53 protein-coding genes, 2 pseudogenes and 1 riboswitch (1 of these 56 cut by a window edge) are annotated in these 55,621 nt (G+C 62.3%); of the genes and pseudogenes, 21 read left to right on the top strand and 34 right to left on the bottom strand.

Going from position 1 to position 55,621, the window contains the following annotated elements:
- Both cra and ACK1VC_RS17430 read left to right on the top strand, forming a co-directional pair.
- Window positions 1-159 carry the final stretch of a catabolite repressor/activator gene (gene cra, locus ACK1VC_RS17435; protein WP_024717667.1) on the top strand. It extends 837 nt beyond the left edge of the window, so only the last 159 of its 996 coding nucleotides appear in the window; its start codon lies beyond the left edge, outside the window; it ends in the stop codon at window positions 157-159.
- Between the two features lie 2 nt (window positions 160-161).
- Complete coding sequence (locus ACK1VC_RS17430; protein WP_191087269.1) at window positions 162-950, top strand: TatD family hydrolase; 789 nt, start codon at window positions 162-164, stop codon at window positions 948-950.
- A 79-nt stretch (window positions 951-1,029) separates the two neighbouring features.
- Here ACK1VC_RS17430 and ampE read toward each other — a convergent pair whose 3' ends face one another.
- The 3 genes from ampE to ACK1VC_RS17415 form a co-directional block, all read right to left on the bottom strand.
- The gene (gene ampE, locus ACK1VC_RS17425) at window positions 1,030-1,860 is read right to left on the bottom strand and encodes a regulatory signaling modulator protein AmpE (RefSeq protein ID WP_024717666.1); all 831 of its coding nucleotides are present in this window, start codon (window positions 1,858-1,860) and stop codon (window positions 1,030-1,032) included.
- The gene (ampD, locus tag ACK1VC_RS17420; RefSeq protein ID WP_016484915.1) at window positions 1,857-2,429 is read right to left on the bottom strand and encodes a 1,6-anhydro-N-acetylmuramyl-L-alanine amidase AmpD; all 573 of its coding nucleotides are present in this window, start codon (window positions 2,427-2,429) and stop codon (window positions 1,857-1,859) included. The genes ampE and ampD overlap by 4 nt, the downstream gene beginning before the upstream one ends.
- An 88-nt stretch (window positions 2,430-2,517) precedes the next feature.
- Entirely contained in the window at window positions 2,518-4,674 is a 2,157-nt protein-coding gene (locus tag ACK1VC_RS17415; RefSeq protein ID WP_102667831.1) for a DUF1631 domain-containing protein, read from the bottom strand.
- Between the two features lie 240 nt (window positions 4,675-4,914).
- On the opposite strand from ACK1VC_RS17415, the gene nadC reads away from it, so the two are divergent.
- Window positions 4,915-5,763, top strand: coding sequence for a carboxylating nicotinate-nucleotide diphosphorylase (nadC, locus tag ACK1VC_RS17410; protein ID WP_016484912.1), 849 nt, complete (start codon window positions 4,915-4,917; stop codon window positions 5,761-5,763).
- 59 nt (window positions 5,764-5,822) lie between these two features.
- Here the strand turns inward: nadC and trxB are convergent, their stop codons facing one another.
- The gene (trxB, locus tag ACK1VC_RS17405) at window positions 5,823-6,785 is read right to left on the bottom strand and encodes a thioredoxin-disulfide reductase (RefSeq protein WP_016484911.1); all 963 of its coding nucleotides are present in this window, start codon (window positions 6,783-6,785) and stop codon (window positions 5,823-5,825) included.
- A gap of 331 nt (window positions 6,786-7,116) precedes the next feature.
- On the opposite strand from trxB, the gene cysZ reads away from it, so the two are divergent.
- Window positions 7,117-7,845, top strand: coding sequence for a sulfate transporter CysZ (gene cysZ / locus ACK1VC_RS17400; protein WP_095115851.1), 729 nt, complete (start codon window positions 7,117-7,119; stop codon window positions 7,843-7,845).
- Between the two features lie 177 nt (window positions 7,846-8,022).
- Here the strand turns inward: cysZ and ACK1VC_RS17395 are convergent.
- Together ACK1VC_RS17395 and ACK1VC_RS17390 are read right to left on the bottom strand one after the other, a co-directional pair.
- A pseudogene (locus ACK1VC_RS17395) lies at window positions 8,023-8,436 on the bottom strand (methyl-accepting chemotaxis protein); the annotation flags it as partial.
- A gap of 174 nt (window positions 8,437-8,610) precedes the next feature.
- A pseudogene (locus tag ACK1VC_RS17390) lies at window positions 8,611-9,210 on the bottom strand (PAS domain-containing protein); the annotation flags it as partial.
- A 307-nt stretch (window positions 9,211-9,517) separates the two neighbouring features.
- Here ACK1VC_RS17390 and ACK1VC_RS17385 point away from each other — a divergent pair.
- Complete coding sequence (locus tag ACK1VC_RS17385) at window positions 9,518-10,708, top strand: glycosyltransferase family 4 protein (RefSeq protein WP_016484908.1); 1,191 nt, start codon at window positions 9,518-9,520, stop codon at window positions 10,706-10,708.
- A 64-nt stretch (window positions 10,709-10,772) separates the two neighbouring features.
- Here the strand turns inward: ACK1VC_RS17385 and ACK1VC_RS17380 are convergent, their stop codons facing one another.
- Entirely contained in the window at window positions 10,773-11,255 is a 483-nt protein-coding gene (locus ACK1VC_RS17380; protein ID WP_016484907.1) for a glutathione peroxidase, read from the bottom strand.
- Between the two features lie 144 nt (window positions 11,256-11,399).
- Window positions 11,400-11,885: an FKBP-type peptidyl-prolyl cis-trans isomerase gene (locus ACK1VC_RS17375; protein WP_016484906.1), complete on the bottom strand. Its 486-nt coding sequence runs from the start codon at window positions 11,883-11,885 to the stop codon at window positions 11,400-11,402.
- On the opposite strand from ACK1VC_RS17375, the gene ACK1VC_RS17370 reads away from it, so the two are divergent.
- Together ACK1VC_RS17370 and pta are read left to right on the top strand one after the other, a co-directional pair.
- On the top strand, window positions 11,884-12,186 hold the full coding sequence (locus tag ACK1VC_RS17370) for a DUF3565 domain-containing protein (protein ID WP_024717665.1): 303 nt from the start codon (window positions 11,884-11,886) through the stop codon (window positions 12,184-12,186). The two genes, ACK1VC_RS17375 and ACK1VC_RS17370, sit on opposite strands and share 2 nt — an antisense overlap.
- A gap of 31 nt (window positions 12,187-12,217) precedes the next feature.
- The gene (pta, locus tag ACK1VC_RS17365; protein ID WP_191087268.1) at window positions 12,218-14,305 is read left to right on the top strand and encodes a phosphate acetyltransferase; all 2,088 of its coding nucleotides are present in this window, start codon (window positions 12,218-12,220) and stop codon (window positions 14,303-14,305) included.
- Between the two features lie 117 nt (window positions 14,306-14,422).
- Here the strand turns inward: pta and ACK1VC_RS17360 are convergent, their stop codons facing one another.
- The 8 genes from ACK1VC_RS17360 to ACK1VC_RS17325 all read right to left on the bottom strand — a co-directional run bounded on the left by ACK1VC_RS17360 (window position 14,423) and on the right by ACK1VC_RS17325 (window position 26,929).
- On the bottom strand, window positions 14,423-15,145 hold the full coding sequence (locus ACK1VC_RS17360; RefSeq protein WP_016501466.1) for an OmpA family protein: 723 nt from the start codon (window positions 15,143-15,145) through the stop codon (window positions 14,423-14,425).
- Between the two features lie 109 nt (window positions 15,146-15,254).
- A complete protein-coding gene (locus tag ACK1VC_RS17355) occupies window positions 15,255-15,899 on the bottom strand; it encodes an MBL fold metallo-hydrolase (protein WP_024717664.1) in 645 nt (214 codons plus the stop codon).
- 144 nt (window positions 15,900-16,043) lie between these two features.
- Window positions 16,044-16,736, bottom strand: coding sequence for a sensor histidine kinase (locus ACK1VC_RS17350; protein WP_016484902.1), 693 nt, complete (start codon window positions 16,734-16,736; stop codon window positions 16,044-16,046).
- Complete coding sequence (locus ACK1VC_RS17345; RefSeq protein ID WP_016484901.1) at window positions 16,733-18,340, bottom strand: tetratricopeptide repeat-containing response regulator; 1,608 nt, start codon at window positions 18,338-18,340, stop codon at window positions 16,733-16,735. The genes ACK1VC_RS17350 and ACK1VC_RS17345 overlap by 4 nt, the downstream gene beginning before the upstream one ends.
- 159 nt (window positions 18,341-18,499) lie before the next feature.
- Window positions 18,500-21,217, bottom strand: a complete 2,718-nt coding sequence (locus tag ACK1VC_RS17340) for a LuxR C-terminal-related transcriptional regulator (RefSeq protein WP_060517682.1) — start codon at window positions 21,215-21,217, stop codon at window positions 18,500-18,502.
- 421 nt (window positions 21,218-21,638) lie between these two features.
- A complete protein-coding gene (locus ACK1VC_RS17335; protein WP_016484899.1) occupies window positions 21,639-23,003 on the bottom strand; it encodes a DUF1329 domain-containing protein in 1,365 nt (454 codons plus the stop codon).
- A gap of 25 nt (window positions 23,004-23,028) precedes the next feature.
- Window positions 23,029-24,915, bottom strand: coding sequence for a DUF1302 domain-containing protein (locus ACK1VC_RS17330; RefSeq protein WP_449117999.1), 1,887 nt, complete (start codon window positions 24,913-24,915; stop codon window positions 23,029-23,031).
- A gap of 331 nt (window positions 24,916-25,246) precedes the next feature.
- Window positions 25,247-26,929 carry a fatty acid--CoA ligase gene (locus ACK1VC_RS17325; protein ID WP_016484897.1) on the bottom strand — a complete coding sequence of 561 codons (1,683 nt, stop codon included), beginning with the start codon at window positions 26,927-26,929 and terminating at the stop codon, window positions 25,247-25,249.
- A 161-nt stretch (window positions 26,930-27,090) separates the two neighbouring features.
- Between ACK1VC_RS17325 and ACK1VC_RS17320 the strand changes: the two genes are divergently transcribed.
- From ACK1VC_RS17320 to ACK1VC_RS17310, 3 genes are all read left to right on the top strand, one after another.
- On the top strand, window positions 27,091-28,056 hold the full coding sequence (locus tag ACK1VC_RS17320) for a 2-hydroxyacid dehydrogenase (RefSeq protein ID WP_191087266.1): 966 nt from the start codon (window positions 27,091-27,093) through the stop codon (window positions 28,054-28,056).
- A gap of 52 nt (window positions 28,057-28,108) precedes the next feature.
- Complete coding sequence (locus ACK1VC_RS17315; protein WP_023049459.1) at window positions 28,109-29,107, top strand: class I SAM-dependent methyltransferase; 999 nt, start codon at window positions 28,109-28,111, stop codon at window positions 29,105-29,107.
- A gap of 39 nt (window positions 29,108-29,146) precedes the next feature.
- Window positions 29,147-29,287: riboswitch (yybP-ykoY riboswitch) on the top strand.
- A gap of 87 nt (window positions 29,288-29,374) precedes the next feature.
- Window positions 29,375-29,959 (top strand): TMEM165/GDT1 family protein, encoded by a 585-nt coding sequence (locus tag ACK1VC_RS17310; RefSeq protein ID WP_016484894.1) that lies wholly within the window; start codon window positions 29,375-29,377, stop codon window positions 29,957-29,959.
- Window positions 29,960-29,995: 36 nt separating this feature from the next.
- On the opposite strand, the gene ACK1VC_RS17305 is transcribed toward ACK1VC_RS17310, so the two are convergent.
- From ACK1VC_RS17305 to ACK1VC_RS17285, 5 genes are all read right to left on the bottom strand, one after another.
- Window positions 29,996-30,811, bottom strand: coding sequence for a M48 family metallopeptidase (locus ACK1VC_RS17305; RefSeq protein ID WP_016484893.1), 816 nt, complete (start codon window positions 30,809-30,811; stop codon window positions 29,996-29,998).
- A gap of 202 nt (window positions 30,812-31,013) precedes the next feature.
- Complete coding sequence (locus ACK1VC_RS17300) at window positions 31,014-32,603, bottom strand: M60 family metallopeptidase (protein ID WP_191087265.1); 1,590 nt, start codon at window positions 32,601-32,603, stop codon at window positions 31,014-31,016.
- A 105-nt stretch (window positions 32,604-32,708) separates the two neighbouring features.
- Entirely contained in the window at window positions 32,709-33,329 is a 621-nt protein-coding gene (locus ACK1VC_RS17295; protein WP_016484891.1) for an SOS response-associated peptidase, read from the bottom strand.
- A 15-nt stretch (window positions 33,330-33,344) separates the two neighbouring features.
- A complete protein-coding gene (locus ACK1VC_RS17290; protein ID WP_016484890.1) occupies window positions 33,345-33,605 on the bottom strand; it encodes a putative signal transducing protein in 261 nt (86 codons plus the stop codon).
- Entirely contained in the window at window positions 33,605-33,787 is a 183-nt protein-coding gene (locus tag ACK1VC_RS17285; RefSeq protein WP_016484889.1) for a CPXCG motif-containing cysteine-rich protein, read from the bottom strand. Before ACK1VC_RS17285 ends, ACK1VC_RS17290 begins: the two co-directional genes overlap by 1 nt.
- Before the next feature lie 121 nt (window positions 33,788-33,908).
- On the opposite strand from ACK1VC_RS17285, the gene ACK1VC_RS17280 reads away from it, so the two are divergent.
- Window positions 33,909-35,078: a 1-acyl-sn-glycerol-3-phosphate acyltransferase gene (locus tag ACK1VC_RS17280; protein ID WP_080640993.1), complete on the top strand. Its 1,170-nt coding sequence runs from the start codon at window positions 33,909-33,911 to the stop codon at window positions 35,076-35,078.
- Between the two features lie 121 nt (window positions 35,079-35,199).
- Here the strand turns inward: ACK1VC_RS17280 and ACK1VC_RS17275 are convergent, their stop codons facing one another.
- On the bottom strand, window positions 35,200-35,460 hold the full coding sequence (locus ACK1VC_RS17275; protein ID WP_016484887.1) for a hypothetical protein: 261 nt from the start codon (window positions 35,458-35,460) through the stop codon (window positions 35,200-35,202).
- A gap of 159 nt (window positions 35,461-35,619) precedes the next feature.
- On the opposite strand from ACK1VC_RS17275, the gene ACK1VC_RS17270 reads away from it, so the two are divergent.
- Entirely contained in the window at window positions 35,620-35,826 is a 207-nt protein-coding gene (locus tag ACK1VC_RS17270) for a hypothetical protein (RefSeq protein ID WP_016501484.1), read from the top strand.
- A 167-nt stretch (window positions 35,827-35,993) separates the two neighbouring features.
- Here ACK1VC_RS17270 and ACK1VC_RS17265 read toward each other — a convergent pair whose 3' ends face one another.
- On the bottom strand, window positions 35,994-36,578 hold the full coding sequence (locus ACK1VC_RS17265; protein WP_016484885.1) for a YajG family lipoprotein: 585 nt from the start codon (window positions 36,576-36,578) through the stop codon (window positions 35,994-35,996).
- A gap of 145 nt (window positions 36,579-36,723) precedes the next feature.
- Here ACK1VC_RS17265 and ACK1VC_RS17260 point away from each other — a divergent pair, with 145 nt between their 5' ends.
- Window positions 36,724-36,957 (top strand): hypothetical protein, encoded by a 234-nt coding sequence (locus ACK1VC_RS17260; RefSeq protein ID WP_060517690.1) that lies wholly within the window; start codon window positions 36,724-36,726, stop codon window positions 36,955-36,957.
- A gap of 600 nt (window positions 36,958-37,557) precedes the next feature.
- Entirely contained in the window at window positions 37,558-39,066 is a 1,509-nt protein-coding gene (mqo, locus tag ACK1VC_RS17255; RefSeq protein WP_016484883.1) for a malate dehydrogenase (quinone), read from the top strand.
- A gap of 56 nt (window positions 39,067-39,122) precedes the next feature.
- On the opposite strand, the gene ACK1VC_RS17250 is transcribed toward mqo, so the two are convergent.
- The 3 genes from ACK1VC_RS17250 to ACK1VC_RS17240 all read right to left on the bottom strand — a co-directional run bounded on the left by ACK1VC_RS17250 (window position 39,123) and on the right by ACK1VC_RS17240 (window position 40,560).
- The gene (locus ACK1VC_RS17250) at window positions 39,123-39,413 is read right to left on the bottom strand and encodes a PA4642 family protein (protein WP_016484882.1); all 291 of its coding nucleotides are present in this window, start codon (window positions 39,411-39,413) and stop codon (window positions 39,123-39,125) included.
- Window positions 39,414-39,481: 68 nt separating this feature from the next.
- Entirely contained in the window at window positions 39,482-39,952 is a 471-nt protein-coding gene (locus ACK1VC_RS17245; RefSeq protein WP_016484881.1) for a hypothetical protein, read from the bottom strand.
- Window positions 39,953-40,002: 50 nt separating this feature from the next.
- The gene (locus tag ACK1VC_RS17240) at window positions 40,003-40,560 is read right to left on the bottom strand and encodes a hypoxanthine-guanine phosphoribosyltransferase (protein WP_012270498.1); all 558 of its coding nucleotides are present in this window, start codon (window positions 40,558-40,560) and stop codon (window positions 40,003-40,005) included.
- A gap of 160 nt (window positions 40,561-40,720) precedes the next feature.
- Here ACK1VC_RS17240 and upp point away from each other — a divergent pair, with 160 nt between their 5' ends.
- Both upp and ACK1VC_RS17230 read left to right on the top strand, forming a co-directional pair.
- A complete protein-coding gene (upp, locus tag ACK1VC_RS17235; RefSeq protein WP_016484880.1) occupies window positions 40,721-41,359 on the top strand; it encodes a uracil phosphoribosyltransferase in 639 nt (212 codons plus the stop codon).
- 2 nt (window positions 41,360-41,361) lie between these two features.
- Complete coding sequence (locus ACK1VC_RS17230; RefSeq protein WP_016484879.1) at window positions 41,362-42,636, top strand: uracil-xanthine permease family protein; 1,275 nt, start codon at window positions 41,362-41,364, stop codon at window positions 42,634-42,636.
- 132 nt (window positions 42,637-42,768) lie between these two features.
- Here the strand turns inward: ACK1VC_RS17230 and hemH are convergent, their stop codons facing one another.
- Both hemH and ACK1VC_RS17220 read right to left on the bottom strand, forming a co-directional pair.
- On the bottom strand, window positions 42,769-43,785 hold the full coding sequence (gene hemH / locus ACK1VC_RS17225) for a ferrochelatase (protein ID WP_070086764.1): 1,017 nt from the start codon (window positions 43,783-43,785) through the stop codon (window positions 42,769-42,771).
- Window positions 43,786-43,798: 13 nt separating this feature from the next.
- Window positions 43,799-44,704 (bottom strand): TIGR01777 family oxidoreductase, encoded by a 906-nt coding sequence (locus tag ACK1VC_RS17220; protein ID WP_016484877.1) that lies wholly within the window; start codon window positions 44,702-44,704, stop codon window positions 43,799-43,801.
- Between the two features lie 187 nt (window positions 44,705-44,891).
- On the opposite strand from ACK1VC_RS17220, the gene ACK1VC_RS17215 reads away from it, so the two are divergent.
- The 5 genes from ACK1VC_RS17215 to ACK1VC_RS17195 all read left to right on the top strand — a co-directional run bounded on the left by ACK1VC_RS17215 (window position 44,892) and on the right by ACK1VC_RS17195 (window position 49,964).
- On the top strand, window positions 44,892-45,878 hold the full coding sequence (locus ACK1VC_RS17215) for an NAD(P)/FAD-dependent oxidoreductase (protein WP_016484876.1): 987 nt from the start codon (window positions 44,892-44,894) through the stop codon (window positions 45,876-45,878).
- A gap of 100 nt (window positions 45,879-45,978) precedes the next feature.
- Complete coding sequence (locus ACK1VC_RS17210; RefSeq protein WP_016484875.1) at window positions 45,979-46,947, top strand: YbgA family protein; 969 nt, start codon at window positions 45,979-45,981, stop codon at window positions 46,945-46,947.
- Window positions 46,937-47,836 (top strand): MerR family transcriptional regulator, encoded by a 900-nt coding sequence (locus ACK1VC_RS17205; RefSeq protein WP_191087264.1) that lies wholly within the window; start codon window positions 46,937-46,939, stop codon window positions 47,834-47,836. The genes ACK1VC_RS17210 and ACK1VC_RS17205 overlap by 11 nt, the downstream gene beginning before the upstream one ends.
- A complete protein-coding gene (gene phrB / locus ACK1VC_RS17200; protein WP_191087263.1) occupies window positions 47,827-49,254 on the top strand; it encodes a deoxyribodipyrimidine photo-lyase in 1,428 nt (475 codons plus the stop codon). Before ACK1VC_RS17205 ends, phrB begins: the two co-directional genes overlap by 10 nt.
- Window positions 49,255-49,265: 11 nt before the next feature.
- Window positions 49,266-49,964 carry an SDR family oxidoreductase gene (locus tag ACK1VC_RS17195; RefSeq protein ID WP_023047683.1) on the top strand — a complete coding sequence of 233 codons (699 nt, stop codon included), beginning with the start codon at window positions 49,266-49,268 and terminating at the stop codon, window positions 49,962-49,964.
- Between the two features lie 108 nt (window positions 49,965-50,072).
- On the opposite strand, the gene ACK1VC_RS17190 is transcribed toward ACK1VC_RS17195, so the two are convergent.
- The 6 genes from ACK1VC_RS17190 to hemA form a co-directional block, all read right to left on the bottom strand.
- Window positions 50,073-50,591 (bottom strand): acyloxyacyl hydrolase, encoded by a 519-nt coding sequence (locus ACK1VC_RS17190; protein WP_024717663.1) that lies wholly within the window; start codon window positions 50,589-50,591, stop codon window positions 50,073-50,075.
- Window positions 50,592-50,695: 104 nt separating this feature from the next.
- Window positions 50,696-51,493 (bottom strand): glutamate racemase, encoded by a 798-nt coding sequence (murI, locus tag ACK1VC_RS17185; protein WP_016484870.1) that lies wholly within the window; start codon window positions 51,491-51,493, stop codon window positions 50,696-50,698.
- Window positions 51,486-52,241 carry a molybdopterin-synthase adenylyltransferase MoeB gene (locus tag ACK1VC_RS17180; RefSeq protein WP_016484869.1) on the bottom strand — a complete coding sequence of 252 codons (756 nt, stop codon included), beginning with the start codon at window positions 52,239-52,241 and terminating at the stop codon, window positions 51,486-51,488. Before ACK1VC_RS17180 ends, murI begins: the two co-directional genes overlap by 8 nt.
- Window positions 52,235-53,065, bottom strand: coding sequence for a peptide chain release factor N(5)-glutamine methyltransferase (prmC, locus tag ACK1VC_RS17175; protein WP_016484868.1), 831 nt, complete (start codon window positions 53,063-53,065; stop codon window positions 52,235-52,237). The genes ACK1VC_RS17180 and prmC overlap by 7 nt, the downstream gene beginning before the upstream one ends.
- Entirely contained in the window at window positions 53,065-54,147 is a 1,083-nt protein-coding gene (gene prfA / locus ACK1VC_RS17170) for a peptide chain release factor 1 (RefSeq protein ID WP_016484867.1), read from the bottom strand. Before prfA ends, prmC begins: the two co-directional genes overlap by 1 nt.
- Entirely contained in the window at window positions 54,144-55,421 is a 1,278-nt protein-coding gene (hemA, locus tag ACK1VC_RS17165; protein WP_016484866.1) for a glutamyl-tRNA reductase, read from the bottom strand. Before hemA ends, prfA begins: the two co-directional genes overlap by 4 nt.
- Window positions 55,422-55,621 lie beyond the last annotated feature (200 nt).

Here is a 55,621-nt window from a genome sequence, read left to right as displayed (position 1 = left end):
GACTTCCTGCCGCTACCGGTCAATGCCATGGCGCAGCAGCATGGCCTGATTGCCGCCACTGCGCTGGAACTGGCGCTGGCCGCAATCGAGGAAAAACGCTACGAACCTGGCGTGCATGCTGTCGGCCGCACCTTCAAGCAGCGCATCACGGCAGCCTGAGCATGCGCCTGGTCGACACCCACACCCACCTGGACTTCCCCGAGTTCGACGCCGATCGCCCGCGCCTGTTGGCCAACGCGGCGGCGCGCGGGGTGGAACGGATGGTGGTGCTGGGGGTTTACCAGGCAAATTTCCAACGGGTGTGGGACCTGGCCTGCGCCGATCAGCGCCTGTTCGCGGCACTGGGCCTGCACCCGGTGTACCTCGACCAGCATCGCCCGGAGCATTTGACGCAATTGCGCGAATGGCTGGAACGCCTGCACGGCGACCCACGGCTCTGCGCCGTGGGTGAGTTTGGCCTGGACTACTACCTCGAAGACCTGGACAAAACGCGCCAACAGGACCTGTTCGAAGCGCAACTGCACATGGCCTGCGACTTCGAGCTGCCCGCGCTGTTGCACGTGCGCCGCAGCCATGCCCAGGTGATCGCCACGCTCAAGCGCTACAGGCCGGCGCGGGCGGGAGTGATTCATGCGTTTGCCGGCAGTTACGAAGAGGCGCGTGAATATATCAAGCTGGGCTTTCGGCTTGGGCTTGGCGGTGCCGGCACCTGGCCACAGGCGCTGCGGCTGCGCAAGACGCTGGCGCGGCTGCCACTGGAGAGTGTAGTGCTGGAGACCGATGCGCCGGATATGGCGCCGGTGATGTATGCGGGGCAACGGAACAGCCCGGAGCATCTGCCGGACATTGCCGGGGCGCTGGCCCAGGTGATGGGAGTGGATGTAGAGGCGCTGGCGCAGGCCAGTAGCCGCAATGCTTGCGAATTGTTTGGCTGGTGCTCGCCTTTGTAGTTGCTGCGCCTGGCAGATCGAGCGCCGCGGGGGCGGCGCTCGATCTGCCAGGCGACGCAAATAGCAAGGCGACCCAAGGTCAGACCAGCACGGTCCACAGCGCAAACCCGGCATACCACAGCACTGCACAGCGCAGCAGCAGCTCCCAAAGGCTGTCCAGCCGCCCCAGGCCACGCTGACTGTCTTCTTCCTCGGGAATGTCATCGGCAATACGCCCCACCCGCGCCACCAGGTGTGCAGCGCTGATGTGCCAGTTGAGCACCTCGTGCAGCATCACCCGGGTCACTGCGAGGAAGTTGCCCACCAGCGCAAAGCTCATTGCCATCAAGCGCACCGGTAGCCAGTCCATGATGTGCCGCAGCTGTTCGGCACGCGCCTTCAGCGCAGGCTGCTGGCTGTGCTCGCCGCACAGCGCCACCAGTCGATAAGCCAGCGCCGCACCAGGGCCTAGCACGAAATACCAGAAGATCACCGCAAAAAACCCTTGGTACACCTGCCACAGCAAGTTGCCCTGCACACGCACCAACAGGCTGTGCGGCTCATCCGCCACCACGCCCAGGTCGCGCTCTGCAACATGCAGCGTCGCTTGGTCGTCACCCCGCCGCCAGGCATCACGGAACGGGCCCAACGACGCCTTGGCATCGCCACGGCCCAGGCTGTAGACCAGCACCAGCAAATGCACCGGCAAGGCCAAAAGCCCATAGGCCACCGGTTCCAGCACATGCAGCAGCAACACCAGCAGCGCTACCGGTGCCAGCACCACGACGGCCAGCGTCCACCAGGGGTGTACCTTGCCGCTGCGCTCCAGGCGAAGCAGCTCGCCAAGGAAGAACCCGTCACGCTGCACTTGATGCCGCAGGGCCGAAAACTTCTCGACCCACAGCGCCAGCAACAACACCAGAAAACTCATGCCTTGTCCTCGTTGTGCAACAACGCTTCGCGGTAGCGCGGCCAATCGAAAGACGGGCCGGGGTCGGTCTTGCGTTGTGGGGCAATGTCGCTGTGGCCCTGAATACGGCCCAGGTCGATGGCCGGCCAGGCGCTACGAATGTGCCGGGTAAGCTGCTCCAGCACGGCGTACTGAGCATCGGTATAGGGCAGGTCGTCGGTGCCTTCCAGCTCTATGCCGATGGAAAAATCGTTACAGCCTTCACGCCCGTCGAAGCACGACACACCCGCGTGCCAGGCACGCTCGAGCAACGAAACGAACTGGGTCACCGCGCCGTCACGCTCGACGAACAGGTGCGCCGAAACGGTGAGGTGGCTGATGCTGGCGAAATAAGGGTGTTCGTTGGGGTCCAGGCGGTTCTGGAAGAACTGCTGCACCTTGCCGGTACCAAAACAGGCCGGCGGCAGGCTGATGTTGTGGATCACCAGCAGGGAAACCGATTCGCCTTCGGGGCGGGCATTGAAGTTCGGCGAGGGGCAGTGGGTGATTCCGATTCCGTGGAACCAGCCAGTGGCACGGTCCAATTGCATGGGGCAAATCCTGAAAGCGCCTTGAACAGACCCACAGTATGCCCTGCCGCCAACACCGTTTGCATGTGAATGATTGTAATGTTGCCGCCTACCTCACCGGTGGCTGCCGCAGCCCATCGAGCACCGCTTCAAGCGCCCGCTCGAACAACAACCCGTCATCCAGCAGCCGCACGTCCCCTCGCTGTAGCGCCTGGGCCAGGCCGGCACCGTTCCACTCTCTCACCTTCATGCCGGTGCGGTTGGCAAACACCAGCCTGTCGCTGCTGCCGATACGCGCCACCAGTTTGCAGCGCAACGGTTCGTCGTCATCAAGTACTTCGACCCAGTTACCGATGCGCAAGCGCTGCACCTGCCGCAACGCGGCTGCCTGGCCTTCGGCAACGTGCAGCGGCGCGCAGGACGGTTCTTCGGCAATCGCCAGCACAATATCTTCGTCCACCCGCACTTCGGCCAAGGGTTGCTCATGGCCAACCGGTAACTCAGCGCCTGTGCAGGCACGCAAGTGCAATTGCTCCAGTTGCAGGAAGAACTCGCGGGTTGCCGCCGAGTTCAGGGCCACACTGGCCAACCCATCGCGCAGCGCCTTGAGCAGCCCAGGTACCTGCTGCAACAGCGCTTGCGGTTCATGCCCAGGGGTGATGCTGGCCAATAGCGTGTCCAGCGTGTGCAGGGCATCCCGCCAAGCCTGGGAGGCCTCACCTTGCTTGAGCCAGGCCAGCAGCAGCACCTGGCTCCAGGCCTGTACCAGCATTTGCACCACCACCAAAGGCAGTACCCGGCCCCGCAGGCGCTGGTTGAGCACCCGCTGCACCTGCTGCCGGGCCTGCAGGGCTCGGGCGCGTCCTTCTTCGGCGTCGCGAGTGCGCTGCTCAAGCAACTCGTTGCGCCGCCGCTCCTCCTGGTTGAACGCAAGAAACTCGTCGAGCAGGTCGGTGAAAATGCCAACATCTTCGGCAAAATCATTGATCAAGCGCTGGACCACGCGCTCTACCCGTAAGTGCAGGCTGTCGCGCAGACCTTCGCCGCTGCACTCCCAGCCAATAGCTGCGCCAGCGATTTCGTTAAGCAGCCGGCGTGCAGGGTGGCTGGCCCGACTGAACAGCCCCTTGTCCAGCAGTGCCACCTTTAACAATGGGATATGCAACCGCGCGATCAACGCACGCAGGCTGGCCGGCAGGTTGTCATCGCCCTGAATACAGGCGAACAGCAGGCCAACCAGGTTGATCGTGTCTTCGTCGGCCACGGCTATGCGCCGCCGGGTGCCGCTGCGCACGCTGACCCTCAGCAGCAATTGTTCAAGCTGTTGGCCGAGTTCAAAATCCTCAGCCTCGCCGGCAGCGGGTACGTAGTGCTGCAAATGCGAAAGCAGGCGGACCAGGTCTGCGGTGCTGATGGACTGGGCGGCAGCCACCGCCTGCAATCGGGGTGCGAACTGCCCACGCGCCGGGGCCAGCAAGGTTTGCAAAGAGGCAAAGAACGCCTGCCCTGCCGCATCTGCGCTCGCTCCCTGGCCTTGGCTTGCCACCCGCTGGCTTGCCATCATGCGCTGATCCTCGGCGCGACGGCGCGGGGCCGGTTGCAACTCGGGCAGCACACCGGCGACGGCCAGCAATTGATTGGCTTCGGCATAGATGACGTCCAGATCGCGCAAGACATAACGCTCGAACAGCTTGAGCAGGACCAGTTTGACCCTCAGGCCAACCCCCAGGTTCCGGCCAGCCTCGAGGAAGTAGCCGCACAGCGCGGCAGGGCCCAGTGGGCTGCATTGCTCATGCACGGGGCGATCGAGCAGGGCCTGCAACCGCAGGCCCAGTTGCTGCAGGGCAATGCCATCACGCGACAGCACCCGCGCAACCATGCATTCGATGGCCGCAGCCCGCTCGAGTTGCATCTTGTTGCGCAGGTTGCCCGGTTCGGCGAGAGGCGCCAGCAGGTCGACATGGCCGATGCGGGAATAGGTGTCATAAAACGTATCAAGGAAGCCGCGTTCGATACTTTTTCGCTTCAGACGCAGATCGCGCATGGCCTCGAAATACAGATTCTGGTCACAACGGTCCACGGCCTTGTCGGCCATTCCAAACAAGGTGTCATCGGCATTGTCGAACAGCGCCTGCAAGCCCTGACGCAGTTGCAACGCTGCCTTGTCGCGCACTTGCAGGAGCAATACCGGAAGGCAAGGAAGAGGCGTGCGCCCCCCTCGGTCGATGGCTGCCGCCAGGGGCACCACCTTGCCTTCGTTTTGCATCCTGGACTCCTTGCAGGTTGTCATGCCCGAAAGGGCTGAAAATCGTCAAAGCTATGACGCCAAATACTGGTCGCCATTATCGGTAAAAAATCTCACAGCTGCCAGCGCCGATTCATGGGCGGTCAACGCCCTCATTTGCAGTCATCGCCCAGCAAGACCGACCAAGGGTCATAACCCAGGCAGCTGTACACATCTGGCCCCTGCCCTATAATCGCCGGCATCTTGCTTGTGGAGCCGACCATGCCGAACCTACGCCTTGCCGACCTGACCGCTGAAATCGAAGCCAACGTGCGCCGCGCACTGTTGGAGGACATCGGCAGTGGCGATATCACCGCGCAGCTGATCCCGGCCGAGCGCCTGGCCAAGGCGACCATCATCACCCGCGAGGACTGCGTGATTGCCGGCACTGCCTGGGTCGACGCCGTGTTTCGCCAGCTCGACCCGCGCGTTGCAGTGCACTGGCAGGTGGCCGACGGTGAACGGGCTACTGCCAATCAGCCGCTGTTCCACCTGGAAGGCCCGGCCCGCTCGCTGCTCAGTGGTGAACGCAGTGCGCTGAACTTCCTGCAGTTGCTGTCGGGCGTGGCCACCCGCGCGCGCGCGCTCGCCGACCTGGTGGCAGGCACGCAAGTGCGCCTGCTGGACACCCGCAAAACCCTGCCAGGCCTGCGCCTGGCGCAGAAGTACGCGGTGACTTGCGGCGGTTGCGACAACCACCGCATTGGCCTGTACGACGCCTTCCTGATCAAGGAAAACCACATTGCCGCCAGCGGCGGCGTAGCTCAGGCAGTGGCAGCGGCGCACCGCATTGCGCCGGGCAAGCCGGTGGAAATCGAGGTGGAAAGCCTGGATGAACTGCGCGAGGCGCTGGCCGCTGGCGCGGATATCATCATGCTCGACGAGCTGAACCTGGACGAAATGCGCGAAGCGGTACGCATTACCGCTGGCAAAGCCAAGCTTGAGGCCAGTGGCGGGGTGAACGAGACGACCTTGCGGGTGATTGCCGAGACTGGGGTGGACTACATCTCGATTGGCGCCATGACCAAGGATGTGAAAGCCGTGGACCTGTCCATGCGGTTGAGCCTGTGAGCTGACCGCAGGCAATAAAAAACCGGCCTTTCGGCCGGTTTTTTTGGGGCGCTATCTGATCAGAACGAGGCGTTGGCCAGCCCGTCCAGGTAACGCTCCACGTCAAGGGCCGCCATGCAGCCAGCGCCGGCCGAGGTAATGGCCTGACGGTAAACGTGGTCAGCCACGTCACCCGCAGCGAACACACCTTCAACGTTGGTGGCGGTGGCGTTGCCTTCACGGCCGCCGTTGACTACCAGGTAGCCGTCCTTGAGGGTCAGCTGGCCTTCGAACAGCGACGTGTTCGGGGTGTGGCCAATGGCAATGAATACGCCGTCGACCTTGATTTCGTCACTGCTGCCGTCGTTGTTCTTCAGGCGCGCACCGGTCACACCCATGTTGTCACCCAACACTTCGTCCAGGGTGGCGTTGAGCTTGAGCTCGATCTTGCCTTCGGCCACACGGGCGTTGAGTTTGTCGACCAGGATCTTCTCGGCGCGGAAGGTCTCGCGGCGGTGCACCAGGGTTACCTTGCTGGCGATGTTGGCCAGGTACAGCGCCTCTTCCACGGCAGTGTTGCCGCCGCCAACCACGGCGACTGGCTTGTTGCGGTAGAAGAAACCGTCGCAGGTGGCGCAGGCCGAAACGCCCTTGCCCATGAAGGCCTCTTCCGACGGCAGGCCCAGGTAGCGGGCGCTGGCACCAGTAGCGATGATCAGTGCGTCGCAGGTGTACTTGCCGCTATCACCCTGCAGGGTGAACGGCTTGTTGGCCAAGTCGACGGCGTTGATGTGGTCGAAGACGATTTCGGTTTCGAAGCGCTCGGCGTGTTCCTGCATGCGCTGCATCAGGGCCGGGCCGGTCAGGCCGTGTGGGTCGCCCGGCCAGTTGTCGACTTCGGTAGTGGTAGTCAGCTGGCCGCCGGCCTGCATGCCGGTGATCAGCAGCGGCTTGAGGTTGGCGCGGGCCGCATAGACCGCAGCGCTGTATCCGGCAGGGCCGGAACCGAGAATGATGACGCGCGAATGACGTACTTCAGACATGTCGAACTCCTGTCGAGCCGGCCGCTCGGGCCGGCATCGGTGTACCGGCTGCGCCAGCTGGAAAATTAAAACGGACCCACGCAGCACTTGGGGAAGGCTACAACGCGCAGGCCCTGAAAGCGAAAAGTTGAGCGCACTGTAGCGAGGTCGCAAAGATTAAGGAAATATCCTTAGACAATCCACCTCATAGGCACCGTCTATTCACTGTTTTCATCGATAGCCCAGACCCCGGCGCTTTTGTTACAGCCCGTGTCCGGCTTGCCAGCCACCTTTCGTCGGCGATGCAAACTCGGTAAGGTCAGCGCGTTTTCCTTCTCTGCGGAGTCTCCCGATGCAAGCCCCTGTCCTCTCCGGCCCCCAATACCTGCGCGAAGGCCTGAAACTGGTGCTGAGCCCCAACCTGCGGCTGTTCGTGCTGCTGCCGCTGGCGATCAACCTGCTGCTGTTCGGTGGCATGGTCTACTTCGCCGGCCACCAGTTTGCCCTTTGGCTCGATGCCCTGATGCCGACGCTGCCAGACTGGTTGAGCTTCCTCAGCTACATCCTCTGGCCGCTGTTCGTTGCCTTGCTGGTGCTGATGGTGTTCTTCACCTTCACCCTGGTGGCCAACATCATTGCCGCGCCGTTCAATGGCTTTTTGTCGGAAAAGGTCGAGGTTGTGGTACGCGGCGAAGACACCTTCCCGGCGTTCAGCTGGGGCGAGCTGGTGGCCATGGTGCCACGCACCTTCAGCCGCGAAATGCGCAAGCTGGGCTACTTCCTGCCGCGGGCAGTCGGCCTGTTCATTCTGTCGCTGATCCCGGTGGTCAACGTCGTCGCCGCGCCACTGTGGCTGATGTTCGGGGTATGGATGATGGCCATCCAGTACATCGACTACCCGGCGGACAACAACAAGATGAGCTGGCAGGACATGCTGGCCTGGCTGCGCAGCAAGCGCTGGCAGTCGCTGGGCTTTGGCGGCATCACCTACCTGGCGCTGATGATTCCGGGGGTGAACGTGCTGATGATGCCGGCGGCGGTGGCCGGGGCTACGTTGTTCTGGGTGCGGGAGCGCAACTGATCCCGGAGCGCATGCGAGATTCTCTGCAGGAAATCGCTCGGTCCTTTGAGGTGCCCTGTGGGAGCGCCCGCGAATGGGGGCACGCGGTGCCTGGCACCGGCTTTGCCGGTGTTCGCGGGACAAGCCCGCTCCCACAAAGTGGACTGCTCACAGAAAAGAACCAAGCTGGCCTGGGGCTTACTGCCCCAACCGGCTGGAGAACTGCCCCACCACATCCACCACCCGTTTCGCCCCGTCCTGAATCTCGACAATCACGCTACCTGTCTCGTCAGCCAGCGCCAGCCCCTGCTCGGCCTGGCGCTTGCTGGTGTCGATGATCGCCACTGCCGCCTGGGCCAGCTGTTCGTTCTGCTGTACCACCCGGGCAATTTCCTCGGTGGCGGTACTGGTGCGCGACGCCAGCTGGCGCACTTCGTCGGCAACCACGGCAAAGCCCCGCCCTTGCTCGCCCGCGCGGGCCGCTTCAATGGCCGCGTTAAGGGCCAGCAGGTTGGTCTGCCCGGCAATGTCGCTGATGGTCTTGATGATCGAACCGATCACCCGCGACTGGGTGTCCAGCGCCTGGATGCCCTCGGCCGCCTCTTGCATCGAGGCCTCCAGGCCACGCATGACGCTGACGGTCTGGGTAACCACCTCGGTGGCTTTGCGGGCGCTGACATCGGTACCCAGCGAGGTGCTGTAGGCGACATCTGCTGCCTGGGCCACGGCCTGCTCCTGGTTGACCTGGTCGGTGATCACAGTGGCGAACTTGACCACCTTGTACAGGACGTCGTGGGCATCGAAGATCGGGTTGTAGGAAGCCTCCAGCCAGATCACCCGGCCATGGGCATCGATACGCTTGAAGCGTTCGGCGACATATTCACCACGGCGCAGCTTGTCCCAGAACGCCTGGTAGCCGGCCGAGTGCGCCTCCTCCGGCTCGCAGAACATGCGGTGATGCTTGCCGCGAATCTGCTCCAGGCGGTAACCGACAGTGGCCAGGAAACGCTCGTTGGCCGTGAGGATGGTGCCGTCGAGGTCAAACTCGATGACAGCGGTAGAACGCATCAGCGCCTTGATCAGGCTTTCATGCTCGCGGGATGCCTCGATAGTGCGGGTAAGGTCGCTGGAATGCAGGGTGAAATACTTGATGCGCCCCTCGCCGTTCTTGACCGGCTGCAGAATCGAGCGCAGCCAGGCTTCCTGGCCGTTGCCGCGCAGCAGGCGGAAGGCACCATTAAGGTGCTCGCCCCGGCTGATAGCGCTCTTCATGCGTTGATAGAAATCCAGCGACTTCACATGGGAAGGGACGATGTCCTCGATGTTGCGTCCAAGCAATTGTTCGGAACGGTAAAACATTTCGCTCTCGAAATTACCGTTGACCATCTCGATCCGTCCCTGGGGGTCGAGCTGAAGTACCAGCATCTCGCTGTCGAGACTGCTCTTGACCTGTTCCACTGACATCAGGTCTTCGCGCAGCTGCCGGATTTCTTGCTTGAGCTTGCTGTTGAACATCACCGCACTCCTGGAGCGCATCATCTAATCGAATGCATCTTCATCGGCTGCCGGTTGCACCTTCTTGAGCACCGGGCAACGAAATATTCATGAAGGCAAAAGCGTCAGTGGTCAGGCGTCATCTCTACGTCACATAACCGTCAAATTGGCGCAACCCGGCAGGCGGAAACTTTTTGTCATGAATACAGCCGCCCTGCGCATCACCCTGGTCAGCGAGACCTTCCCACCCGAAATCAACGGCGTGGCCAACACACTTGGCCGCCTTGGTGAAGGGCTGCGTCAACGCGGCCATGAGGTCGAGGTGGTACGCCCGCGCCAGGCCGGCGAAGCACCTGTGCACAACGACCCGCATCTGATGCTGTGTCGTGGCTGGGCACTGCCCGGCTACCCGGGTTTGCAGTGGGGCGAAGTGTCCATGCACACGTTGCTACGCCGCTGGCGGCGGCAGCGCCCGGACGTGCTGTACATCGCCACCGAGGGGCCACTGGGGCTCAGCGCCCTGCGCGCCGCCAAACGCCTGGGAATCGCGGTCGTCAGCGGCTTCCACACCAACTTCCCGCAGTATTCCGGTCAGTACGGGCTGGGTTTGCTGGCGCGCCTGCTCACCCACTACCTGCGCTGGTTCCATCGCCGCACGGCAATCACCTTGGTGCCCAGCCTCAGCCAGCGCCTGGAGCTGGAACGCCGTGGTTTCGAGCGCCTGGAACTGCTGGCCCGGGGTGTCGATGCCTGCCTGTTCAACCCCGCCCGGCGCAACCAGGCGTTGCGCGAAAGCTGGGGGCTGGGCCCGGACGATATCGCCGTGTTGCATGTCGGACGGCTGGCAGTGGAAAAAAACCTCGGATTACTACGCCCATGCGTTGAAGCATTGCAGAAGACTTATCCACAGAAACGCCTGCGCCTGATCCTGGTGGGTGACGGGCCACAGCGCGCCGCCCTCCAACAGCAGATACCGGATGCCATGTTCTGCGGCGCCCAGCGCGGTGAGGTGCTGGCCGAGCACTACGCCAGCGGTGACCTGTTCCTGTTCCCGAGCCTGACCGAAACCTTCGGCAATGTGGTGCTCGAAGCCATGGCTTCGGGGTTGGCGGTGGTTGCTTATGACGAGGCAGCCGCAGCGCAGCACATACGCCACGGTCACAGCGGCGTGCTGGCGATGCCGGGGGACCAGGCGGGGTTTGTCGACGCGGCCTGCTGGCTGCTGGAGGAAGAGGAAACGTTGCGCCGGGTGCGCCTTAATGCTCGCCAGCATGCCAGCCGTCAGGGTTGGCCGGCGATTGTCGAAGAATTTGAGGGGTACCTGTGCAACGCTTGCAGGCAACCAGGTGTTGCGGCTGGGCGTTCTGCGCCATTTTTGCAGCGCCTGTGAGATCGAGCGCCGCGCGGGCAGCGCTCGATCTCACAGGCGCCAAACGTTTCGCGACAGGCACTCTTCAGGCCAACGCCTTCTCGATCGCCTGCACCACCGCCGGGTCATCCGGCGCCGTGCGCGGCGAAAAACGCGCCAGCACCCGCCCATCCTTGCCCACCAGAAACTTCTCGAAGTTCCAGGTGATATCACCGGGGAACTCGGCCCCCTCACCCGCCAACAGGCGGTACAACGAATGGCGTTGCGGCCCGTTGACCTCCAGCTTGCCGCCCAGCGGGAAGCTCACCCCGTAGTTGAGGCTACAGAATTCCTGGATTTCCTTTTCGCTGCCCGGCTCTTGGCCGGCAAACTGGTTGCACGGCAGGCCAAGCACGTTGAAGCCCTTGTCCTTGTAAACCTGGTAGAGGTTTTCCAGGGCCTTGTACTGCGGCGTGAGACCACATTTGGAGGCAACGTTGACCACCAGCACCACTTGGCCCTTGAACGGTGCGAGGGACAGCTCCCCGCCGTTCAGCGCCTCCAGTTTCAGGTCGTGAAATGCACTCATGACGAATCCCCTCTCAGGTTCCCGGTTGCCGCACAGGCGAATTGCGCCCACTAAAAAGGCGCCCGTTCAAACCGTCCACCTCCCGTAGGAAGGCAAATCGGCTTGCCCGAGCGCCTGGCGACTTTCTGAGCTTAGCGCAGAAAATCAGTGGTGATGGCCACCCTCACCGTGGATGTGGCGGTGAGCGATTTCTTCTTCGCTGGCGTCACGCACGTCGACTACCTTGACCTGGAAGGTCAGGCGCTGGCCGGCCAGCGGGTGGTTGCCGTCAACGGTGACGTCGTCGCCGTCGAGGTCGCGGATGGTCACGATCTGCATCTGGCCGTCCGGCGCCGAAGCGTGGAACTGCATGCCCACTTCCAGCTCGTCAACGCCTTCGAACAGGCTGCGGTTCAGGGTGCTGACCAGCTCGGCCAGGTATTCGCCGTAGGCGTCTTCCGGCTCGATGGTAACGTTCAGCTCGTCACCGGCCTGTTTGCCTTCCAGGGCTTTTTCCAGGCCCGGGATGATGTTGCCGGCACCGTGCAGGTAGACCAGCGGCGCGCCACCGGCGGAGCTGTCGATGGTCTCCCCGGCGTCGTTGGTCAGGGTATAGTCGATGGAGACAGCCTTGTTGGCGGCGATCAGCATGGGGCAAGACCTTTTGCAAAAGTATGTAGAGCGGACAAGTGTAACCAAGCCATCGTCCGATTGCGAACGCACTGCGGACGAGCAACGGCCCATCAGTCGGATCACCGGCTTCCACCAGGACGAAGAAGGCCACTGGGTGGTCGAGCTTTCGTGCGGTCACACACAGCACCTGCGCCACCAACCGCCGTGGCAGGCACGCCCCTGGGTGCTCGATCCGGCTCAACGTACGCAGCGCATAGGCCAACCTTTTAGTTGTGGCTGGTGCGCACAAGGGACCGATAGCGCTACCCTTGGCCGTTAATTTCTTGCACCGCTTATTTCGAGAAGCACGCATGCAGACATTTTTCATTGCGCCGACCGACTTTGGTGTCGGCCTGACCTCCATTAGCCTGGGCCTGGTGCGCACCCTGGAGCGCGCCGGCCTGAAAGTCGGTTTTTTCAAGCCGATCGCCCAGCCCCACCCGGGCGACACCGGCCCCGAGCGCTCGACAGAACTGGTGGCGCGCACCCACGGCATCAAGCCACCCGTGCCTCTGAGCCTGGCCCAGGTCGAGCGCATGCTTGGCGACGGCCAGCTGGACGAATTGCTCGAAGAAATCATCCGCCTCTACCAGCAAGCCTGCGTTGGCAATGACGTGGTGGTGGTCGAGGGCATGGTGCCCACGCGCCACGCAAGCTACGCGGCGCGGGTCAACCTGCACCTGGCCAAGAGCCTGGATGCCGAGGTGATCCTGGTGTCGGCGCCGGAAAACGAAGTGCTCAGCGAACTGTCCGGCCGGGTTGAACTGCAGGCACAGCTGTTCGGCGGCCCACGCGACCCGAAGGTACTCGGAGTAATCCTCAACAAGGTGCGCACCGATGAAAGCATGGCGGACTTTGCCACCCGTCTGCGCGAGCACTCGCCCTTGCTACGCGGCAACGACTTCCGCCTGCTCGGCTGCATCCCCTACCAGCCAGAGCTGAACGCCCCGCGCACCCGCGACGTGGCCGATCTGCTCGGCGCCCAGGTGCTCAACCCCGGCGACTACGAGCAACGGCGCATGAGCAAGATCATCATCTGCGCACGCACCGTGGCCAACACGGTGCCGCTGCTGACGTCGGGTACCCTGGTGGTCACCCCGGGCGATCGCGACGACATCATCCTCGCCGTCAGCCTGGCCGCAATCAATGGCGTACCACTGGCCGGGCTGCTGCTAACCAGCGACAGCAAGCCCGACGCGCGTATCCTCGGCCTGTGCCGCGGCGCGCTGCAGGCAGGCTTGCCGATCCTGTCGGTCAGCACCGGCTCGTACGACACTGCCAACCAGCTCAATTCGCTGAACCGCGAAATCCCGGTCGACGACCGCGAGCGCGCCGAGTTCATCACCGACTTTGTCGCCAGCCACCTCGATGCAGCCTGGTTGCACCAACGCTGCGGTACGCCGCGCGAAATGCGCCTCTCGCCAGCGGTTTTCCGCTACCAGCTGATTCAGCGGGCGCAGCAGGCCAACAAGCGCATTGTCTTGCCAGAAGGTGCCGAGCCGCTGCTGGTGCAGGCCGCAGCTATCTGCCAGGCGCGCGGCATTGCCCGCTGCGTGCTGCTGGCCAAGCCCGAAGATGTCGAGGCCGTAGCCCGTGCGCAAGGCATTACCCTGCCGCCTGGCCTGGAAATTCTCGACCCCGAGCTGATTCGCGGGCGCTACGTGGAGCCGATGGTCGCCCTGCGCAAGAGCAAGAACCTCAACGCGCCAATGGCCGAGCAGCAACTGGAAGACCCTGTGGTGATCGGCACCATGATGCTGGCCCTGGACGAGGTGGACGGCCTGGTCTCGGGCCTGGTGCACTCCACCGCCAACACCATCCGCCCGGCCTTGCAGTTGATCAAGACCGAGCCGGGCTCCAGCCTGGTGTCATCCGTGTTCTTCATGCTGTTCCCCGAACAGGTGCTGGTGTACGGCGACTGCGTGATGAACCCTCACCCGAGCGCTTGCGAACTGGCCGAGATCGCCCGGCAGAGTGCTGAATCGGCGCAGGCCTTCGGCATCGCGCCGCGGGTGGCGATGATCAGTTATTCAAGCGATTCGGCCAGTGATGAAGAGGTTGGGAAAGTGCGCGAGGCGACACGCCTGGCACAGGGTGCAGCGCCGAAGCTGCTGATTGATGGGCCGCTGCAGTATGACGCGGCAGCCAACCCGGCGATTGCACGGGAGCTGGCGCCAGGTAGCCCGGTGGCAGGGCGTGCCACGGTGTTCGTGTTCCCCGACCTCAATACCGGCAACACTACGCACAAAGCAGTGCAACGCAGTGCCGACGGGGTCAGCCTGGGGCCAATGCTGCAGGGGTTGCGCAAACCGGTGAACGACTTGCCGCGCGGGGCTCAGGTTGACGATATCGTGCATACCATCGCCCTGACGGCGATTCAGGCCAGCGTAGCGCGCTAAAAGCTGGGGCTGCTTTGCAGCCATTCGCGGCACAAGGCCGCTCCTACAGGGATCGTGTAATGCCCGTGGGAGCGGCCTTGCGTCGCGATAGGGCCGCAAAGCGGCCCCGGGGGTCAATCAGGGATACTGCTGAACCTGGCCTTGCTGCTGGTCATATTGCTGACCCGGAATCGGCTTCAGGTTCACTTCCACCCGGCGGTTCTGCGCACGGCCATTGGCATCGGCGTTGCTGGCGATCGGCTGGTCCGGGCCCATGCCACGCACCGAGATACGCGAAGCATCCACACCCTGCGAGGTCAGGTAGGTGCTGACCGCCTGCGCACGGCGCTGGGACAGGTCCATGTTGTGCTGGCGGCTGCCAGTGCTGTCGGTGAAGCCGACCACTTCGATGGTGTTCTGGTTGAACTGCTTGAACGAGCCTGCCAGGTTGTTCAGCGGCGAGTAGAAGCTTGGGGCAATGTTGGCCGAGTCGGTAGCGAAGGTGATGTTGCCCGGCATGATCAGTTTGATCTGGTCGCCCTGGCGTTGAACTTCAACCCCAGTGTTGGCCATCTGGGCGCGCAGCTCGGCCTCTTGCTTGTCGGCATAGTAGCCATAACCTGCGGCTGCAGCACCTACCGCAGCGGCACCGATCAGCGCACCCTTGCCACGGTTGTTGTGGTCGATGGCAGCACCGGCGATGGCACCAGCCAGCGCGCCCAGGCCGCCGTATTTGGCAGTCTTGCTCATCCCCGTTGAGCCCTGCGCCTGACCTTGGTTGTCATAAGGGTTCTGGCCGGCGCAGCCGGTCATCAGGGCCGCGGCAGTTGCGACGATAATCAGACGACGCATGGTGAACATGGACAAGCTCCTACTGAAATTCATAAATGCGGCAGATCACAAGCGGATCTATGCCAGCCTTGGATTGCATCGGCAATGAAAAATTCCATGAAAGAGCCTTCATGTGCCTTCAGGCACGGACAAAGGGGTTTTCACGCATCTCATCGCCCAGTCGAGTATCGGGCCCGTGGCCGGTCACCACGATAGCCTCCTCGTCCAGCCGGTACAGCCGCTCCTTGATGGAACGCACGATAGCCCGCTGGTCCCCCCCCCACAAATCAGTGCGGCCAATGCCACGGCGGAACAAGGTATCGCCGGCAATCAACAGCTTGGCGTCGGCGAACCAGAAGCTCATCGAGCCTGGGGTATGCCCTGGCGTATGCAAGGCCACGCCACAGCCGCAGGCCAGTTCTTCGTCATCGCCCAACCAGCGATCGGGAGCCGGCACCGGCGTGTAGGGAACGCCGAACATCTGGCACTGCATCTCCAGGTTGTCCCACAGTACCTGGTCGTCCTTGTGCAGGTGCAAGGTGGCGCCGGTCAGCTCCTTCAATTTGCCCGAGGCAAGAAAATGGTCGAAGTGCGCGTGGGTGTGGATGATGCTCACCAGCGTCAGGCCGTGGGCCTGCAGGCGCGCGAGGATCTTGTCCACATCCCCACCTGGGTCGACGACGATGGCGTTTTTGGTCAGCGGGTCGCCGATCAGTGTGCAGTTGCACTGCAGGGGGCCTACGGGGAAGGTTTCGCGGATGAGGGCAGGTGGGGTCTGGGTCATGATGAGCTCTAAAGCAAAGCCTGGGTCTTTGAAGAGCGTGACAGGAAAATGGGGTGGGCGCACGCGGTTCATGCCTTGCGAGGTGTGGCGCCTGTGAAATCGAGCGCCGCGCGGGCGGCGCTCGATGTATGCACGCCACATATCCTAAGGCAGGAACAACCTGAACAACCCGCCACCCAGCGCGCCGCCATTGGAAATCTCGATCCGCCCCCGCACCCCGCCACTTTCATGCAGCGCTGCAATGCGCGCCGCAAAATACAGCCCCAGGCCAGTACTGCCGCTGGTCGAGTCAATGCCCTGGATGTACTCCTCCTGGCGCTCGAGCATGTGCTTTGGGTAACCCGGGCCGTCATCGTTGACGCAAATGGCCAGCTGGTTGTCGGCCTCTTCAATGGTGATCAGCAAGGCGTGCCCGGCAAAGCGGGTGGCGTTGGTGATGACGTTGGCAATCACCGAGGCCACCAGTTCGCGGTCGAAAAAGCCCAGCGGGTTGTCGGTGTCGATGCGCCAGGTGGCGAGGATGTCGTTGTGTTTCAGTACTTCCTGGTGCGCCGCCAGCTGGGCTTCGATGAAGTCATCCAGCTCGTGATAGTCCGGGCATACCGGCAATTGGTTCACACCCAGTTTGTACAGCCCCAGCAACTGCACCAGCATGCCGTTGAGGTGACGAAACTCGTGCTCCATGATCCCCTGTTCGGCACCACCGCGCAGCTCTTCAGGCAAGCGTTCCACCCACTGGTTGTGGGACTGGATCAGCGCTGCCAAAGAGCTTTTGAGGTCGTGCACGGTGGAGGCGATCACCGTGGAAAAATCCAGCCCCTGATTGTCTTGATTCATGCGCCGAACACTCGGATGTGCAGTTTGCGGTAACGGTCATAGCGATTGTCGCTGGCAGGGATACCGGCCACGCTGGTCAAGGCGTCCTGGCATTCCTGCATGATCGCGGGCTGAGGGTTTTCACCGCCAATGCGCAGCAGCGCCTGGGCGGTGTTAAGGGCGATGCTGATGTTCTTCGGCTGCATACCCAGCGCCTTGCGGAACAGTTGCAACGCCTCGCCAAGCTGCCCTCCCTGGTAACTGCGCACACCCTGGCGATTGAGGGTGACCGCTTCGGTAATGGCGTTGAGCACGCTGGGGTCGTCCGTCAGCTTGCCGACTTTTTCCATGACCTTGGGGTCATCGCCATAACTTTCCACACAGTTCTTCAGCACGCCGAGGGCGGCGGTTTCCTGCCCCATTGCCTGCAACTGCGCGGCAACGGTCAGGGCCGCATCGACCGAGAAGAACTGGTTCATCTTGTCCAGGCGCTGGATCGCCTGTTCGGTCAGCTTGCCGGCTGTTTCCGGGTCGCCCGCCTGCTGCAGGCTGGCCGCCTTCATCATCCGCGCACGCACCTGCAAGCCTTGGTCTTCGGGGTTTTCCTTGGCCACTTCGCTGAGCGTGGTGTTGATTTCGACCCGGGTACGGGCGTCCAGGCCAAAGCCTGCGTTCTTGCTCATCAGCGCCTGCACCAGGCCAAGGTTGTTTTCAGCATCCTTGTAGCGCGAGCTCTGCCCCTGATTCACGGCATGGCGGAACGCCTTCGACGCGCTCTCGAAGTCTTGGTTTTCCAGCGCCAGCTTGCCCAGCGTCGACTGCCGACGGACCGACAGTGGTGAGAGGCGTACGGCTTCTTCAAGCAGGTTTTGTGCGCGCCTGGTATCGCCCTGAGCCACCAGCACTTCGGCCATGCCGTCGTAAAGGCCGGGCATGATCGGGAACGCCTTGAGCGCCTGCTCGTACACGCCCTGGGCCTGGGCATTCTGGCCACGCTTGTGCATCAGGGCGCCCAACGCGGCATACACCCAAGGCTGCGGGCGGCTGGCCAGGATGGCCTTGAGGAACTTTTCCAGTTCCTCGAAGCGGTTGAGGTTGCGCAGGGCGTCGGCCCGATAACGCAGGCACAGCGGTGCCAGGCGCGGGTCCTTCTTGCACAGTTCGGCACAGGCAGCCAGCACTTCGGCCGGGCGGTTGCGGTCCAGTGCCTGCAGGATCGGCTTGAGCAGCGTCTTGCGCTGGAACAGTTTCTCGACGCGCTGGGCCAGGCCAACGCGGTTGAACGGCTTGGTCAGGTAGGCATCGGGCTCGTGCTCGATGGCGCTGAGGACAATGGCCTGGCTGCTCTCGGCCGTGACCATGATGAACACGCACTCATGGCTGATGTGCTTGTCGATGATCAGGTCTTCGAGCACCTGTTGGCCGTTCTTCTTGCCGTCGCCCAGGTGGAAGTCCTGCAAGATGAAGTCATAGCGCTTCTGTGCGCACATGCGCAGCGCCTGCTCGCCGCTGTCGGCGGTATCCACGTCGCGCACGCCCAACTCGCGCAACATGGAACGAGTCGACGTGCGAAAGTCGGTAAAGTCGTCGACGATCAGAAAGCTCTTTTGCCCGTACTGCAGCATCAACACGACCTGCCTTGGAATGATTGAAAAATCGCGCGAGGCGATGCCACCGATCGCTGTATCGGCAGCTGGTCGGGAAAGATGAGGGTAGAGCATTGCCGGCCACAATCCATGGCCTCAGGCCATCACTTTAGCGGGCAAAGACCTCAAGGGCCAGTATCACGCCAGCAGCCCCAGAGATTTGGCCTTGGCCACCGCCTGGGTGCGCCGCTCGACCCCCAGCTTGCTGTTGATATGGCTGGCGTGGGTCTTCACGGTGTGCAAGGAAATGAACAACCGCTCGCTGATCTGCTGGTTGGAACAGCCTTGGGCAATCAGTTCGAGCACTGCCATTTCGCGGCCACTCAGGGCTTCACCGGTACCGGTGTTAGCGCTCGGCAGTTGCGGCAGGCGCTTGAGCAGCTCGGCCTGAACCGGGCAGGCGGCACCTGCCTGCAATTGCTCATGAAGCCATTGCGGATGCTTTTGCAGCAGGGGTTGAAACGGTTGCAGCACTCCGCCCCGCGCAGATTCCAGCAGGCTGGGTAGCAACTGCGCGGCCTGCCCTTCCCGGCCTTCGTCCAGCAGCAGGGAAAGCCATTGGCACAGGGCGCTGACGGTGAGCATCATGCCGCCACTGGCCCGGCCGCACTCGACCAGGCTTGCCAGCCGTTGCACGGCATCGTCGCCACGTAACTGGATGCGCTCGAGCAGCGCCTGCTGCAACGCAATGTGCAACGGCAGCAGCGGGTGGAACTCCGGTGCTGCTGCCGGCTGCTCGCCGCCGTAGGTCTGGCCCAGTCGCAGCAGCCAGGACTCGGCCAGGTCGGTACGCCCCTGGGCCAGCCAGAGTTCGCATTTGACCAGGGTGATCATGGCCAGGTAGTAGACCGGGGGCACGTCCCAGATATGCATCAGGCGCTCGGCCTCGGCCAACTCGGCAAAGGCCTCGGCAAAGTGCCCTTCCCGGCCATCGAGGGTCGCTATGACGCAATGGCCGATAAGCACACTGATATCCCGACAGGCCCGCGCCTCGCCCAGCCCCGCGCGCAAACGCGCACGGCCCTGGGCCGGCTGCAGGCGCGAGACCAGCAGGTAACCTTCGTAAAGCGTCAGGCGCGCACGTACGGCATACAGCCGCTGCGCCGAGAGCCCTTGCAGGCGCTGAAGCCCTTGGCGCACTTCGTCCAGCGCCCGCAATACCTCGCCGCGGGCGTGCAGCACACGTGCCCGGTCGTAATGGGCCAGCGCCTCGAACAACGGGTTGCCAACCCGCTGGGCCAGCTCCAGCGCTTCGCGGTTCCAGCCCCTGGCCCGCCAGAAGTCGCCATCGGCAATGGCCAGATTGGACAGCGTCGACAAGCACACCAGGCGTTGGCCATAGCGCTTGCTCGGCAGGCTCTGCAGCGCTTCGCCGCAATAAGCCAGGGTGCGTTCGCGGTCGCCTCGGCCACGGGCGATGACCCCACTCAGCGCCAGCCATTGGGCCAGCATCGATTTTTGCGCGGTCGCCGAAGGCGCGGGCAGAAAGCGGCTGAGGTAGCCGGCCAGTTCCTCGGCTGCGTCCAGCTGGCAAGCCAGACCCAACGCCCAGCTGTACAGCACGATCAAGCGCGGTGTGCTGATCAGAAGACTGTCGGGCAGGTCCATCTTCCAGCGCAGCAACATGCCGACGTTCTGTTCAGCCAGCAGTTGCTCCTCGGACAGGCTCTGCACCAGGTCGGCCGCGACATCGAGGTGGCCGGCACGCAACGCCTGCTCCACCGCTTCGTCCAGCAGGCCCTGGCTTTCAAACCAGCGACAGGCACGCAGTTGCAGGCCGGCCAGTGGTTCATTGGCTTGCCGGCTGCGCAGCAGATCGGAGAACAGGTGATGGTAGCGGAACCAGTGGCCATGCTCGTCCAGCGGCACCAGGAATACCTGGTGTGCCTGCAGGAAGCACAACACTGCGGCGCTGTCGTGGCGGCCACGCAAGGCATCGCACAACGGGGCGCAGAAACGCTCCTGACAGGCCGTGTCATACAAGAACGCCTGCACGTCGGCGGGCAGCATATCGATGACTTCTTCAAGCAGGTAGTCGCGGATCAGGCCTTCGCCGCCATGCAAGGCCTGGGGCAAAGCTTGCTCGTCCGCCGATTCGCTGGCGGCCAGTTGCCAGAAACGCAACCCGGCCACCCAACCGTCGCTGCGCTGGATCAGATTGTCCAGTGCCTGCCCGCGCAGGCCCGGTGGCTGCCGGCCGATCACCGCCAGCGACTCTTCGGCGGTGAGGCGCAAATCCTGTTCGTTCAGTTCGACAAGCTGGCGCGACAGCCGCAAACGCGCCAGGTGCCAGTCCGGGCGCTGGCGACTGGTAACCAGCAACACCAGGCCGGCAGGCAGGTGGTTGAGGAAGAACTGCAGGCAGCGGTCGAGCACGGGCCCCTGGGCCAGGTGATAGTCATCCAGCACCAGCAGCAAAGGGGTATCGGTTTGCAGGTAAAGCGCCAGCTCGTCGAGCAGGCCGTCGATCCACTCCTCGAAGGCGAACGGCTGGTGACGCTGGCGCATTTTCAGCAAGCCCATGGCCTGCCCGCCCAGTGCCGGGCAGTACTGCTGCAGGCCTTCGAGCAGGCGCTCGAGGAAGCGGCCAGGGTCGGCATCACGTTGGCTCAGGCCCAGCCACAGGCTGCGCCAGTGCTCAGGTAGCGCTTCGCAAAACTCGATGGCCAAGGAGCTTTTGCCGAAACCCGCCGGGGCATTGACCAGCAGCAACCGACCACCCAGCCCGGCGTGCAAGCGCTGACACAGGCGCAGGCGCGGCACATGGCCGTCCGGCAGCGGTGGCCGGAAGAAACGCCCGTCCAGCAGGCCCAAGGCCTGGCTGGCGAATCCATGCGTACGGGACAAGTCTGTCATGGCCGGCTCGTTCTGGGTGGAAGACTACGGCGGTATGGATGCTTGCGAGACTAGCCGGTAACGCAGCGCATTTGAAGATGATGGGCACAATTGCCCCGGAAAAGACTGCGACAAAAAGCAACATGGCTGATGGACAGGAGGCTGGGGCGGGGGTTTGGGTGGGTATTCAGCAGATTGATTGCCCGCTCACACAGGGATTGCACAGCTTTCAAGGCCAGTGCAGTACCGGTAGGAGCAGCCTTGTGCTGCAAAGAGGCCATTGCAGCCGAAGATAGTCTTTAGCCTTACCGGCCTCTTCGCAGCACAAGGCTGCTGCTACAGGGCCTGTGTTTGACTGGAAATTATCGCCGGAGCAGGAAACAGAAACGCCCCGGGCAGGCCGGGGCGTTCTGGAGATCACATGCAGTGGGGAGTGTTCAGATCAACGAATACCCGACTGGCGCAACGCCGCAGGCTGGAAGTCCGCCTTGCTGGCACTGAAGCCAAAATCGTAGGCGCGCTTCTCTTCGTTTTTCATGCCCAGGGCCAGGTAACGACCCGACTGCAGGTCGTAGATGGTTTCCAGGGTGTACCAAGGCACCTCTTTGTTGTAATACGGCTGGGAATGGGCTTCGGACACGCGCCACAGTTGGCCACGACCGTCGTACTGGTCGATCACTGCGGCCTGCCAGGTGTCTTCGTCGATGTAGAAGTCACGCTTGGCGTAGATGTGCCGCTGGCCCGGCTTCAGGGTTGCGACCACATGCCAGACGCGGCGCAACTCGTAACGGGAAAGGTCCTGGTTGATGTGCCCGGCCTTGATGATGTCGGCGTACTTCAGCTTGGGGTCATCCAGCTTGAAGGCGTTGGAGGCGATGTACAGTTCCTTCTTGCCTTCCAGCTTCCAGTCGTAGCGGTCCGGCGCACCGTTGAACATGTCCAGGTTGTCCGAGGTACGCAGGCCGTCGGCGGCGGTACCCGGGCCGTCGTACGACACTTGCGGCGCCTGGCGCACGCGACGCTGGCCGGCGTTGTAGATCCACGCCTTACGCGGCTCCTTCACCTGGTCGAGGGTTTCGTGCACCAGCAGCACGGTCCCGGCCAGGCGCGCTGGCGCGGTCACTTCCTGCTTGAAGTAGAACAGGATGTTGCCCGGGTTTTTTGGGTCGTAATCCTTCATCCTGTCGCGGAATACGAACTGGTCGGAGAAGTAAACCGGGCTGAAAGAGCCGTTCTGCTGCGGCGTGGCCTGGATCACCAAGCGGCTGACACTGCCCCCCCGGTAACGGGTGATGTGGTTCCAGATCACTTCCAGGCCGTTTTTCGGGATCGGGAACGGCACCGCCGTGTCGAAGTTGTTCAAACCGTTGCCGCCTTCCGTCAGCGTGGTCTGGGTGGCGTTTTTCTTGATGGCGGCGAACACGTCCGCAGGTACCGTGGAGCCGCGATGGGTTTTGAATACAGGGATCTTGAAGGTATCCGGGTAGCGCTTGAGCATGGCCATCTGGCCCGGCGAAAGCTTGTCCTTGTACTGCTCGGCGTTTTGCGCAGTGATGGTGAACAGCGGCTTTTCACTGCCATACGGGTCGGCCAGGAAACCCTTGCCGTCGACGCTGCCCGCACTCTTCGACAGCGGCTCCCAAGGGCCGATCGAGCCATCGGCATTGCCAGCCTTTTCAGCCCCCATCGGGGTCAGGGTACTGCCCAACTTGGCCGCTTCGTCGGCGGATACCGCAGCCATGACGCTGGTCGCCAGCAGGGACAGGCCCAGTACACCGGCTTGCAGCAGACTTCTGGTCTTGTTCATGTCGTGTCGTCCTGGATCTGTGTGCTTAGAAGTTCACGCCGAAGCTGAGCGCGACGAAGTCACGGTCATCCACGGTGCTGTACTTGCCATCGAAGAAGTTGGTGTACGACAGGCTCGCCGTGTAGGTGTTCTGGTACTCGGCGTCCAGGCCCAGGCTGACTGCCTTGCGCCCTTCCTCGAAGTTGGCACCAGGGCCTGGCGAATAGCCGGAAACGTCATGCGACCAGGCCACGCTGGGCTTGAGGTTGACCCCGGCGAAGACGTCGTTGTAGTCCCAGATGACCCGGGCGCGATACCCCCAGGAGGTGCTGGTGGTATAGCCGTCGTTCTCGCATTTGCGATTCAGGTTGGTGGTGGACGCCCCGGCCCCTGCGCCGGCGGTGGTGCTGGTATTGAGTGCCTGGCAGGTGTCCGCGCCGCCGGTGGCAGGCAGCGGGCCGGGCCCGAAGACCGGGTCGCGGCCATAGCGGGTCTCGCGGGCGTTCTCCAGGCCACCCACGTGGGTGACCCCCACTTCGCCCACCACTGTCATGCGGCTGGCGCCCATGACCTGGTCAAAGAAGTGCGTCAGAGTGGTCTGGAACTGAGTGATTTCCTTGCGACGGTAGCCGTGCAGGTCTTGCCCGGGGGTACCGGTGAGCAGCGAAGCGTTGCTCAGTGCGCCACCAATCGGACGCACACCCGCGAACAGGATATCGGTGGTATTCAGCTGCACGGGGGCGTTGGGGCGATAGCTGACTTCACCGCTCCAGGCCGTACCCGTGGGCAGCGTAGTGGAGAAGCTCAGGCCGTACAGGCGAATGTCCTCGGGGTACTCGACGAAGTATTCGGAGTTACCGGCCACAATCAGCGGAGCCAGCGCCCGCAACTGTGCAGGCAGCGCGCTCAGGCCGGCGAACACCGACGGTGGGGCACCGGTGGCACTGAAGATCGGCGCGCGGCTGTGGTAGTTCATGAAGTAGGCACCGAACTCGGTGTCCAGCGGGTCGAACATATAGCGCAGTGCCACGCCGAACTGGCCGCTGTCGCGGGCATCACGGTCGGCCCCGCGGCGCACCATTACCCCTTCCTCGTTGATGTTCACACCCCGCGTGGCGAGGAACTGCTGGGCCGCACCAGGCACCGTACGGCTGCTGTTGAGCACACGCAGCTTGTCGGTGCAGCCGTCGGCAATGATGTCCGGCTGGGAGAAGAACGTACCGCAGTTATCAACAACCGTCTGGTCCCACTCGATCTGGTAGAAGGCCTCTGCCGACAGGTTGTCGGTCAGGCTCTGCGAGATGTAGAACATGTTGACCGGGATCAGGCCTTCCTTGATCTCGGCCCCCGGGCGGCGGAACGCCGACACGTCGATGGGGTTGATCGAGTTGATGCCGCCGCCGATGAAGGTACTCTCACCCCAGCTCACCACCTGCTTGCCCAGGCGCACCGAGCCCGGCTGATCGCCGATGGAATAGTTGTGGTAGACAAAGGCGTCGAGCAACTGGGCCCCGGACGACTTGGCGCCCTCCTTGCGGCCAGAGTCGCTGATGTCCTTGAACTCGCGGCCTTCGTCCTTCAATTCGAAGTCGTACCAGTACTTGCCCCGCACGAACACGCCAGTATCGCCGTACTTGAGTTCAAGGTCGTGGATGCCCTTGAAGATCTTGGAGAAGGTTTCGCCCTTCTTGAAGTTCAGGTGGCCATCGTCAGAGGTCTGCGACAGGCCCTTGCCGCCGTTGTTCACCCCGATCAGGTTCTTGTTGGGGTTGGCCGTCGACCAGCTGGCGCCGATGGAGAGCGACGAGTCGAACTGCCCTTCGATTTCACCAATGTTGAAACTGACAGCGAAAGCAGGACTTGCGAGCGTGGAAGCAAGGCTGACGGCCAAGGGCAACTTGGCCCGGCGCCAGAACAGGTTTGCAGATTTCATCGACGCTACTCCATGTACTTTATTGTTATGGCAGTGAGTCCTTTCAAGAACGGCCCGAGCGACCGGTTTGCAGGTTTTCACCTGCGGCGACACGGCTTGCGCGTATCGCCCTCCCCCATTCCTGAAAATCCCCTGGCCCCGACTATAGCCAGCAAGGCACAGGCGCTTGATCCCTCTAAAGTGTGATTTGCGCTCCATGCCGCCAACTCGCTGCAGTGTTGTCCCGGTTGCGGGCTGGCAGAGCTCAAGGATGGCGCATTTCTGCCATTTGGCAAGGTGCCGAGGCCTCTAGCGTGCGGGTCGCGTTCTGAGCGCGCGACCCGCACGGCGTTTACAGCGTGGACAGGAACGCGCTATTGCTGGCCTGCCACTGGACGATGTCCTGTCGGATGCGTTTCTTGTCGAGCTTGCCGACACTGGTCTTGGGAATTTCAGTAACAACGGCGATCTGGCTAGGAATCGCCCACTTGTTGATGTGCCCTTGCTCGACAAATGGCTTGAGATGGTCCTTGAGCGCCTTGGCATCGATGGCCTGGCCGTCGCGCAGCACCAGCAAGGCGAACGGGCGCTCGCCCCACTGCGGGTCGGCCACCCCCACCACCGCCACTTCGCGCACGGCCGGGTGACGGCTGATCAGGTCTTCCAGGTCGAGCGAAGAAACCCACTCGCCACCGGTCTTGATCACATCCTTGATGCGATCACGAATGTCGATGTAGCCCATGCCGTCGAGGGTGGCGACATCGCCGGTGTGCAGCCAGCCCCCCTGCCACAGCTCCTTGCTCTTTTCCGGCTCCTTGAAGTAGCCCATGGTCAGCCACGGCGCGCGCAGCACCAGCTCGCCCTGGGTTTCGCCGTCTGCCGGCAGGAAGTTGCCGTCGCCATCGACAATGGCCGCCTCGACCAGCGGCACAGGCACACCGGCCTTGATGCGGTAGGTGACGCGCTCATCCTCGCTGCCGGCCTGCAGCTCGTCGTTCAGGTGCGCAGCGGAGATCAGCGGGCAGGTTTCGGACATGCCATACGCGGCAGTCAGCTGGATGCCACGCGCCAGGGCAGCCTGGTAAAGCGAACGGTTGAGCGAGCTGCCGCCAATGATGATCTTCCAGCCGCCGAAGTCCTGCCCTTGCGAGGTCGGGCAGTTGAGCAGCATCTGCAAAATGGTCGGCACGCAGTGGGAGAACGTGACCTTTTCTTCGCGCCACAGCTTGACCAGCATGTCTGGCTCGTAGCGCCCCGGGTATACCTGTTTCATGCCAAGCATGGTGGCAGCGTAGGGAATGCCCCAGGCATGTACATGGAACATCGGCGTGATGGGCATGTACACATCGTTGCTGCCCAGCAGGCGTACGCTGTCGATGCTGCCGGTGACCGAAGCTTCGGCCAGGGTGTGCAGTACCAGCTGCCGGTGGGTGAAGTACACACCCTTGGGGTTGCCGGTGGTGCCGGTGGTGTAGAAGGTGGTGGCCACCGAGTTTTCATCGAAATCCGGGAAATCGTAGCGGGGGCTGGCGGCTGCCAGCAGCTGCTCATACTCACCCACCAGGCCGGGCAGCTCGGCAGTCTTGTCCGGGCCATCGGTCAGCAGCAGGGTCTTGTCAACGGTGGTCAGTTGCCCGGCAATGGCCTGGTAGAGGCCGACAAAATCGCTGTTGACCAGCACCACGCGGTCTTCGGCGTGGTTCATGGTGTAGAGGATCTGCTCGGGCGACAGGCGCACGTTGATGGTGTGCACAATGGCGCCGATCATCGGGATGGCGAACATGCACTCCAGATAGCGGTGGCTGTCCCAGTCCATTACCGCCACAGTGTCACCGGCCTTTACCCCGGCCTCGGTCAGCACATTGGCCAGGCGCGCGATGCGTTCGTTGAGCTGTAGGTAGGTCAGGCGCAACTGGTCGCGGTAGACGATTTCGCGGGTTTTTTCATAACGGCTGCCGGACATCAAAAGGCGTTTGATCAGCAGCGGGTAGTCGTAGGCGCCCTCGGTGGGCTTGATGATGCGGGTCTGCAGCATGGGTATCCCTTTTCTGAAAAGCGGGCCGGAAAAGTCTGGGAACTACTGTAGTTCGCGAATGTGACGGCTAAATCAGCCGAAGGAATGATTTGGCTGCGCGGGGTATGAGTGGCATTGTCCGGGGGATGGATCATCCCTGCCCTGCCAACGGAGCCTTACTGATGCCCAGCCCGCGTCGCGCCGTGTTTCTCGATCACCAGTCCCTGGACCTTGGTGACCTCGACCTTTCCCCGCTACGAAGCCAGTTCGATGAACTCGAGCTGTTCGATGCAACCCGCCCTGACCAGGTAAGCCAGCGTCTGCAGGGCGCCGTGGCGGTGGTCAGCAACAAGGTCATGCTCGACGCCGCGACCCTGGCCGCCAACCCACAGCTCAAGCTGATTCTGGTCGCTGCCACCGGCACCAACAATGTCGACCTGGCAGCAGCGCGAGCCCAAGGCATCACGGTATGCAACTGCCAGGGCTATGGCACACCGTCCGTCGCGCAGCATACCCTCGCCCTGCTACTGGCCCTGGCCACTCGTCTGTGCGACTACAACCAGGCGGTAGCCGACGGCCAGTGGGCCAAGGCCAGCCAGTTCTGCCTGCTGGACTTCCCCATCGTCGAGCTGGAAGGCAAAACCCTCGGCCTGCTCGGCCACGGCGAACTGGGCGGCGCAGTGGCGCGGCTGGCCGAAGCGTTCGGCATGCGCGTGCTCAGCGGGCAAATACCTGGCCGCCCGGAGCGCGCCGACCGCCTGCCGCTGGACGAACTGCTGCCACAAATCGATGCCCTGACCCTGCACTGCCCGCTGAACGAGCACACCCGGCACATGCTCGGCGCCCGCGAACTGGCCCTGCTCAAGCCCGGTGCCCTGGTGGTGAACACCGCCCGTGGCGGCCTGATCGACGAGCAGGCACTGGCCGAGGCCCTGCGCAGTGGCCACCTGGGCGGCGCGGCCACCGACGTGCTGAGCGTGGAGCCGCCGGTCAACGGCAACCCGTTGCTCGAACCCGGCCTCCCGCGGCTGATCATCACCCCGCACAGCGCCTGGGGGGCAGTGGAGTCGCGCCAACGCATCGTCGGCCAGCTCAGTGAAAACGCCCAGGCCTTCTTCGCCGGTCAGCCGCGCCGCGTGGTCAGCTGAGCGGGGCGCCCGCCTCTGCTACACTGCGCCACTTTTTCAGGAGGCGTCGTCCATGGACCCGCGCAGTGAAGTATTGCTCCGCCAGGCAGAGCTGTTCCAGGGCCCGCTGCTGATCGCCGGCGCCCCCGCCGATGGCCTGCTCGGCCAATTGCCGCAGGCCCAGGCCTGGACATGGCATGCGGGCGATCACGCCATGCTCGAAAGCCGCTTTGCCGGTCGCAGCCACTATGGTGTCGAGCCACCCGAGGTGGCCTTCGACAGCGCCGTGCTGTTCCTGCCCAAGTCCCGTGAACTGGCTGCCTACCTGCTCAATGCCCTGGCGTCGCGCCTGGCCGGCGGTGAGCTGTACCTGGTTGGCGAAAAACGCGGCGGCATCGAAGGCGCGGCCAAACAGCTGCAGGCCTTTGGCAGGCCGCGCAAGCTGGACAGCGCCCGGCACTGCCAGCTGTGGCAAGTCACGATCGAGCAGGCGCCCGTGGCCAAACCGCTGGAAAGCCTGGCCGAACGCTTCGAGCTGGCCCTGGAGGACGGCCCGTTGCAAGTGGTCAGCCTGCCTGGCGTATTCAGTCATGGGCGCCTTGATCGCGGTACGGCCCTGCTGCTCAAGCACCTCGACGGCCTGCCGAGCGGGCATGTACTGGACTTTGGCTGTGGCGCCGGGATATTGGGCGCAACGGTCAAGCGCCGCTATCCGCAAAGCCGGGTCACGCTGCTTGACGTGGATGCCTTCGCCGTCGCGGCCAGCCGCCTGACGCTGGCTGCCAACGGCCTGGAAGGCGACGTTATCAGCGGTGATGGTATCGACGCGGCCCCCACCGAACTGAGCCTGATTTTGAGTAACCCGCCGTTTCACACCGGGGTGCACACCAACTACCAGGCTTCGGAAAATCTGCTGAAAAAATCGGCCGTTCATCTGCGAAAAGGCGGTGAAATGCGCCTTGTTGCCAACAGCTTCCTGCGCTACCAGCCGCTGATCGAAGGGGCGCTGGGCAACTGCCAGGTGCGCGACGACGCTGACGGTTTCCGTATCTATCAGGCAACACACGGATAAAAACAGCGCTTGCCGAAAGCGTTTTGCCTAGGCAGAATCCGCACCGTCCTAGGGGAGTAGTCTCCCGCGAGCACCCTGCTCGCCCGGTACGCGTCAACATACTTGGTCAACAGACCATGGCGCGTGCGACCCACCATGCCAGCACGCATGGAGAGATCCGCAAAGACGGATCCAGGGTTTGACAAGACCTATGACACGCACACCTTACCCGGGGCGGGGAGGCTGTACGTGTCATAGCCGTGTCGACCCGCCCCCGTAGGAATCCTGATGCTGGAATCTCTGTTGGTCCCCACCGCTATCGTTGCCCTCGCCGAAATCGGCGACAAGACGCAACTGCTCGCGCTCATTCTCGCTGCCCGCTTCCGCAAGCCGTGGCCGATCATCGCCGGCATCATCGCCGCCACCCTGGCCAACCATGCTGCGGCCGGTGCCGTGGGCGCCTGGTTCGGCAGCTTCTTCAGCGACTCGGCATTGCACTGGATCCTCGCCGCGAGCTTCACCGCCACTGCGCTGTGGACCCTGGTGCCGGACAAGATGGATGACGACGAGAACCCGGCGCGCCGCTTCGGGCCGTTCCTGACTACGCTGATCGCGTTTTTCCTGGCCGAAATCGGTGACAAGACCCAAGTCGCCACCGTCATGCTGGCGGCGCAGTACCCGCACCTGATCATGGTCATTATCGGCACCACGCTGGGCATGCTGATTGCCAACGTGCCGGTGGTTCTTGCGGGTAACTTTGCAGCAGACAAACTGCCGTTGACCCTGATCCGTCGCCTGGCGGCCACAGCGTTCTTCGTGCTGGCAATTGTGGCCGTGTACTCGGCGATGAAAGCCAGTGGCTGGGTTGGCTAAATGCTGAAGGGGCTGCAAAGCAGCCCCCTTGCGGTCTTACTGCTTTGCCGCCTGATACAGCGGCATCACCTTCGGAATCGCCGCCTGCAGCGAAGCAATACGGCTCGCGGATGCCGGGTGAGTACTCATGAACTCGGGCGGTGCACCTTCGGAAGCCTTGCTCATCTTGTTCCACAAGGTGATCGCGGCATTCGGGTCGTAACCGGCACGCGCCGACAGCTCCAGGCCGATCAGGTCGGCCTCGTTCTCGTTGGCCCGGCTGTTGGGCAGGGTCATGGCGTAGTTCACCACCGTGTCGGCCATGGCCATGCTGCCTTGGCCGAGGCCGAAAATGGCGCCGGCACCCTGGCGGGCCATTTCCACGCCATACGCCTTGGACATGGCCTCGCGGCTGTGCTCACGCAAGGCGTGGGCAATCTCGTGCCCCACCACTGCGGCAATTTCCGCATCGGTGAGCTTGAGCTGATCGATCAGCCCGGTGTAGACGATGATCTTGCCGCCCGGGCCGCAGTTGGCGTTGAGCTCGTCGCTTTTGATGACGTTGACCTCCCAGTTCCATTGCGCGGCATCCGGGCGGAACTTGGGCGCCTGGGCGATCAGGCGGCTGGCGATCGCCTGCACACGCTTGGCATCGGCGCTGGACTTGTCGAGCACACCCTTGCTCGATGCCTCACCCAGGGTCTGCTGGTAAGACTGGGCGTACATCTGGTTGACCTCATCGGTCGAGAGCATGCTGAACATGTACTGCTGGCGCTCGACGCCAACGGCACCGCCGCTGGTGGTGTTCACTGCCTGGCAGCCGGCCAGCAGGATGCCAGCACTGAGCAGGCTGACGACAAAAGACTTACGCATGAAAACACTCCCTTTTTACATGCGCCGTATCCTAGGCCGAGTCGCCAGTGCCCGCTATAGCCGTAGGGAAGATTCTTCACATCCGGGTACACCTGCGCCCACACCCGATCGCGCGTAGGCAGCTTGTCTTGTAATGCATCACACCGGCGTTTCGCTGGCGTGATGACTGCCACTAGCCCCAGTTATCGACTATCACCGAAAGTCAATGATCGGCACCGGTTTCATGTTCCGTACAGCAAGAGAATTCCGCAGCCGTGCCATGCAGGTTCACTGGCACATGGTTCGACTCGCCCAACGCCTCTCCTGTTTGCGGGTCATAGGATTTGACCACTGCGTTGCCATCGACCAACCTTCGAGTGACCACAGAAAAATCGCCTGAAGCGTTGGCGTAGGTAATCCCGCCTTCTGGGTCATACCAACCCATATCAGGATCATTGGTGGTTTTCAGGCGGCTCCCAGGGCGGGCACCCCCCCTTATTTCGATACCATCTGAATGCGGCTCAACTGCGTCGATCTGCGTTTCGGCCTTCACGTGGAGGGTGGACGGGTCCGGCTCTGGCATAGGCAGCCTCAAATCTCGGATCGCATCAAGTGTGCGCGAGGTTGGATGCCAACCCCATCGAGTGAAGAATGTTGTGAGATCGTGCTGCGCAGCCCATGCGCTGGTGACCATGAAGTAATGACGGTATTGAGCGTCACCCTGGCCAGGTTCATGGTTGCCATGACTACGGCTTTCACGATGGAGCCGATGAAAGAACGCGTCGCCGTAAGCTGTCCTCAATTGCTCCCACATGATGAGGCGGACAAACTCGTCATTGTCTTCAAACTTCTTATTCGGATCGGAACTATTCAAAAAGGCATGCGCTTCACGGTCGTAAGGCACCACCCTTGAATATTTTTTTTGCGCGCGCTGCACTGCAAGGGAAAATATATTGACGGAATTCTCAGTCAACGCATTTGCGCTCCATGAAATTTGGTGCTGCATATGACCCAACTCATGCCAGATTCCCCAGTCGCCGCGCACACCGTCGGGAGTCAGTAGCGACCTGCCGTATTGCGGTAGACTTATTCGATAGTGAGTGGCATTAGGGTTGCCACTTTCCTTCTCCGAGACCAATATGCGCAGCGGACTGGGTGGTTCTTGTTCCGCACCATAACCAATTGCACCGATTTCATTTTCAACTCTTAGAATTTCTTTGTATTCGTCTAATACAGCCGAGGGATCGTGACTCTTATAGGCATAAGCCGTCTCCCACCACGCGGTGATAACAACTTTATCACTCATGAGCTGCACTGGCGCTCGCCCATGCTCCTTGGCAGCCTCAAGCATCTGGCCCCACTGATCTACGGACGTTTCGCCTTGTATAAATACAGGTACTCGATGTGAGTTAGCAATGCATTCAAAATTAATCGTTACCTCCTCGACGGTCGGGCCCACCCCATCAGGTATTACCCGCACCCATAATAACCCGCCTTCCGGATCAGTGACGATTCCAGGGTATTCTGGCATTTCATGGGTACGAGGGCATTCAGTCTCGGAGCCTTGTATATTGAAGCCGGGAGTTCCGACGAGGAGTTGCATCTTCACGTTTGCCCTAGGCGGCAGCGAGAATTGATACCGGACATAACCTCTGGGCTCGAGGAAGATGCCCGTGGGCTGAAAATCAGCATAACCGAACCAACGGCCAAAGACTCTTGTATCTGAATCCGTCGAAGGTAAAACCCTGAATGCCGTGAGCGCAGACGAAACAGCAAGTTTTTCCTGGCCTGACAATGCATTATTTTTCATCATCAATCCCCTCAACAGCTGCACCAAGTAGGTACGATCAACCTTATGGCGGGCCCTGGAGGTGGTCAACTAGCAGAAATACTAGGCGTTATAGGCAGTCCACTACAGTCATAACGGCGTCAAACACTCCGGCGCATCCAGTTTCGGGTCATTGACGAAATTGGCCAAGGCCCGCTCTCGCAATATTGCCGAGGGGCTGGCCAGCAACTCGTGCAAGCGGGTGATCGGCGTATCCGGGTCAAGCCACGCCGCCTGCGCGGCCTCGTCCAGTATCAGCGGCCGACGCTGGTTCATGGCTGCCTGGGTCACCACAGCACAGCTCAGCCACACTTGGTCCTGCACCGGATAGGCCTCCCACACCGCTGCAAAATACAGCGACGAGCCCTCCCCCGGGGTCAACCAGTACGGGCGTTTACGCACGCTGCCACGCCACTCGTAAAAGCCGTTGGCCGGCATCAGGCAGCGACGCTGGCGAAAGGCATCGCGAAACATCGGCTGCTCGGCCAGGGTTTCGGCGCGGGCGTGGGCAGGTGTGCGGGACAGGTCAGTGAGCCAGGCCGGGGTAAGCCCCCAGCGCGCCTTGGCCACTTGCTGCTGGCCCTCGAGCTGGCGCTGGATCAGCACCGAAGCCCCGGGTGAAATGTTCCATTGGGCCGGCTGGCCTTGGGGGAAGCCAGGCAGGCTGGCAAGCGCCTGGGGCCAGCGAAACAGGGCATAACGTCCACACATGGGCGAATTCAGAACCTAGCAGATCAAGGTACCGGGGAAGCTCTCCGGTTCGTCGCCAACCAGTGGCTGGGCATCATTGTACGCATCGATCAGCTGCCGTGCGTACTCGGCCTGCTCATCCGCCACCGCAAGCCCCAACAGACCTTGCAGGGGCAGTTCGCCTACGCCCCCCATCAAGTCACGGCCCACCAGCTGCACGTTGATGCCCTCACTGGCCAGCATACCGAGCAGCATTTCGGCCTCGAGCAGGTTTTCAGGTTCGTAGATCCGTCGCATCAGTCATTCTCACCGAAGACATCCAGCATCCATTCCTCGCCATGCACCTGCAGCAAGAAGCGGACAGGCTTGCAGCACACCTGACAGTCCTCGAAGTACTCCTGATCGCCACCGGACAGGTCCACCGTGGTTTCGACTTCTTCGCCACAATAAGGGCAATCGTAGTTGGCAGTTTCCAGCATCGCGGCCTCCGGGGTGACTTATGCGTATAATTGCCGGTCTGTTTACAGGGCCTGTGTGTGTCCGAGCCGTTTTTCGGAGCCCGCCCCTACCTATTACCCTAGCCGTTTCCAACAAGAGAGCATGATGGGCGAATTCGATGCCATCCGACCGTACGACGACGCTGAGGTGCCTGCCGTCCTGGCACGCCTGCTCAGCGACCCGGCATTCCTCGATATCCTCACCCACTTCCGCTTCCCGCGTGCGGCCGGTGCTCTCGGCTGGTTGCTCAAGCCGCTGATTGCCCGCCGCCTGCGCAAGGAGTTTGCCGGCGTCACCTGCGTTTCGACCTTGCAGGACAAAGTCGAGTACTACGTCGACCAGACCATCGACCGCGCCACCGACGGCGTTACTTATTCGGGCGTGGAACAGCTCAAGGCAGGCACCGCCTACCTGTTCCTGGCCAACCACCGTGACATCGTCATGGACCCGGCCTTTGTCAACTACGCGGTGTACCACGCAGGCTTGCCCACCCCGCGCATTGCCATTGGTGACAACCTGCTGCAAAAGCCCTTTGTCAGCGACATGATGCGCCTGAACAAAAGCTTCATCGTGCACCGCTCGATCAGCGGGCGCCGCGAGAAGCTGGCGGCTTACCAGTTGCTCTCGGCCTACATCAACCACTCGATCCGCAACGACGCCACGTCGATCTGGATTGCCCAGGCCGAAGGCCGCGCCAAGGACGGTGACGACCGTACCGATTCGGCGATCCTCAAGATGTTCCACATGAGCCGCAAGGACGAGCCGTTCGGTGCGGTGATCCAGAGCCTCAACCTGACGCCGGTGTCGATCAGCTACGAATATGATCCGTGTGACCAGGCCAAGGCCCGCGAGCTGTACATCCGCGCCACTACCGGTACCTACACGAAGGCACCAGGCGAGGATGACAACAGCATCGCCAAGGGCATTACCGGCTACAAGGGCCGCGTGCACATCAACTTCACCGCGCCGGTGACCGCGTACCACGAGGATACCAAGCAGCTGGCAGCGGAAATCGATCGGCAGATCCTTGGCGGTTACCGCCTGTTCCCGGTGCACTACCTGGCCTATGCGATGTGGGAAGGCAAGGACGAAGCGTTGCAGGTGCCGAGTGCCGAGAAGGTGTTCCCGGCGGACGAGCTGGCCAAGGCCAAGGAAGAATGGCAGCGTCGGCTGGATGCCTGCCCCGAAGAGCAGCGGCCTTACCTGGTGCTGCAGTATGCGACGCCAGTGCGTAACCAGTACCAGGTCAGGCAGCAGGCACCTGTAGCCTGATCGATCCCGGGGGCTGCGTTGCAGCCCTATCGCGACACAAGGCCGCTCCCACAAGGCATGCGCAATACCCTGTGGGAGCGGCCTTGTGTCGCGATGGGCCGCAACGCGGCCCCAATGGTTCTCAGACCCAGGTACTGAACCAGGACAACAGCAACGCCATCGCCAGGCACGAAAAACCAAGAATGTAGAAGTAGCGTGGCACCCGCAGGTCGAACGCGTCCACCACCCCCTCCTCCACAGCCATGTATTCGCGGGTCTCGGCCTCGCGCCGCCGGGCACTGTGCAGCAGCAACCCGCCTGGGCAGGTCAGCAGCAGCGCCAGCAGGTTGATCAACTTGGTGGGATGGGCGGCCAGAAACCCCCAGAGCACTTGCAAGGACATCACGCAACCTCGGTGTGAGAAGCGGCAAAGGCCCGCATTCTACCCAACTCGCTGCCCCGCGCCCGGCATGGGCGACAAACTGTCATTAAATTTCATCTGTCATCCGCTCGTCATCTGAACAGGCCACCCTGTCGGCCTTTCATGACCCGGAGCTTGTTCATGTTGCACGCCGAAAACCAGGACCGTCTCTACCTCGTTGCCCAGAGCGATGAACAACAGGCGTTGATCGATGGTTTTGCCATCAATGTGCAGGACCGCCAGTGGCTGGTCTACTGTGCGTTGGGCGGGCATGTGCATGAAGATTTGCCGGAGGTGGATGCCGGGACGGGCTTCAGCTTGCTGGATTTCTACGTAGAAGCAGCGTAAGCCTGAACCGGCCTCTTCGCGGGTGAACCCGCTCCCACAGGGACCGCACCGGATCCGAGGCCTGCGCTGGACCTGTGGGAGCGGGTTTACCCGCGAAGAGGCCAGCACAGGCAACAAAAAACCCGCTACCTGACACAGGGAGCGGTTTTTTTCATGCAGCCAAACGCTTACTGGCCCAGCACCTGCCCGATGGTCGGGTCTTTGAACAGGCGGGTCAGGGCATCGCTCAGCACATCGCCCACCAGCTGGGTGTTGGTGTCCTGGTTCGGCGCCATGCCGAAACGCTGGTCCAGCGAAGCGCCGTAACGGCCGCTGTAGCTACGGCCGCCATTGCGCACGTCGGCACGGAACGTGGCGCCGATGGTGGCCTCGGTCACGTACAGGTTGTCTTTGGGCGACTGATATTTCAGCTCGGCCAGGGTCACGGTCAGCTGGGGTGCACCAGAGGCGTTCGGCGTAGGGGTGAAGCCGAGCAGGCGCACAGCAGCTTCGGCCTGGGCCTGCAGCTTGGGCACCACGTCATTACCGCTGACGCTGATGGTGCTGGTCTCGGGGTACATGCCACCACGGGTACCCAAGGATTGCGAAGGCCGGCCGTCAACCACCCGGACCACGACCGGCTGGCCGTGGCCCACCGGGGCGAGCTGAGCCTTGAGCGTGGGTTGCGGGTTAAGTTGTTGCGGGCTGTGGGCACAACCGACCAGGCTGAGGCTGGCCACGGCGATCAAACCGAACAACAGACGTTGCAACATGCGCGTTTCTCCAGAAAATGCGGCAAAGGCCCACAGTATACCTAGCCAGGCACAGACCAGTCATCGGCCCGACCCGCTTGTCACAATCGTTTCATGGCCACGCCCTTATCCTTGCGCCAAGCCCTCACGCAAAGGACTCGCCGCCATGGCCTCGCTCTGGACTCTGCTCTTCCAACGCCCGCGCCACACCGCCTACGCCCGCCTCGATGCCCAAGGCAAATGCCTGGCCTTCAAGCAATGCAGCCAGGTACCGAGCGGCAGCGGCTGGGTTCAGGTCAGTGAAATCCAGCTGGCCTGGCTGGGTCGCGAACTGCCCGCCGACGCCAGGGTTTGCGCCCGCGCAAGCCGCCGCTGGCACCAGCGCATCCTCGCGGCCTGACAAACGCTGCAATAAAAACCACGAATGGCGACATTTCTGCCCGCGACATCGCTATAATCTCCCCCCGATTATAAGGACGTCTCCTGATCGGGCCCCGCACTCGCCGATTGACCCCGGCAACTTCACCGCTTCGCCCACAGAGAGCCTTCCACTCAGGTCTTGCATCGGCTGTCGTGCCTGCTTTTCCGGCCCTTCACACTGCATGAACCTGCGGGTTGCCATCGCGCAGTCCCCTTTTGAGGTTCACGTCTCCAAAAGAGCGTGAAAAAACGGTTTTCACAACTTCACAAGAGTGTGGCGAGCAAATGAACAGTCTGGCATGTGCAAAAGCGGCAGATGTGTCCCGAACAGCCCTGAACAGGCGGCAACTGCGCTCATCCCGTATGAGTGTCTGAACCGTTCCATAACGCACGCACGACACCTTGACCATAAGTCGAATTGCCGCACCCGTGGCAAACGGCGTTCAATAGCTGAACCCGAAGACTGATTGGCGGTGTCCGCGGAAGTTGCAAGAACTGCGAAAAGTCGGACATGGCGACCCTGGCTACCCCAGGTCCTATGCTGTCAATTAGGTAGCTGTAGATTGTGGAGACGCGTTAAATGGCGCAGAACGAATCGGTTGATGTAGTACTGGTAGGCGCGGGCATCATGAGTGCCACCCTGGCCGTACTGCTGAAGGAGCTTGACCCGACCCTGAAGCTTGAGGTCGTCGAGGCGATGGACTCCGGAGCCGCGGAAAGCTCCAACCCCTGGAACAACGCAGGTACCGGCCACGCTGGTCTGTGCGAGCTTAACTACACGCCCCAGGCCGCCGATGGCAGCATCGACATCAAGAAGGCCGTGCACATCAACGCCCAGTTCGAGGTTTCGCGCCAGTTCTGGGCTTACCTGAGCAAGAAGGGCAACTTCGGCTCGGCGCGTGCATTCATCAACCCTGTCCCGCACCTGAGCTACGTCGAGGGTGACAAGGGTGTTTCCTTCCTCAAGAAGCGCTTCGAGCTGCTCAAGCAGCACCATGCCTTCGCCGAGATGGAATACACCGAAGACAAGGCGGTGATGAACGACTGGATGCCGCTGATGATGCCTGGCCGCCCAGCCGACCAGCACATTGCAGCTACCCGTGTAGCCAAAGGCACCGACGTCAACTTCGGCGCCCTGACCAACAAGCTGCTCAAGCTGCTGGGCGACTCGCCGGACGCGCAGGTGAAGTACAGCAAGAAGGTCGTCGGCCTACGCCGTAACGGCAGCGGCTGGACCGTGAGCATCAAGGACGTCAACAGCGGCGGCAGCCGCGAAGTCGACGCTCGCTTTGTCTTCCTCGGTGCCGGTGGCGCGGCCCTGCCGCTGCTGCAGGCGTCCGGCATCCCGGAAAGCAAAGGCTTCGGCGGCTTCCCGGTCAGCGGCCAGTGGCTGCGTTGCGACAACCCGGAAATCGTCAAACAGCACCAGGCCAAGGTCTACAGCCAGGCCGCCGTGGGCGCCCCGCCGATGTCGGTACCGCACCTGGATACTCGCGTTGTGGACGGCAAGACTTCGTTGCTGTTCGGCCCGTACGCCGGTTTCACCACCAAGTTCCTCAAGCACGGTTCGCTGATGGACCTGCCGCTGTCGGTGCGCATGGGTAACATCGGCCCGATGCTGGCCGTGGCCCGTGACAACATGGACCTGACCAAGTACCTGGTCAGCGAAGTGATGCAGTCGATGGAGCAGCGCCTGGAAGCCCTGCGTCGCTTCTATCCGCAGGCCAAGGCCGAAGACTGGCGCCTGGAAGTGGCTGGTCAGCGCGTGCAGATCATCAAGAAGGACCCGAAAAAAGGCGGTGTGCTGCAGTTCGGTACCGAGCTGGTCTCGGCCCAGGACGGCAGCCTGGCCGCACTGCTCGGTGCCTCGCCAGGCGCTTCGGTGACCGTGTCGATCATGCTGGAACTGATCGAACGCTGCTTCCCCGAGCAGGCCAAGGGTGCCTGGGCTGCCAAGCTCAAGGAAATCTTCCCGGCGCGCGAGAAAACGTTGGCAACCGATGCTGCCCTGTACCACAAGATCAGTGCCGAAAACGACGTGGCGCTGGACCTGGTGGAAAGCAGCCCGGCGGCCAAGCATTACGCCTGAACCGACCGGTAACGAAAAAACGCCCCTCGGGGCGTTTTTTTGTGCCTGGATCTCTATCAACCGCGGGCGCGGTCGATGATCTCGATGTACTCAGGCGCATTGCGCTGGTCGGCGATCTGCTCAACGAAGGTTTTACCGTGCTCGTCCTTGCCATCCAGGTCCAGGCCAGCTTCGACAAAGAAGCCGACAAAGCGCTCGAAATCGTCTACGCGCAGCCCACGGTAGGCCTTGACCAGCTTATGCAGCGACGGCGAGGTCACACCATCGGCCGGTTCGAACTGAAGGAACGACTTGATGTAGTCGTCGCTGATTTCGTCGCCGATTACCTGTTTCTTGTCTTTACGCATTGCCGACTCCAACTGGACCATCACGGGATTTCGAAGGCCGGCAGTTTACCCCTCGCAGGCCGCGTGCCTCAACGCGTACGTACGGTACCAGTGTGCAGGTCGGCCCAGATGTGACCATTGCCGTAGGTGAGAAACTGCACATACAAGGTTTCGTTGCGTAGCAGGTCCATGATCACCCGGTAGTCACTGACCGGGTAATTCAGGCTCAAGGTGCGGCTTTTTTCGTCATACACAGGCTTCTTCAGGCTCTTGGCCGCTTCGCCATCGAAGGTCAGCAGCACCTGGGCGATGGTCGCACCTTTGCTCAATGGCTTTCCCTTCAGGCGCACCTGCAACGAAGAGGTGATCGGGATAGGCTGCTGGTCGGACTGGCGCTGGGCCCCCACCACCACCGAGTAATCGGTCACTTGCAGCAGTTGCTGGCCGGTCGGCGCTTCCTGGCGCAGTGACTGGTCGTCAGGCGGCAGGAACTGGCTGTGCAGCGGTGCGGCGGCCAGTGGCAGGCTGACCGCCAACAGGAGGGGAAGAATCGCACGCATGTGAGGCTCCTTGAATGAAGGAGCACTCTAGCATGCAGGGCGGCGCTTGATTACAGCCCCTTGACGGCGAAAATGCCGTTGGCATTGCGCCAGTAGCCTTTGTAATCCATACCGTAACCGAAGATGTAGCGGTCGACACACGGCAGGCCCACGTAGTTGGCCTTGAGGTCCGGGCTGGCCTTGCGGTCGTGGTCCTTGTCGATCAGCACCGCGGTGTACACCGAGCGTGCGCCGGCATGCTTGCAGAACTCGATGATGGCGCTGAGGGTGTGGCCTTCGTCGAGGATGTCGTCGACGATCAGCACATCACGGTCGATGAACGACACTTCCGGCTTGGCCTTCCAGAACAGCTCACCGCCGCTGGTCTGGTTGCGGTAGCGGGTGGCGTGCAGGTACGAAGCTTCGAGCGGGAACTGCAAGTGGGTCAGCAGTTTGCCGGAGAAGATAAGGCCACCGTTCATCACGCAGAACACCACCGGGTTCTTGTCGTGCAGGTCCTTGCAGATCTGCTCGCCGACGTTGGCGATGGCCGCTTCGACTTCGGCTTCGGTGTACAGGCAGTCAGCTTCACGCATGACTTGACGGATGTGCTCGAGATCGGCGGACATGGCGCTCTCCGGGGGTGCATTTTGGAAAAGCGGGCAAAGGTACGCATCCGCTCGTCCCAGATCAAGCATTTATGGACTAACGTCCAAAATGACCAGACGACAGCACAGGTTGAATAGATTAATCTAGCGCGGTTTTTTTGCCCGCCTTTCGGAGCCCCCTATGCCCACTCGTGAGATCCGCCACCCGCTGATCCGCCACAAGCTCGGCCTGATGCGCCGTGCCGATATCAGCACCAAGAATTTTCGCGAACTCGCCCAGGAAGTCGGCGCGCTCCTGACCTATGAAGCCACCCAGGACCTGCCACTCGAAACCTACGAGATCGACGGCTGGTGTGGCAAGGTGCAAGTTGAAAAAATTGCCGGCAAGAAGATCACGGTAGTCCCCATCCTGCGCGCCGGCATCGGCATGCTCGACGGCGTGCTCAGCCTGATCCCGGGTGCCAAGGTCAGTGCCGTCGGCGTTGCCCGCAACGAAGAAACCCTCGAAGCCCATACCTACCTGGAAAAACTCGCGCCGGACATCAACCAGCGCCTGGCCCTGATCATCGACCCGATGCTGGCCACCGGCGGTTCGATGGTCGCCACCATCGACCTGCTGAAAAAGGCCGGCTGCAAAGAGATCCGGGCCATGGTCCTGGTCGCCGCGCCAGAAGGCATCGACGTGGTGGAAAAAGCCCACCCGGACGTGAAGATCTACACCGCCTCGATCGATCAGCGCCTGAACGAACACGGCTACATCGTGCCGGGCCTGGGCGATGCCGGTGACAAGATCTTCGGCACCAAGCAAAAGGACGCCTGACCATGCAGGACGGCTTCAACGACCCGCTCTGGCGCCAGGTCGTTTCGGGCGCGCAGATGCTCTTCGTGGCATTTGGCGCGTTGGTACTGATGCCACTGATCACCGGCCTCGACCCGAACGTCGCGTTGTTCACCGCCGGCATCGGCACGCTGCTGTTCCAGCTGGTTACCGGCCGCCAGGTACCGGTTTTCCTGGCCTCCAGCTTTGCCTTCATCACCCCGATCATCCTCGCCAAGGGGCAGTTCGGCCTGGCCGAGACCATGGGCGGCGTGATGGCTGCAGGTTTCGTGTACACCTTCATGGGCCTGATGGTAAAAATCAAAGGCACCGGTTTTATCGACCGCATGCTGCCGCCTGTGGTGATCGGCCCGGTGATCATCTCCATCGGCCTGGCCATGGCACCGATTGCCGCCAACATGGCAATGGGCAAGGGTGGGGACGGCGTTGCGTTGATGCCCTACAAGACCGCCATGCTGATCTCCATGCCAGCCCTGCTGACAACCTTGATCGTCGCCGTGTTCGGCAAAGGTATTTTCCGCCTGGTCCCGATCATCTCCGGCGTGCTGGTGGGCTTTGCCCTGTCGTTCGCCTTTGGCGTGGTCGACACGGCCCGGATAGCCGCCGCACCGTGGCTGGAAATCCCCAATTTCACCGCACCGGCGTTCAACTGGCAGGCCATCCTGTTCATCGTCCCGGTTGCCCTGGCGCCGGCCATCGAGCACATCGGCGGGGTGATCGCGGTCGGTAGCGTGACCGGCCGTGACTACCTGAAAAAGCCTGGCCTGCACCGTACCTTGCTAGGTGACGGCCTGGCCACCACGGCGGCCGGCCTGTTCGGCGGCCCGCCCAACACCACCTACGCGGAAGTAACTGGCGCGGTGATGCTGACCAAGAACTACAACCCGAAGATCATGACCTGGGCGGCGGTCTTCGCCATTACCCTGGCGTTCATCGGCAAGTTCGGCGCGCTGCTGCAAAGCATCCCGGTGCCAGTGATGGGCGGTATTCTGTGCCTGCTGTTTGGTTCGATCGCAGCGGTGGGCATGAACACCATGATCCGCCACAAGATCGACCTGGCCGAAGCGCGCAACCTGGTGATCGTGTCGGTAACCTTGGTGTTTGGTATCGGCGGCGTGCTGATCGGCAGCGGTGACGGCCCGGACGACTGGGGCCTGAAGGGCATCGCCCTGTGCGCCATCGTGGCGATTGCCCTGAACCTGATCCTGCCGGGTAATGATGGATGGAAGCACAAGCAGCTGGATGATCACTTGCCTTGATCCGGCTTTAACCCGAACCGCCCCTATCGCCGGCACGCCCGCCCCCACAGGTACACCACAGGCTTCAGATACTGTGTTGCTCCTGTGGGAGCGGGCTTGCCGGCGACAGGGCCGGTACAGGCAGCCGCAATGTCAGGCCTTTTCGCACATCTGCGCCAGCACCCTCACCCACTCCGGGTGATCATTCAGGCATGGCACCAGCACCAGCTCCCGCCCCCCAGCCTCGACGAACTGTTCGCTGCCCCGCATACCGATTTCTTCCAGCGTCTCGATGCAATCGGCCACGAACGCCGGGCACATCACCAGCAACTTTTTCACACCGGCCTTGGCCAGCTCATCCAGCCGGGTCTCGGTGTACGGTTCGATCCACTTGTCCCGACCCAGCCGTGACTGGAACGATACCGACCATTTGCCATCCGGTATGCCAATGCTCTGCGCAAAGGCTTTGGCCGTAGCCAGGCATTGCCCGCGGTAACACACCGCACGCACCTCGGCGGATGCACCGTGACAGCAATCGGCGGTACGCAGGTCGTGCTTGCTGCCCTTCGGAAACAGCTTCTTCAAGTGCCGCTCGGGCAAGCCATGGAAGCTCAGCAACAGGTGGTCGTAATCCTGTTCCAGGTAAGGCCGGGCGCTGGCAGCCAGCGCCTCGATGTATTCAGGGTGCTCGTAGAACGGCTGCAGCACGCGCATCTGCAGCGGCAGCTGGCGTTCGTTGACCACCTGTTTGGCCAGCTCGACCACAGTGGTCACGGTACTGTCGGCAAACTGTGGATAAAGCGGTGCCAAGGTCACCTTGCGCACGCCTTGAGCTGCCAGGCGTTCCAGCACTTCGGGCAAGGCTGGCTGGCCATAGCGCATGGCAATCTCCACCGGGCCATGGGGCCAGTGCTCGACCATTGCGGACTGCAAACGGCGGGTCAGCACCACCAGCGGCGAGCCTTCCTCCCACCAGATCGAGCCGTAGGCATGCGCCGACTGCTCCGGGCGTTTGAGCAGTATCAGCGACACCAGCAAGCGCCGCACCGGCCAGGGCAGGTCGACAACATACGGGTCCATCAGAAACTGGTTGAGGTAGCGGCGCACATCGGCAACCGAGGTGGATGCCGGAGAACCCAGGTTGACCAGCAGCAGGGCGTGATCGGTCATGCAGCGTCCTATGTCAGAGGCGGCTGGACAGGTCGTCCAGGGCCGATTGCAGATCGTTGAAACGGAAGGTGAAGCCAGCCGCCAGCAAGCGTACCGGGCGTGCCCGCTGGCCGCCCAGCAGCAAGGTCGACATCTCCCCCAGGCCAGCCTTGAGCAACAATGACGGCACCGGCAGCAGCGCCGGCCGATGCAGGGCCCGGCCCAGGCGCCTGGCGAACTCACGGTTACGCACCGGCTCCGGGGCGCAGGCATTATAAGGACCGCTGGCATCCTTTTGCTGCAAGAGAAAATCAATCAGGGCGACCTGATCGTCTATATGGACCCACGGCATCCATTGCCGCCCATCACCCAATGGCCCGCCCAGCCCCAGCTTGAAGGGCACGCGCAGGCGCGACAAAAAGCCGCCATCGCTGGCCAGCACCAGCCCGGTGCGCACCAGCACCACGCGGATCCCCTGTGCCAGGGAGCGCTGGGCCGTTTCTTCCCAGGCAATGCACAACTGGCTGGCGAAATCTTCGCGTACCGGTGGCGAAGCCTCGGTCAGCTCGCGTTCGCCACCGTCACCGTACCAGCCCACCGCAGACCCGGAGATCAGCACGTCCGGGCGTTGCTCACGGGTGCCCAACCAGGTCAGCAATTGCTCGGTCAGGGTGACCCGGCTAGCCCACAGCAGGTTGCGCCGGGCAGCCGTCCAGGGCCGATCGGCAATCGGCGCACCGGCCAGGTTGACCACCGCATCAAGGTGATCGTCCGCCTCCAGTTGCTCCAGCCGGGCGATGCCACGCACGCCACTGCCACATATTTTCGCCACCTGTTCAGGTCGCCGGCTCCAAACCGTAAGCCGGTGCCCCTGGCCAAGCCAGTACTGGCAAAGATGCTTGCCAATCAACCCGGTGCCGCCTGTCAGCAATATATGCATGGCTGTGTCCTCGCAGAATGCGGCGGTGGTCTATTTTTAACATCAAGGCACTTTTTTGACCCGACGCTCTCGGATAAACATAGGCCAACCTGACCGCCAAAGCGGTATAACCTTATACAGAATTTCTGGATTGTACAGGTTTGCCTGACAGCGTAGTCTGCTAACAGCAAGGTTTGAAGAGGCCATCATGACAGTACCTATTGCCATCATCGGGGCCGGTATCGCCGGCTTGTCAGCCGCCCAGGCCCTACAAAAGGCCGGGCAATCCGTGCATCTGTTCGACAAAGGCCACGGCAGTGGCGGGCGCATGGCCAGCAAGCGCAGCGAGGCCGGCGCGCTGGACCTCGGCGCCCAGTACTTCACTGCCCGGGACCGGCGCTTCGTCGAGCAGGTGCAACAGTGGGTTGCCGCCGGCTGGGCCGAGCAGTGGAAGCCACAGCTGTACAACTACCGTGATGGCGAGCTCACTCCCTCCCCTGACGAACAGACCCGCTGGGTAGGCGTGCCACGCATGAGCGCCATTACCCGTGGCCTGCTCAAGGATGTGACGGTGAACTTCGGCTGCCGTATCGCCGAGGTGTTCCGTGGCAAGCAATACTGGCACCTGCAAGACACCGAAGGCTGCAGCCATGGCCCTTACAGCCGCGTGGTGATTGCCGTGCCGGCACCGCAGGCCACGCCACTTCTGGCCTCCACCCCAAAACTTGCCGCGGTGGCTGCGGGCGTGCAAATGGAACCTGTGTGGGCGGTCGCCCTGGCCTTCCAGACACCTTTGGACACCCCGATGCAAGGCTGCTTCGTGCAGGACAACCCGCTTGACTGGCTGGCCCGTAACCGCAGCAAGCCCGGCCGCGATGAGCAACTCGATACCTGGGTGCTGCACGCCACGTCTGACTGGAGCCGGCAGCACATCGACCTGCCCAAGGAAGAAGTGATCGAACAGCTGTGGGGCGAGTTTGCCGAGCTGGTCGGCTGCGTGGTGCCGGCGCCTAACTTCGCCCTGGCCCACCGCTGGCTCTATGCGCGCCCCAGCAGCAATCACGAGTGGGGCGCACTGGCCGATGCTGACCAAGGCCTGTATGCCTGCGGCGACTGGTGCCTGTCCGGGCGAGTCGAAGGCGCGTGGCTCAGCGGCCAGGAAGCGGCGCGCAGACTGCTCGAACACCTGGAATGATTTAGCGCCATACACAAATTCTAGTTTGCATAACTTCCGGGCTGTGCTGGAATAAACCTGTACAAGATTTTAGACTCGTACAGGTTTACGGGAGACAGCCATGCACGACACTTCAGCCCACAGCAAGCCGCGTATCGCCATCAGCGCCTGCCTGACCGGGCACAGCGTGCGTTACAACGGCGGCCATAAGGCCTCAGACCTGTGCCGTACGCAACTGGACGCCCATTTCGACTGGCTGCCGGTGTGCCCGGAAGTTGCCATCGGCCTGGGCATACCGCGCGACCCGATCCGCCTGGTCGGCAATCCCGAACGACCGGAAGTGGTCGGTACCCGTAACCCAGGCATGGACCTGACCGGCCCGCTGCGCAACTATGGCGAGCAGATGGCCGCCGAGCTCGACAGCATCTGCGGCTATATTTTCATGCAGAAATCGCCCTCTTGCGGCCTGGAGCGGGTCAAGGTGTATCAGGACAATGGCCACCCGGCCATCCAGGGGGGGCGCGGCGTGTATGCCCAAGCGTTCTGCGCAAGACGCCCGGACCTGCCTGTGGAAGAAGAAGGTCGCCTGCATGACCCGGTGCTGCGCGAGAACTTCATCAGCCGCGTGTACGCCTACGCCGACTGGCAGCGCCTGCTGGCCGAGGGCCTTAGCCGTGGAAGCCTGGTGCGCTTTCATTCGCGTTACAAATACCTAGTGATGGCCAACAACCCCCAGGCCTACCGCACCTTGGGCCGCCTGCTCGGCAGCATGAGCAAGGATGACGACCCGCAAACCATCGGCCCACGCTACTTCAGCCAGCTGATGCAGGCCCTGAGACGCTGTGCCAGCCGCGGCACCCATTGCAATGTGCTGCAGCACATCAGCGGCTATTTCAAGGACAACCTCACGCAGCAAGACAAAGCCGAGCTGCAGACAATCATCAGCCAGTACCAGCAAGGCGTGGTGCCGCTGGTGGTACCGCTGACCCTGCTCAAGCACCATTTGCGCAAGCATCCAGACCCGTACCTGCTGCAACAGGCCTACCTGCAGCCGCACCCGGAAAGTCTGGGCTTGCGCAATGCAGTCTGAAACCTTGCTGCCCATCGGCGAACTTGCCCGTCGCACTGGCGTGAATCCGGTCACCCTGCGCGCCTGGGAGCGCCGGTATGGCCTACTCAAGCCGCAGCGCACCGCCAAGGGGCATCGCCTGTATCCGCTGGATCAGGTGGGTCGGGTCGAGGCAATCCTTGGCTGGTTGCAGCGTGGGGCATCGGTCGGCCAAGTACGCGAGCTGCTCGACAAACCCTCCAGCACGCCGCCCAAAGGTGACTGGCAGGCCCGACAATTCCAGCTGATCGAGGCCATTGCCAACCTGTCCCAGCGCGCCCTTGACCAGCAGCTCAACCAGGCCATGGCCCTGTACCCGGCCGTTACCCTGTGCGAACAACTGCTGCTGCCGCTGCTCGACCTCCTCGACCTGCGCTGGCGTAGTTACTTCAATGCGCAGCTGGAACAGGCGTTTTTCCACAGTTGGCTACGCAGCAAGCTAGGTGCCCGCGTCTACCATGACAACCAGCTGCTGCAGGGCCCTGCGGTGTTGCTGGTGGAGGACAGTGAACGTGTCTTCAGCCCCGGTTTATGGCTTTGCGCCTGGCTGTTCACCAGCAACGGGTTCCCGGTCGAGGTGCTGGAGCACCCCGTTGCCGGCCCGCACCTTCAACGCGCCGTCAGCACGCTCAGCCCCCGCGCCGTACTTCTGCACCTGGGGCCCCGCATCGATGGCAAGGCACTGCAACGCACCCTGCACAACCTGCCCATGCCAATCCTGGCCGGCGGCCCGACGCTGTTGCTGCATGAAGCGCAGCTGCGTGCCCTCAAGTTGCCCAACCTCGCCCTGTTCGACACCCCGCAAGTGGCATTGAGCTTGCTTCAAGCCCATGACCGCCTGCCTGTAGAGATGAATGCCCCATGCACCTGACCTGGCTGCGCAGTGACCTGCGCATCGATGACAACACCGCGCTCAGCGCCGCCACCGAGCGCGGGCCCACCATCGCCCTGTGGCTGATCAGCCCCGGGCAATGGCAGGCCCATGATGACGCCGCCTGCAAAGTCGATTTCTGGCTGCGCAGCCTGCGCGACCTGCGCCAATCGCTGGAAGGCCTGAATATCCCCCTGCTGATCCGCAAGATAGACACCTGGGAGCAGGCACCACAAGCCGTGCTTGAGGTATGCCGCCAACATCAGGTGGCAAGCGTTCACTGGAACGAAGAGTACGGCATCAACGAGCAGCGCCGCGACGATGCCACCCGCGCCCTGCTAGAAAAGTCGGGCATTCAGGCACACAGCCACCTCGACCAGCTGTTCTTCCGCCCGGGCACCATCCTCACCCGCAGTGGCGATTATTTTCAGGTTTTCAGCCAGTTCAAGAAAACCTGCCTGGAGCACCTGCATCGCAGCCTGCCCGCGTTGGCCCAACGGGTTAAGCGGCAGGCACCGCTGCACATCCCTGCCGACCCTGTTCCGCAACACGTGGACGGTTTTGAAACACCCGCCCGCGCCCTGCGTGAACACTGGCCAGCGGGTGAAGCGCAGGCGCAAGGGCGGCTGTCACGCTTTCTCGACGAAGCCATTGATGACTACCAGCAACTGCGTGACCTACCTGCCAAACCTGGTACCAGCCAGCTTTCGCCTTACCTGGCTGCCGGCGTGATATCGCCTCGCCAGTGCCTGCACGGTGCACTGGCCAGCAACCGGGGCGAATTCGACAGTGGCAGTACGGGCGTGCAGACCTGGATCAACGAGCTGCTCTGGCGCGAGTTCTACAAGCACATCCTGTGCGGTTACCCACAGGTCTCGCGACACCGTGCCTTCCGCGCCCAGACCGAAGCCCTGCCCTGGCGTGATGCACCGGCCGACCTTGAGGCCTGGGAACAGGGCCGTACGGGCTTCCCGATCATCGACGCCGCCATGCGCCAGTTGCTGCACACCGGATGGATGCATAATCGGCTGCGCATGATCGTGGCCATGTTCCTCAGCAAGAACCTGCTGATCGACTGGCGCAAGGGCGAGCGGCACTTCATGCGCCACTTGATAGACGGTGACCTGGCGGCCAACAATGGCGGCTGGCAGTGGAGCGCGTCCACCGGAACGGACGCAGTGCCCTACTTCCGTATCTTCAACCCGATTTCACAGTCTCAGCGTTTCGACCCTCAGGGGCATTTCATTCGGCACTGGCTGCCGGACCTACGTGACATAGATGAGAAAAATATCCATGAACCGATGAAATCCAGGGATCTATTTGCTACTAATTTGTATCACAGTCCTATGGTCGATCTCAGCAGCAGTCGCCAGCGTGCAATAGAAGCTTTCAAGGGCCTTCCCCGCCGGCAGGATTAGAGGACAACGTCTTGACTAACTCACGCAGTTTTTGGGTTACGGGCGCCAGCAATGGGCTAGGTCTGGCTTTGGTGGAACGCTTGCTCGAACAGGGCCACCGCGTTGCCGCCAGTACGAAGGAAAGCGATGAACTGGAAAGATTGGCAGCACAACATGGTCGGCGTTTCTTGCGCCTGCCCTGGCAGTTGCATGCCGAGCCAAATGCAGCGGATGCCTGCCAGCAGATAGGCCATGCCTGGTGCTCGCTGGATGGTCTGATCATCAATGCCGGTACCAGCGATTATCTGCCAGACGACGTAGCGGACAGCGACCTGTTCGAGGCGATCGTCACAAGCAACCAGCTGGCGGCTGAGCAGTGCCTTGGCCATGCCTTGCCCCTGCTGGCCAAGGGGGATTCACCGCAGGTGTTGGCAGTGTTCAACCGCTATTCGGCATTGCAATTGTATGCCCCGACGCAGGTAACTGCAGGCTGGAACAACCTGCCGCAGTGGATGCGTGAGCAGCGCCAGGCCTTGAAAGCTCAAGGGGTAGGCCTGACCATAGTAGGGCCACAGTCGCTCAAGGTAGCGGTGACGTCGGCGCAGGCGATACCGGAGCAATGGACGCCACAGAGCGTTGCTGAAGCGTTGTTGCGTCGGTGGCCGCAAGCTGAACCGGAACTGGTTCTGGAGGCGCTGGAACTCAGCAGCCTATGGCCGTTGACGCGCTAAGCCCCTGAAATCGGCGTTAGCCCCGCCCCCACAGAACGCACACCCTTTGAGGATCGTGCATTCCCTGTGGGAGCGGGTTCACCCGCGAAAAGGCCTGTGCAGGTGAACTCAGAGCGCCATGCGGTAGTGCAAGCTATAGCTCTCCACACCATCGTTAGGCTCTTTGATGCCCGCATTGGAATAATGGATCGCCCGCACCCCGATCTCATGCCCCCCTGCAAAGCGCAAACCAAAGCCGATGCGGTCCTCGAACTGGAATGCCGAGCCCAGCTCGTTGCTTTCCAGCTCGGTGCTGGAGAACGCGGCTACACCGATCCCCGCTTCGATGTAGGGCTTCACCGACTCCCCGGCAAATTCGTAAACGAACACTGGCGCGAACGACAAGCTATGGTTGCTCGCCGTCTCGTCGCCGTCCCAATACGTATAGGCCCCATCCCAATATCCGGTCAGCCGACCAACACTGGTCTGCCACCAGCTTGCGTCCCAGTTCGATTGCAGCCCTAGCCGGTAGACCATGGTCGAGTCACCGGTCTGCCCCACCGAAACCGAAATGTCGGCAGCCTGTGCCGACATTGCTTGACCCAAAGTAAAGGCGGCAGCCGCCGCCAAGCCGAGCAGTTTCCTCATGAGAAACATCCTTCTTCCTGATGCTGTTATTAGTGTCCGCCTCAATCAGGCAAGCGGTAGAAAGCAGAAGTGGAACGATAGTTCAGCTGTTTTTCACGTTTTTTTCACAACGCAAAGCTTTGCACATCGTCGGACTTATGCCACAGCACAGGCAGGATTTTTCGGAGGAATTCTGGGTCAGCGCTGGTCCAGAAGCGGGTGTCGCCGGCCGGGCCTTCGGCTAACAGGTCATTGGCACCCAGCAGCCTTTGCAGTTGACGCGCCACAGCGGCGCCGGTGTCGATGATCGCCACGTCCGCTGGCACCAGGTCGGCCAGTAACGGGCGCAAGAAGGGGTAATGCGTGCAACCGAGGATCAGCGTATCGCAGCCGGCGGCCAGCAACGGCTGCACATAGCCAAGCAGCATCTGGCGAAGCGCCGGGCTGGCTAGGTCACCGGTCTCGATCAGCTCGACCAGCCCAGGGCATGGCTGAGTAATCACCTGGACGTCATTGGCGAAGCGGTCCAGCAGCGCTGCAAACTTGGCACTTTGCAAGGTACCGGTAGTTGCCAGTACACCGACCACGCCCGAGCGGGTGGCGGCAGCAGCAGGCTTCACGGCCGGCTCCATGCCCACCAGCGGCCAAGTCGGGTACAGCTCGCGCAAGTCAGCCACCGCCGCCACCGTGGCGGTGTTACAGGCCAGGACCATGGCTTTGGCGCCTTGTGCCTGGAAGAACCCGGCAATATGCCGGCAGCGCTCGCGTATATAGTCCGGCGACTTCTCACCGTAAGGCACATGGCCGCAGTCGGCCACATACAGCAGCGTCTCGTTGGGCAGCAGGCGCTGGATTTCGGCGAGTACCGACAAACCGCCGACCCCCGAGTCCATCACGCCGACCGGCGCCGAACGCTCAGCCATCGCGCTTGCCGCAAACTGCGCAAGCCGGGTCGCGCTTGACGCGCAGCTCACGGATACGGGTGCCGAGAGCATCGATCAACAGCAGACGACCCACCAGCGGTTCGCCGAAGCCGGCCAGCAACTTCATTGCCTCCAGCGCTTGCAGGCTGCCCACCAAACCCACCAGCGGGCCGATCACGCCAGCTTCGCTGCAGGTCAGTTCATCGTCACTGCCATGCCCGTACAGACAGTGGTAGCAGGGGCTGTAGTCGCGCCGAGGGTCAAACACCGACAGCTGCCCTTCAAGGCGGATCGCCGCGCCGCTCACCAGTGGTTTGCCAGCAGCCATACAGGCCGCGTTGACCGCTTCACGAGTAGCGAAATTGTCGGAGCAGTCCAGCACCAGGTCGACTGCCGCCACAGCGGCAGCCAGCGAATCTTCGTCCAGGGCTTGGCGATGGGCAACCAGACCGATCTCCGGGTTTATTGCCTGCAAGCGCTGCAAGGCCGAATCGACCTTGCTCATGCCGACGCTGGCACTGTCGTGAATCACCTGGCGTTGCAGGTTGGTCAGGTCGACGGTGTCGAAGTCGGCCAGGTGCAGCTCACCCACCCCGGCGGCAGCCAGGTACAGTGCCACCGGGGAGCCCAGGCCGCCAAGGCCGACAATCAGTGCCTTGCTCTGCTTGAGCCGTAACTGGCCGTCGATGTCGATCTGGGCCAGCAATACCTGCCGGCTGTAACGCAGAAGTTCCTGATCACTCAGCATGGCAGGCGCCCCAGGGTAATGCGTTCATGGCCGCCCAGGTCCGTTCGGCTGGCGACCTCGATAAAGCCTTGCTCAGCCAGCAAAGCGCGTACCGCCGCTGCCTGGTCGTAGCCATGTTCCAACAGCAACCAGCCACCGGGCAACAGGTGCGCGGGGGCCTGGGCAACGATCACGCGCAGGTCGTCCAGGCCATCGGCACCGGCCACCAGTGCACTGCTGGGCTCGAAGCGCACGTCACCGGCCACCAGGTGTGGGTCTGCGGCGGCAATATAGGGGGGGTTGCTGACAATCAGGTCGAAACGCTCGCCGGCCAGGCTGTCGAACCAGTGGCTTACCCGCACCTGCGCGTTGCTCAGACCCAAACGTTGGCGGTTGCGCTCGGCCAGGGCAGCGGCTTCTTCCACCCGGTCAACTGCAGTCAGCTGCCAGGCCGGGCGATCGCTGGCCAGGGCCAGGGCAATCGCACCGGTACCGGTGCCCAGGTCAAGGACCTTGGCCGGCGAGGCGGGTTGCAGCTCAAGGGCAGTCTCGACCAACAGCTCGGTATCCGGCCGCGGGATCAGGGTATGCGGCGCCACTTCCAGGTCGATCGTCCAGAAGCCCTGCTGCCCGAGGATGTAAGCGACCGGCTCGCCGCCACGGCGGCGCTGAAGGTAACCGGCGTAAGTCTGGGCATCTTCGCTGCTGACGATTCGCTCGGGCCAGGTGTGCAGGTAGCTGCGCGACTTGCCGATGGCAGCAGCCAGCAGCAATTCGGCATCCAGCCGCTCGGTGGGCGACTCGGGCAGCTGCGCGTTGCGCAGCAAGCTGGCGATGATGGTCATCAGTCCCCCAGGGCAGCCAGTTGATCGGCCTGGTATTCGGCCAGCAGCGGTTCGATCACTGCGTCCACGCCACCGCTGAGGATGTCGTCCAGCGAGTACAAGGTCAGGTTGATACGGTGATCGGTTACCCGACCCTGTGGATAATTGTAGGTGCGGATGCGCTCGGAACGGTCACCGGACCCCACCAGCAGTTTGCGCTCGCTGGCAATGGCATTCTGTGCTGCGCTGGTCTGCATGTCGTTGAGCTTGGCCGACAGCCAGGACATGGCACGGGCGCGGTTCTTGTGCTGCGAACGCTCTTCCTGGCACTCGACCACGATACCGGTGGGCAAGTGGGTAATACGGATCGCCGAGTCGGTCTTGTTCACGTGCTGACCACCCGCGCCCGATGCACGGTAGGTGTCCACGCGCAGATCGGCCGGGTTGATTTCGATGGCTGCTTGTTCGTCCGGCTCGGGCAGCACCGCCACTGTGCAGGCGGAGGTGTGCACGCGGCCTTGGGATTCGGTTTCCGGCACGCGCTGAACACGGTGTGCGCCAGACTCGAACTTGAGCTTGCCGTACACGTGCTCACCCTCGACACGGGCGATGATTTCCTTGTAGCCGCCGTGCTCGCCTTCGTTCTCGGACAAGATCTCCAGGCGCCAGCCGCGTTTTTCGGCGTAGCGCGAATACATGCGGAACAGGTCGCCAGAGAAGATGGCCGCCTCGTCGCCACCCGTACCGGCGCGAATTTCGAGGAACACGTTGCGGCCGTCGTTGGGGTCTTTGGGCAGCAGCATGCGTTGCAGCTTCGCCTCCAGCGTCAGCAGCTGTTCCTTGGCTTCACGCACTTCTTCCACGGCCATTTCACGCAGGTCCGGGTCGCTGTCCTTGAGCAATGCCTGGGCGCCCTCAAGGTCACCCTGGACTTTGCACCACTCTTTATAAGCAGCGTAGACCGGCTCGACCTCGGCATATTCACGGGAATACGCGCGAAAGCGCGTCTGGTCGGAAATGACCTCAGCATCACCGAGCAGTGCGGTGAGCTCTTCGAAGCGGTCCTGGAGGATATCCAGTTTGTTCAGCAGCGACGCTTTCATTGCGGGGATTTGTCCGTGGAGCCCTCGTTGAGGGCAAAGAGTTCCTGGGCCATGGCCAGCGCATCAAGGCGGCCCTCGGCCGAGAGCTTTTTCAACTGCACGCTGGGCGCATGCAGGAGTTTGTTGGTCAGCCCCCGGGCCAGTTGGGCCAGTACGTCCTCGGGGTTGCCGCCGTTGGCCAGCAGGCGCTGGGCCTTTTGCAATTCGTCGTCACGCAGGCGCTCGCTCTGCTGGCGGTAGGCCTTGAGCACGTCCACCGCCGCCAGTTCACGCAGGCGCAGCATGAAATCCTCGGCGCCCACCGAGACCAGTTCTTCAGCCGCCTGGGCTGCGCCCTGGCGGCTCTTGAGGTTTTCCGCCACCACGTCATGCAGGTCATCGACAGTGTACAGGTACACGTCGTCCAGCTCGCCGACTTCAGGTTCGATGTCGCGCGGCACGGCAATGTCGACCATGAAGATCGGCTTGTGCCGGCGCTGTTTCAGCGCACTCTCGACCGCGCCCTTGCCCAGGATGGGCAACTGGCTGGCGGTGGAACTGATGACGATGTCGCTGTTGGCCAGTTCCTGGGGGATGTCGGCCAGCAGTACGGCGTGTGCGCCAAACTGCTCGGCCAGGGTACTGGCCCGCTCCAGGGTACGGTTGGCCACGACGATACGCCGCACGCCTTGCTCATGCAGGTGGCGGGCGACCAGGGTGATGGTTTCGCCGGCACCGATCAACAAGGCCTGGCTGCGGCCCAGGTCGCTGAAAATCTGTTTGGCCAGGCTGACTGCGGCAAACGCCACCGATACCGGGTTTTCACCAATGGCGGTGTCGGTGCGCACCTGCTTGGCGGCGCTGAAGGTGGCCTGGAACAGGCGCCCGAGCAAAGGGCCGACGGTGCCGGCCTCCCGCGCCACGGCGTAGGCTGACTTCATCTGGCCGAGGATCTGCGGCTCGCCGAGCACCAGCGAGTCCAGGCCCGAAGCCACGCGCATCATGTGCTTGACGGCATCATGCTCTTCATGCACGTAGGCACTGGCGCGCAACTCGTCCAGGCTGAGGCGGTGATAGTCGGCCAGCCATTGCAGCACGGCGTCGGCAGACAAGTGGTCCTGCTCTATATAGAGCTCGCTGCGGTTGCAGGTCGACAGGATCGCCGCTTCGCGGCTGGAAGTCAGCCGGCAGAGCTGCTGCAGGGCGTCTACCAGCTGCTCTGGGGTAAACGCCACGCGCTCGCGTACGTCTACCGAGGCAGTCTTATGGTTGATACCAAGTGCAAGAAAGGCCATGCAAGGTCGCTGGTTGTGACGGGAAGCCGATAATTGTCCTCTTTCACAGGTATTAGAACAACCACCGTTCGCTATTGCGCTGATAGCGCTGCGGCTATCGCCGCTCGCGGGCCAGCATGAGCGTTGATTTCAGCTTTCACTCCCGCTTTTGATCTGCTTTTGATCTGGCTTTTGATCTGGCTTTTGATCTGCTTTTGATT

The organism is Pseudomonas sp. XP2 (assembly GCF_053557975.1).
This window is presented reverse-complemented; position numbering and strand designations above follow the sequence as displayed.

Coding starts and splice junctions, on each gene's coding strand:
- ACK1VC_RS17430 (WP_191087269.1), top strand. CDS start 162: ATGCGCCTGGTCGACACCCACACCCACCTGGACTTCCCCGAGTTCGAC.
- ampE (WP_024717666.1), bottom strand. CDS start 1,860: ATGAGTTTTCTGGTGTTGTTGCTGGCGCTGTGGGTCGAGAAGTTTTCG.
- ampD (WP_016484915.1), bottom strand. CDS start 2,429: ATGCAATTGGACCGTGCCACTGGCTGGTTCCACGGAATCGGAATCACC.
- ACK1VC_RS17415 (WP_102667831.1), bottom strand. CDS start 4,674: ATGCAAAACGAAGGCAAGGTGGTGCCCCTGGCGGCAGCCATCGACCGA.
- nadC (WP_016484912.1), top strand. CDS start 4,915: ATGCCGAACCTACGCCTTGCCGACCTGACCGCTGAAATCGAAGCCAAC.
- trxB (WP_016484911.1), bottom strand. CDS start 6,785: ATGTCTGAAGTACGTCATTCGCGCGTCATCATTCTCGGTTCCGGCCCT.
- cysZ (WP_095115851.1), top strand. CDS start 7,117: ATGCAAGCCCCTGTCCTCTCCGGCCCCCAATACCTGCGCGAAGGCCTG.
- ACK1VC_RS17385 (WP_016484908.1), top strand. CDS start 9,518: ATGAATACAGCCGCCCTGCGCATCACCCTGGTCAGCGAGACCTTCCCA.
- ACK1VC_RS17380 (WP_016484907.1), bottom strand. CDS start 11,255: ATGAGTGCATTTCACGACCTGAAACTGGAGGCGCTGAACGGCGGGGAG.
- ACK1VC_RS17370 (WP_024717665.1), top strand. CDS start 11,884: ATGGGGCAAGACCTTTTGCAAAAGTATGTAGAGCGGACAAGTGTAACC.
- ACK1VC_RS17375 (WP_016484906.1), bottom strand. CDS start 11,885: ATGCTGATCGCCGCCAACAAGGCTGTCTCCATCGACTATACCCTGACC.
- pta (WP_191087268.1), top strand. CDS start 12,218: ATGCAGACATTTTTCATTGCGCCGACCGACTTTGGTGTCGGCCTGACC.
- ACK1VC_RS17360 (WP_016501466.1), bottom strand. CDS start 15,145: ATGTTCACCATGCGTCGTCTGATTATCGTCGCAACTGCCGCGGCCCTG.
- ACK1VC_RS17355 (WP_024717664.1), bottom strand. CDS start 15,899: ATGACCCAGACCCCACCTGCCCTCATCCGCGAAACCTTCCCCGTAGGC.
- ACK1VC_RS17350 (WP_016484902.1), bottom strand. CDS start 16,736: ATGAATCAAGACAATCAGGGGCTGGATTTTTCCACGGTGATCGCCTCC.
- ACK1VC_RS17345 (WP_016484901.1), bottom strand. CDS start 18,340: ATGCTGCAGTACGGGCAAAAGAGCTTTCTGATCGTCGACGACTTTACC.
- ACK1VC_RS17340 (WP_060517682.1), bottom strand. CDS start 21,217: ATGACAGACTTGTCCCGTACGCATGGATTCGCCAGCCAGGCCTTGGGC.
- ACK1VC_RS17335 (WP_016484899.1), bottom strand. CDS start 23,003: ATGAACAAGACCAGAAGTCTGCTGCAAGCCGGTGTACTGGGCCTGTCC.
- ACK1VC_RS17330 (WP_449117999.1), bottom strand. CDS start 24,915: ATGAAATCTGCAAACCTGTTCTGGCGCCGGGCCAAGTTGCCCTTGGCC.
- ACK1VC_RS17325 (WP_016484897.1), bottom strand. CDS start 26,929: ATGCTGCAGACCCGCATCATCAAGCCCACCGAGGGCGCCTACGACTAC.
- ACK1VC_RS17320 (WP_191087266.1), top strand. CDS start 27,091: ATGCCCAGCCCGCGTCGCGCCGTGTTTCTCGATCACCAGTCCCTGGAC.
- ACK1VC_RS17315 (WP_023049459.1), top strand. CDS start 28,109: ATGGACCCGCGCAGTGAAGTATTGCTCCGCCAGGCAGAGCTGTTCCAG.
- ACK1VC_RS17310 (WP_016484894.1), top strand. CDS start 29,375: ATGCTGGAATCTCTGTTGGTCCCCACCGCTATCGTTGCCCTCGCCGAA.
- ACK1VC_RS17305 (WP_016484893.1), bottom strand. CDS start 30,811: ATGCGTAAGTCTTTTGTCGTCAGCCTGCTCAGTGCTGGCATCCTGCTG.
- ACK1VC_RS17300 (WP_191087265.1), bottom strand. CDS start 32,603: ATGATGAAAAATAATGCATTGTCAGGCCAGGAAAAACTTGCTGTTTCG.
- ACK1VC_RS17295 (WP_016484891.1), bottom strand. CDS start 33,329: ATGTGTGGACGTTATGCCCTGTTTCGCTGGCCCCAGGCGCTTGCCAGC.
- ACK1VC_RS17290 (WP_016484890.1), bottom strand. CDS start 33,605: ATGCGACGGATCTACGAACCTGAAAACCTGCTCGAGGCCGAAATGCTG.
- ACK1VC_RS17285 (WP_016484889.1), bottom strand. CDS start 33,787: ATGCTGGAAACTGCCAACTACGATTGCCCTTATTGTGGCGAAGAAGTC.
- ACK1VC_RS17280 (WP_080640993.1), top strand. CDS start 33,909: ATGATGGGCGAATTCGATGCCATCCGACCGTACGACGACGCTGAGGTG.
- ACK1VC_RS17275 (WP_016484887.1), bottom strand. CDS start 35,460: ATGTCCTTGCAAGTGCTCTGGGGGTTTCTGGCCGCCCATCCCACCAAG.
- ACK1VC_RS17270 (WP_016501484.1), top strand. CDS start 35,620: ATGTTGCACGCCGAAAACCAGGACCGTCTCTACCTCGTTGCCCAGAGC.
- ACK1VC_RS17265 (WP_016484885.1), bottom strand. CDS start 36,578: ATGTTGCAACGTCTGTTGTTCGGTTTGATCGCCGTGGCCAGCCTCAGC.
- ACK1VC_RS17260 (WP_060517690.1), top strand. CDS start 36,724: ATGGCCTCGCTCTGGACTCTGCTCTTCCAACGCCCGCGCCACACCGCC.
- mqo (WP_016484883.1), top strand. CDS start 37,558: ATGGCGCAGAACGAATCGGTTGATGTAGTACTGGTAGGCGCGGGCATC.
- ACK1VC_RS17250 (WP_016484882.1), bottom strand. CDS start 39,413: ATGCGTAAAGACAAGAAACAGGTAATCGGCGACGAAATCAGCGACGAC.
- ACK1VC_RS17245 (WP_016484881.1), bottom strand. CDS start 39,952: ATGCGTGCGATTCTTCCCCTCCTGTTGGCGGTCAGCCTGCCACTGGCC.
- ACK1VC_RS17240 (WP_012270498.1), bottom strand. CDS start 40,560: ATGTCCGCCGATCTCGAGCACATCCGTCAAGTCATGCGTGAAGCTGAC.
- upp (WP_016484880.1), top strand. CDS start 40,721: ATGCCCACTCGTGAGATCCGCCACCCGCTGATCCGCCACAAGCTCGGC.
- ACK1VC_RS17230 (WP_016484879.1), top strand. CDS start 41,362: ATGCAGGACGGCTTCAACGACCCGCTCTGGCGCCAGGTCGTTTCGGGC.
- hemH (WP_070086764.1), bottom strand. CDS start 43,785: ATGACCGATCACGCCCTGCTGCTGGTCAACCTGGGTTCTCCGGCATCC.
- ACK1VC_RS17220 (WP_016484877.1), bottom strand. CDS start 44,704: ATGCATATATTGCTGACAGGCGGCACCGGGTTGATTGGCAAGCATCTT.
- ACK1VC_RS17215 (WP_016484876.1), top strand. CDS start 44,892: ATGACAGTACCTATTGCCATCATCGGGGCCGGTATCGCCGGCTTGTCA.
- ACK1VC_RS17210 (WP_016484875.1), top strand. CDS start 45,979: ATGCACGACACTTCAGCCCACAGCAAGCCGCGTATCGCCATCAGCGCC.
- ACK1VC_RS17205 (WP_191087264.1), top strand. CDS start 46,937: ATGCAGTCTGAAACCTTGCTGCCCATCGGCGAACTTGCCCGTCGCACT.
- phrB (WP_191087263.1), top strand. CDS start 47,827: ATGCACCTGACCTGGCTGCGCAGTGACCTGCGCATCGATGACAACACC.
- ACK1VC_RS17190 (WP_024717663.1), bottom strand. CDS start 50,591: ATGAGGAAACTGCTCGGCTTGGCGGCGGCTGCCGCCTTTACTTTGGGT.
- murI (WP_016484870.1), bottom strand. CDS start 51,493: ATGGCTGAGCGTTCGGCGCCGGTCGGCGTGATGGACTCGGGGGTCGGC.
- ACK1VC_RS17180 (WP_016484869.1), bottom strand. CDS start 52,241: ATGCTGAGTGATCAGGAACTTCTGCGTTACAGCCGGCAGGTATTGCTG.
- prmC (WP_016484868.1), bottom strand. CDS start 53,065: ATGACCATCATCGCCAGCTTGCTGCGCAACGCGCAGCTGCCCGAGTCG.
- prfA (WP_016484867.1), bottom strand. CDS start 54,147: ATGAAAGCGTCGCTGCTGAACAAACTGGATATCCTCCAGGACCGCTTC.
- hemA (WP_016484866.1), bottom strand. CDS start 55,421: ATGGCCTTTCTTGCACTTGGTATCAACCATAAGACTGCCTCGGTAGAC.